The sequence below is a fragment of the uncultured Chloroflexus sp. genome, assembly GCF_937951745.1.
Lineage (GTDB): Bacteria > Chloroflexota > Chloroflexia > Chloroflexales > Chloroflexaceae > Chloroflexus.
Genome location: NZ_CALFBQ010000049.1, coordinates 1 through 57,671, shown reverse-complemented (window position 1 = coordinate 57,671; position 57,671 = coordinate 1). Strand labels below are relative to the sequence as shown.

48 protein-coding genes, 1 tRNA gene and 1 riboswitch are annotated in these 57,671 nt (G+C 57.9%); of the genes, 33 read left to right on the top strand and 16 right to left on the bottom strand.

Going from position 1 to position 57,671, the window contains the following annotated elements; genetic code table 11:
- Positions 1 to 265 precede the first annotated feature (265 nt).
- Positions 266 to 377, top strand: a riboswitch (SAM riboswitch).
- A 109-nt stretch (positions 378 to 486) separates the two neighbouring features.
- From Q1A59_RS12495 to Q1A59_RS12455, 9 genes are all read left to right on the top strand, one after another.
- Positions 487 to 1,782 carry a homocysteine synthase gene (locus Q1A59_RS12495; protein WP_298401313.1) on the top strand — a complete coding sequence of 432 codons (1,296 nt, stop codon included), beginning with the start codon at positions 487 to 489 and terminating at the stop codon, positions 1,780 to 1,782.
- 81 nt (positions 1,783 to 1,863) lie between these two features.
- Positions 1,864 to 3,000 carry a homoserine O-acetyltransferase gene (locus tag Q1A59_RS12490; RefSeq protein WP_298401316.1) on the top strand — a complete coding sequence of 379 codons (1,137 nt, stop codon included), beginning with the start codon at positions 1,864 to 1,866 and terminating at the stop codon, positions 2,998 to 3,000.
- A 159-nt stretch (positions 3,001 to 3,159) separates the two neighbouring features.
- The gene (locus tag Q1A59_RS12485; RefSeq protein WP_299645076.1) at positions 3,160 to 4,188 is read left to right on the top strand and encodes a sensor histidine kinase KdpD; all 1,029 of its coding nucleotides are present in this window, start codon (positions 3,160 to 3,162) and stop codon (positions 4,186 to 4,188) included.
- Between the two features lie 12 nt (positions 4,189 to 4,200).
- Positions 4,201 to 4,704 carry a YbaK/EbsC family protein gene (locus Q1A59_RS12480; protein WP_298401320.1) on the top strand — a complete coding sequence of 168 codons (504 nt, stop codon included), beginning with the start codon at positions 4,201 to 4,203 and terminating at the stop codon, positions 4,702 to 4,704.
- Positions 4,705 to 4,808: 104 nt separating this feature from the next.
- Positions 4,809 to 4,883: transfer RNA gene (locus tag Q1A59_RS12475), tRNA-Cys, on the top strand.
- A 56-nt stretch (positions 4,884 to 4,939) separates the two neighbouring features.
- The gene (locus tag Q1A59_RS12470; RefSeq protein ID WP_298401322.1) at positions 4,940 to 6,088 is read left to right on the top strand and encodes a glycosyltransferase family 4 protein; all 1,149 of its coding nucleotides are present in this window, start codon (positions 4,940 to 4,942) and stop codon (positions 6,086 to 6,088) included.
- A gap of 217 nt (positions 6,089 to 6,305) precedes the next feature.
- Positions 6,306 to 7,040 carry a class I SAM-dependent methyltransferase gene (locus Q1A59_RS12465; protein WP_298401324.1) on the top strand — a complete coding sequence of 245 codons (735 nt, stop codon included), beginning with the start codon at positions 6,306 to 6,308 and terminating at the stop codon, positions 7,038 to 7,040.
- Complete coding sequence (locus tag Q1A59_RS12460; RefSeq protein WP_298401325.1) at positions 7,033 to 7,881, top strand: hypothetical protein; 849 nt, start codon at positions 7,033 to 7,035, stop codon at positions 7,879 to 7,881. Before Q1A59_RS12465 ends, Q1A59_RS12460 begins: the two co-directional genes overlap by 8 nt.
- Positions 7,882 to 8,081: 200 nt before the next feature.
- Positions 8,082 to 9,293 carry an AAA family ATPase gene (locus tag Q1A59_RS12455; protein WP_298401326.1) on the top strand — a complete coding sequence of 404 codons (1,212 nt, stop codon included), beginning with the start codon at positions 8,082 to 8,084 and terminating at the stop codon, positions 9,291 to 9,293.
- Between the two features lie 335 nt (positions 9,294 to 9,628).
- Here the strand turns inward: Q1A59_RS12455 and Q1A59_RS12450 are convergent, their stop codons facing one another.
- Entirely contained in the window at positions 9,629 to 9,892 is a 264-nt protein-coding gene (locus tag Q1A59_RS12450) for a hypothetical protein (RefSeq protein WP_298401328.1), read from the bottom strand.
- A gap of 273 nt (positions 9,893 to 10,165) precedes the next feature.
- Between Q1A59_RS12450 and Q1A59_RS12445 the strand changes: the two genes are divergently transcribed.
- The 17 genes from Q1A59_RS12445 to Q1A59_RS12365 all read left to right on the top strand — a co-directional run bounded on the left by Q1A59_RS12445 (position 10,166) and on the right by Q1A59_RS12365 (position 25,101).
- Positions 10,166 to 10,843, top strand: a complete 678-nt coding sequence (locus tag Q1A59_RS12445) for a metalloregulator ArsR/SmtB family transcription factor (protein WP_298401330.1) — start codon at positions 10,166 to 10,168, stop codon at positions 10,841 to 10,843.
- A gap of 30 nt (positions 10,844 to 10,873) precedes the next feature.
- Positions 10,874 to 11,653 carry a Fe-S cluster assembly ATPase SufC gene (gene sufC, locus Q1A59_RS12440; protein ID WP_298401332.1) on the top strand — a complete coding sequence of 260 codons (780 nt, stop codon included), beginning with the start codon at positions 10,874 to 10,876 and terminating at the stop codon, positions 11,651 to 11,653.
- Between the two features lie 11 nt (positions 11,654 to 11,664).
- Positions 11,665 to 12,879: a Fe-S cluster assembly protein SufD gene (gene sufD / locus Q1A59_RS12435; protein WP_299645075.1), complete on the top strand. Its 1,215-nt coding sequence runs from the start codon at positions 11,665 to 11,667 to the stop codon at positions 12,877 to 12,879.
- Positions 12,880 to 13,015: 136 nt separating this feature from the next.
- Positions 13,016 to 14,254, top strand: a complete 1,239-nt coding sequence (locus Q1A59_RS12430; RefSeq protein ID WP_298401337.1) for a cysteine desulfurase — start codon at positions 13,016 to 13,018, stop codon at positions 14,252 to 14,254.
- Between the two features lie 19 nt (positions 14,255 to 14,273).
- Entirely contained in the window at positions 14,274 to 14,666 is a 393-nt protein-coding gene (gene sufU, locus Q1A59_RS12425) for a Fe-S cluster assembly sulfur transfer protein SufU (protein WP_298401339.1), read from the top strand.
- Positions 14,667 to 14,698: 32 nt separating this feature from the next.
- Entirely contained in the window at positions 14,699 to 16,114 is a 1,416-nt protein-coding gene (gene sufB, locus Q1A59_RS12420) for a Fe-S cluster assembly protein SufB (RefSeq protein ID WP_298401341.1), read from the top strand.
- 125 nt (positions 16,115 to 16,239) lie between these two features.
- Positions 16,240 to 16,554, top strand: a complete 315-nt coding sequence (locus tag Q1A59_RS12415) for a non-heme iron oxygenase ferredoxin subunit (RefSeq protein WP_298401342.1) — start codon at positions 16,240 to 16,242, stop codon at positions 16,552 to 16,554.
- A gap of 74 nt (positions 16,555 to 16,628) precedes the next feature.
- Positions 16,629 to 17,480: a sulfurtransferase gene (locus Q1A59_RS12410; RefSeq protein WP_298401344.1), complete on the top strand. Its 852-nt coding sequence runs from the start codon at positions 16,629 to 16,631 to the stop codon at positions 17,478 to 17,480.
- Positions 17,481 to 17,574: 94 nt separating this feature from the next.
- Entirely contained in the window at positions 17,575 to 17,961 is a 387-nt protein-coding gene (locus tag Q1A59_RS12405) for an iron-sulfur cluster assembly scaffold protein (protein ID WP_298401346.1), read from the top strand.
- 158 nt (positions 17,962 to 18,119) lie between these two features.
- Complete coding sequence (locus tag Q1A59_RS12400) at positions 18,120 to 19,046, top strand: PLP-dependent cysteine synthase family protein (protein WP_298401348.1); 927 nt, start codon at positions 18,120 to 18,122, stop codon at positions 19,044 to 19,046.
- A 202-nt stretch (positions 19,047 to 19,248) separates the two neighbouring features.
- Positions 19,249 to 19,725, top strand: a complete 477-nt coding sequence (locus Q1A59_RS12395) for a M67 family metallopeptidase (RefSeq protein WP_298401349.1) — start codon at positions 19,249 to 19,251, stop codon at positions 19,723 to 19,725.
- 47 nt (positions 19,726 to 19,772) lie between these two features.
- Complete coding sequence (locus Q1A59_RS12390; protein WP_298401351.1) at positions 19,773 to 20,057, top strand: MoaD/ThiS family protein; 285 nt, start codon at positions 19,773 to 19,775, stop codon at positions 20,055 to 20,057.
- Positions 20,054 to 21,208: a molybdopterin-synthase adenylyltransferase MoeB gene (gene moeB / locus Q1A59_RS12385; RefSeq protein WP_366144848.1), complete on the top strand. Its 1,155-nt coding sequence runs from the start codon at positions 20,054 to 20,056 to the stop codon at positions 21,206 to 21,208. The genes Q1A59_RS12390 and moeB overlap by 4 nt, the downstream gene beginning before the upstream one ends.
- 238 nt (positions 21,209 to 21,446) lie before the next feature.
- Complete coding sequence (locus tag Q1A59_RS12380; protein ID WP_298401353.1) at positions 21,447 to 22,469, top strand: Gfo/Idh/MocA family protein; 1,023 nt, start codon at positions 21,447 to 21,449, stop codon at positions 22,467 to 22,469.
- 279 nt (positions 22,470 to 22,748) lie between these two features.
- Complete coding sequence (locus Q1A59_RS12375) at positions 22,749 to 23,060, top strand: helix-turn-helix transcriptional regulator (RefSeq protein ID WP_298401355.1); 312 nt, start codon at positions 22,749 to 22,751, stop codon at positions 23,058 to 23,060.
- Complete coding sequence (locus tag Q1A59_RS12370) at positions 23,057 to 23,416, top strand: hypothetical protein (RefSeq protein WP_298401358.1); 360 nt, start codon at positions 23,057 to 23,059, stop codon at positions 23,414 to 23,416. Before Q1A59_RS12375 ends, Q1A59_RS12370 begins: the two co-directional genes overlap by 4 nt.
- 23 nt (positions 23,417 to 23,439) lie before the next feature.
- Positions 23,440 to 25,101, top strand: a complete 1,662-nt coding sequence (locus Q1A59_RS12365) for a CHAT domain-containing protein (RefSeq protein ID WP_298490268.1) — start codon at positions 23,440 to 23,442, stop codon at positions 25,099 to 25,101.
- Positions 25,102 to 25,218: 117 nt separating this feature from the next.
- On the opposite strand, the gene Q1A59_RS12360 is transcribed toward Q1A59_RS12365, so the two are convergent.
- The 3 genes from Q1A59_RS12360 to Q1A59_RS12350 form a co-directional block, all read right to left on the bottom strand.
- Positions 25,219 to 25,914 (bottom strand): SDR family NAD(P)-dependent oxidoreductase, encoded by a 696-nt coding sequence (locus tag Q1A59_RS12360; RefSeq protein ID WP_298401362.1) that lies wholly within the window; start codon positions 25,912 to 25,914, stop codon positions 25,219 to 25,221.
- A gap of 290 nt (positions 25,915 to 26,204) precedes the next feature.
- Entirely contained in the window at positions 26,205 to 26,888 is a 684-nt protein-coding gene (folE, locus tag Q1A59_RS12355) for a GTP cyclohydrolase I FolE (protein ID WP_298401364.1), read from the bottom strand.
- 80 nt (positions 26,889 to 26,968) lie between these two features.
- Complete coding sequence (locus tag Q1A59_RS12350) at positions 26,969 to 27,793, bottom strand: 6-carboxytetrahydropterin synthase (protein WP_298401366.1); 825 nt, start codon at positions 27,791 to 27,793, stop codon at positions 26,969 to 26,971.
- A 257-nt stretch (positions 27,794 to 28,050) separates the two neighbouring features.
- Here Q1A59_RS12350 and dnaN point away from each other — a divergent pair, with 257 nt between their 5' ends.
- The 3 genes from dnaN to Q1A59_RS12335 all read left to right on the top strand — a co-directional run bounded on the left by dnaN (position 28,051) and on the right by Q1A59_RS12335 (position 32,018).
- On the top strand, positions 28,051 to 29,187 hold the full coding sequence (gene dnaN / locus Q1A59_RS12345; RefSeq protein WP_298401368.1) for a DNA polymerase III subunit beta: 1,137 nt from the start codon (positions 28,051 to 28,053) through the stop codon (positions 29,185 to 29,187).
- A gap of 35 nt (positions 29,188 to 29,222) precedes the next feature.
- Positions 29,223 to 29,912, top strand: a complete 690-nt coding sequence (locus Q1A59_RS12340) for a response regulator transcription factor (protein ID WP_298401370.1) — start codon at positions 29,223 to 29,225, stop codon at positions 29,910 to 29,912.
- A gap of 69 nt (positions 29,913 to 29,981) precedes the next feature.
- A complete protein-coding gene (locus Q1A59_RS12335) occupies positions 29,982 to 32,018 on the top strand; it encodes a hypothetical protein (protein ID WP_299645074.1) in 2,037 nt (678 codons plus the stop codon).
- 111 nt (positions 32,019 to 32,129) lie between these two features.
- On the opposite strand, the gene Q1A59_RS12330 is transcribed toward Q1A59_RS12335, so the two are convergent.
- From Q1A59_RS12330 to Q1A59_RS12285, 10 genes are all read right to left on the bottom strand, one after another.
- On the bottom strand, positions 32,130 to 32,837 hold the full coding sequence (locus Q1A59_RS12330) for a hypothetical protein (RefSeq protein ID WP_298401374.1): 708 nt from the start codon (positions 32,835 to 32,837) through the stop codon (positions 32,130 to 32,132).
- A gap of 75 nt (positions 32,838 to 32,912) precedes the next feature.
- Positions 32,913 to 35,960, bottom strand: coding sequence for a S8 family serine peptidase (locus Q1A59_RS12325; protein ID WP_299645073.1), 3,048 nt, complete (start codon positions 35,958 to 35,960; stop codon positions 32,913 to 32,915).
- Positions 35,961 to 36,679: 719 nt separating this feature from the next.
- Entirely contained in the window at positions 36,680 to 37,189 is a 510-nt protein-coding gene (locus Q1A59_RS12320) for a hypothetical protein (protein ID WP_298483224.1), read from the bottom strand.
- Positions 37,190 to 37,298: 109 nt separating this feature from the next.
- Complete coding sequence (locus Q1A59_RS12315; protein ID WP_298403685.1) at positions 37,299 to 39,017, bottom strand: formate--tetrahydrofolate ligase; 1,719 nt, start codon at positions 39,015 to 39,017, stop codon at positions 37,299 to 37,301.
- A 4-nt stretch (positions 39,018 to 39,021) separates the two neighbouring features.
- Complete coding sequence (locus Q1A59_RS12310) at positions 39,022 to 40,311, bottom strand: ArgE/DapE family deacylase (RefSeq protein WP_298403683.1); 1,290 nt, start codon at positions 40,309 to 40,311, stop codon at positions 39,022 to 39,024.
- Positions 40,312 to 40,321: 10 nt separating this feature from the next.
- Positions 40,322 to 41,389 (bottom strand): dipeptidase, encoded by a 1,068-nt coding sequence (locus Q1A59_RS12305; protein ID WP_366144849.1) that lies wholly within the window; start codon positions 41,387 to 41,389, stop codon positions 40,322 to 40,324.
- Between the two features lie 370 nt (positions 41,390 to 41,759).
- Entirely contained in the window at positions 41,760 to 42,791 is a 1,032-nt protein-coding gene (locus Q1A59_RS12300; RefSeq protein ID WP_298403677.1) for an NAD(P)/FAD-dependent oxidoreductase, read from the bottom strand.
- Positions 42,792 to 42,800: 9 nt separating this feature from the next.
- Positions 42,801 to 44,072 (bottom strand): pitrilysin family protein, encoded by a 1,272-nt coding sequence (locus tag Q1A59_RS12295; protein WP_298403675.1) that lies wholly within the window; start codon positions 44,070 to 44,072, stop codon positions 42,801 to 42,803.
- Positions 44,073 to 44,106: 34 nt separating this feature from the next.
- The gene (locus Q1A59_RS12290) at positions 44,107 to 45,606 is read right to left on the bottom strand and encodes a GAF domain-containing protein (RefSeq protein WP_298403672.1); all 1,500 of its coding nucleotides are present in this window, start codon (positions 45,604 to 45,606) and stop codon (positions 44,107 to 44,109) included.
- Between the two features lie 77 nt (positions 45,607 to 45,683).
- Positions 45,684 to 46,397 (bottom strand): cysteine hydrolase family protein, encoded by a 714-nt coding sequence (locus tag Q1A59_RS12285; protein ID WP_298403669.1) that lies wholly within the window; start codon positions 46,395 to 46,397, stop codon positions 45,684 to 45,686.
- A 418-nt stretch (positions 46,398 to 46,815) separates the two neighbouring features.
- On the opposite strand from Q1A59_RS12285, the gene phoU reads away from it, so the two are divergent.
- The 3 genes from phoU to Q1A59_RS12270 all read left to right on the top strand — a co-directional run bounded on the left by phoU (position 46,816) and on the right by Q1A59_RS12270 (position 53,350).
- A complete protein-coding gene (gene phoU / locus Q1A59_RS12280) occupies positions 46,816 to 47,475 on the top strand; it encodes a phosphate signaling complex protein PhoU (RefSeq protein ID WP_298403666.1) in 660 nt (219 codons plus the stop codon).
- Between the two features lie 271 nt (positions 47,476 to 47,746).
- The gene (metH, locus tag Q1A59_RS12275) at positions 47,747 to 51,340 is read left to right on the top strand and encodes a methionine synthase (RefSeq protein WP_299645072.1); all 3,594 of its coding nucleotides are present in this window, start codon (positions 47,747 to 47,749) and stop codon (positions 51,338 to 51,340) included.
- Positions 51,341 to 51,574: 234 nt separating this feature from the next.
- Positions 51,575 to 53,350, top strand: coding sequence for a choice-of-anchor Q domain-containing protein (locus Q1A59_RS12270; RefSeq protein WP_298403660.1), 1,776 nt, complete (start codon positions 51,575 to 51,577; stop codon positions 53,348 to 53,350).
- Here Q1A59_RS12270 and Q1A59_RS12265 read toward each other — a convergent pair.
- Entirely contained in the window at positions 53,324 to 55,498 is a 2,175-nt protein-coding gene (locus Q1A59_RS12265) for a diguanylate cyclase (protein WP_299645071.1), read from the bottom strand. The two genes, Q1A59_RS12270 and Q1A59_RS12265, sit on opposite strands and share 27 nt — an antisense overlap.
- Positions 55,499 to 55,641: 143 nt before the next feature.
- Positions 55,642 to 57,003, bottom strand: coding sequence for a murein biosynthesis integral membrane protein MurJ (gene murJ / locus Q1A59_RS12260; RefSeq protein ID WP_298483222.1), 1,362 nt, complete (start codon positions 57,001 to 57,003; stop codon positions 55,642 to 55,644).
- A 280-nt stretch (positions 57,004 to 57,283) separates the two neighbouring features.
- Here murJ and Q1A59_RS12255 point away from each other — a divergent pair.
- On the top strand, positions 57,284 to 57,671 hold a 388-nt coding region (locus Q1A59_RS12255; RefSeq protein ID WP_299645070.1), incomplete at its 3' end, for a hypothetical protein.

Genomic DNA, 57,671 nt, shown 5'->3' with positions numbered 1-57,671 from the left:
TAGTATACTCGAGATAATTTTATGCGCGTCTAGTTATGGGTTCCATATCTATCTTACTCAGCAGCACAAGCTTTGTCAAGGCAATGTGCAGGTCGAGTTGGTTGCAGTGCGCATTGGGCAGCTATCACCGATTCCGTAGGGACGAGGAACGAAAACGGGGCAAAATTCCTTGCCCAGATACTTGACAAAGGCGAGTTGCATAATTTATATTATCCGCAACGTATTGGTGTAGGCGACACCGACACGCACCTCAACAACATACACGCACTCATCCAGAGCGGTGGAGGGACCGGCCCGTTGAAACCGCAGCAACCCTCGCATGCGTCGCCGCGTGCGAACGGTGCTAATTCCGGCAGAAGTGTTCTGGAAGATGAGCGACGTGGCAGCGCGGCTTGCCGCAATGATTTCACGCCCTCATCGCACGTTGAGGGCGTTTTTGTTGCCTGCAATTTGGCTCACTTTGATAAATGCTTGAGGAGGTTGTTCATGTCCGATGCTCCGCGCTTCACCGGTTTCGAGACGCTCGCCTTGCATGCCGGTCAGACCCCTGATCCGGTTACCGGATCACGGGCGGTGCCGATCTATGCCACCACATCGTATCAGTTCAAGGACACCGATCATGCGGCGCGTCTGTTCAACTTGCAGGAATTTGGTAATATCTACACGCGCATCATGAACCCGACCACCGACGTGTTCGAGCAGCGCATGGCGGCGCTCGAAGGTGGAGTTGGCGCGTTGGCATTGGCGTCAGGGCAAGCCGCCGAGACGCTAGCTATTCTCAATCTAGCCGGCAGTGGGGACAATATCGTTGCTTCGTCAGATTTGTACGGCGGCACGTATAACCTCTTCCGCCACACCTTACCAAAGCTCGGCATTACCACCCGTTTTGTCGATGCGCGCGATTACGACGGTTTTGCGGCTGCTATTGACGATCGCACTAAAGCCTTTTTCCTCGAATTGGTTGGAAATCCGCGGCTCGACGTGCTCGATCTGGAACGGATCGCGGCCATCGCCCACGAGCGCGGCGTGCCGGTGATAGTTGATGCGACAACGGTGACGCCATATCTGTGGCAGCCGATCCAGCACGGCGCCGATATTGTCATCCACTCGGCGACGAAGTATATCGGTGGGCACGGCACCGCCATTGGCGGGATTATCGTTGATAGTGGCAAGTTCGACTGGGCAGCCAGTGGCCGGTTCCCTGAATTTACCAGCCCTGATCCGAGCTACCACGGGTTGGTTTACACACAGACGTTTGGTCAATTAGCGTATATTATCAAAGCGCGGGTGCAGGGCTTGCGTGACATCGGCGCGGCGCTCAGTCCATTTAATAGCTTCCTCTTTTTGCAAGGGTTAGAGACGCTGCCGTTACGGATGGAGCGGCATAGCAAGAATGCGTTAGCTGTCGCTCAGTACCTTAGCGAACATCCGAAGGTGGCATGGGTGAACTACCCCGGTCTGCCGAGCCATCCGAGCTATGCGCTGGCGCAGAAGTATTTGCCCCGCGGCCAGAGCGGGATCGTCGGTTTTGGCTTGAAAGGCGGACGAGTGGCTGGCCGTACCTTCATCGAGCGGCTACGCCTCTTCTCGCATCTGGCAAACATCGGTGACGCTAAGAGCCTTGCTATCCATCCGGCCACGACGACCCACAGCCAGTTGACGCCGGAAGAGCAGCGGCTGACTGGCGTGACCGACGATTATGTGCGGCTCTCGATTGGTCTTGAGACGATCGACGACATTTTGGCCGATCTCGATCAAGCGCTGGCCGGGACGCCGTCATAATACACAGCGGGCATCGCGGCGACAACGGTGTCGCCGCTGTTGCCGGCTGCCCGGCTTCCTTGCAGTCAGGAGAAGATGTTGATGGAAGCTTTCGTTCATGCGCCAACCCCAGAGGGGGTTGGCTATGTGCGCACCCAGCGCATGCATTGGACAACACCGCTGACGTTGGTGAGTGGTGCAACGCTGGCACCGTTGACGCTGGCTTACGAGACATACGGTGAGCTAGCCCCTGATCGCTCGAATGCGATCTTGATCCTCCACGCCTTGTCAGGTGATGCGCACGCTGCCGGCTACCATAGCCCCGCTGACCGTAAACCGGGCTGGTGGGACGGAATGATCGGGCCGGGACGCGCATTCGACACCAACCGCTATTTTGTCATCTGCTCAAACGTGATCGGCGGTTGTCGTGGTTCAACCGGTCCCTCAAGCCCACACCCGGCTGATGGTAAGCCTTACGGATCGCGCTTTCCCATCATCACGATTGAAGATATGGTGCATGCTCAGCGGCGTCTCATCGATGCGTTGGGCATCGAGACATTGCTGGCGGTGGCCGGTGGTTCAATGGGCGGGTTTCAAGCGTTAGCATGGGCAGTGGAATATCCGCAACGGGTGCGCGGAGCGATCCTGCTAGCAACTAGCGCTCGCTCAAGTGCGCAAACAGTGGCGTGGAATTACATTGGCCGGCGCGCGATTATGGCTGATCCACGCTGGCAAGGCGGCGACTATTACGATGGCGAACCGCCGCGCGACGGTCTGGCAGTGGCGCGTATGCTTGGCCATATCACCTATCTGTGCGAAGAGAAGCTGGAGCAACGCTTTGGTCGGCGTGGTGATCCCGGTACGCTCGATCTTGGGCCGCACTTTGCGATTGAACACTATCTCGAACATCAAGCGGCCCGCTTCAACGATCGGTTTGATGCCAATTCCTACCTTATCATCACCCGCGCCATGGACAGTTGGGATCTAGCGGCGCGTTACGGTTCGCTGGCGGCGGCCTTTGATCAAGCGCGGGCGCGGTTCCTTGGCTTGGCCTACAGCAGTGACTGGCTTTACCCGCCGAGCGAGACCTATCAGATGGAGGCGGCAGCCCAAGCGGTGGGCCGTTCGTTTACCACGCACTTGATTGCTACTGATGCCGGTCACGACGCTTTTCTGACTGACCTTGACGTGCAGAGTGTATTGATCCGTGATTTCCTTGATCGGTTGGCGGCTGAATAGCAGGAGGAATGCATAAGAAGTCAGTTTTGCAGCCTTCAGTAAGCGCAGCACAGTGTATGCGCCAGTTGCACGAAGCTGTTTACCTCCACACTGGTTTGCGGTAAGATAACAGTGATCTCTAGAGATAGATGCCTTTCCGTGCCAGTGGGTGAGGATTCATTGAAGCACGCTGGATTGTGGCTTAAGCAATGGGTATGGTTGCCATCGGCAAGCTGGCAGCGGGTGGCTCTGTTGTTATTGGGCGTGTGGGTTGCCTCAGCAGTGCTCGCCTTGGCATTTGGCAGCGGCTGGTGTTTCGCGGCCTTGGCTGGGCTTGGCGGGATGAGCGTAGCGTTAGGGTGGTATAGCTGGCGTGAGCGCACGCAGCGGGCCGAACTGCAACGCCATCTTGTCGCCCTTGAGCGTGAATTGGCTGAAGCTCGCGTTGCGGCGACAGTGGCGATGCGAGCCAAAAGCGCATTCTTGGCTAATATGAGCCACGAGTTGCGCACACCGCTCAATACCATCATCGGCTACAGCGAATTATTGCACGAAGACGCACAGGAAGGCGCACTAAGCCCGGAGCTTGCGATCACTCGCCTCCGACGCATCAGAGAATCAGCCGGACAGTTGCTGAGCCTGATTAATGATGTGCTTGATCTTGCCCGGCTCGAGGCCGGCGATGTGGTGGTGAGTCGAGAACGCTGGCCGCTGGGGTTGCTCATCGACGAAGTGCAAACTGCGATTGCGCCGTGGGCGAATGCGCATAGCAACCGGCTGTCGATCGATCTGGCAGTTGATCCGGCGACGATCATCGAGGTTGATCGCGCTAAGGTGCGCCAGATTTTGTTGCACCTCTTGCAAAATGCGGTGAAGTTTACTCGCCAAGGTGAGATCAAATTGGCTGTAGCAATCTGTGATGATGGGGAGGGGCCGGCAGTGCTGCGACTCAGTGTGAGCGATACCGGCATTGGCATGAGTCGCGAACAGCTCGAGGTACTGTTTGAGCCGTTCGTCCGCTTTGACGAAGCGTTAACCCAACGCCACAGCGGCGCTGGGATAGGTTTAGCGATAGCCCAGCGGTTGTGCATGGTAATGGGTGGTTCGATTGCAGCAACGAGCCAGCCCGGTAAAGGGTCAACGTTTTTGGTGACCATCCCGCTCGTTCCCGCTCGCGTACCGTTAGCGATAGCTGTCAATGAACGGTGATCAAACATCTCTATGGCAGATAAACTCAATTCGATGCGCCTGCTCGATCGCCAGCGCATCACGTATACCATTCACGAGTACGATCCAGCAGCGCCGGACGCAGTGGCGGTAGCGGCGGCAATTGGCGTCCCAGCGGCGCAAGTCTGCAAGACGTTAGTAGTGCTCGGCGCCGGCGTGCGACCAGCCTTGGCGATGGTGCCGGCTGATTGTCAGCTTGATCTCAAACGGCTTGCAACATTAGCCGGAGTCAAACGATGCGAGATGGCGCCACACGCTGAAGCTGAACGTCTGACTGGCCTGCGGGTCGGTGGCATTGGTGCGCTGGCGTTGACGGCGAAACGGTGGCCGTCATACCTTGATGAGTCGGCGCTGGCGCATCCGATCATCTATGTCAATGCTGGCCAACGCGGGGTGATGATTGGATTAGCACCGACCGATTTGGTGCGGGTGGTAGGGGCAGTGGTAGGGGCAATTGCAGTGCGATCTGTAGAGGCGGCAAGCTCAACCACGAAGTAGGGGTGAAGGTTGTTAGAAGCAAGTTTCGAGGGGTTGCACGGGAGTTCACCACGATTTCGTACAAGTTGCGAGGTAAGCCTGCCTATGCTACAATAAGGGGCGATGGCGACGTAGCAAAGTGGTAATGCAGCGGTCTGCAAAACCGCCATTCGCGGGTTCGATTCCCGCCGTCGCCTCCAGAGGCGTCTACGAACGAGAGGTTGATTGCCTCTCGTTCTTTATTTCACGAGATCGTATGCGAATTCTCTGCGCACTGACCTACTATCGTCCGTACACAAGTGGTTTGACCATCTATGTTGAACGATTAGCCCGTGGCTTAGCGCGGCGTGGGCATCGGGTGACTGTACTTACCTCGCAGTACGATCCGAGTTTGCCAAAGGTTGAACTGCGCGATGGTGTGCGCGTGGTGCGTGCGCCGGTGCTGGCCCGAATAAGTAAAGGCGTGCTGATGCCCACGTTTGGTTGGTTAGCCACGCGCCTTTCACTCGAACATGATGCTATGAGTCTGCATTTGCCACAGTTTGATGCGCCGGGGTTGGCACTGCGCGGCAAATTGCTCAAGCAGCCGGTGGTGCTGACTTACCATAGCGATCTTAAACTGCCGCCGGGTATGCTCAATCGGGTGGCGAATCGGGTTGTAGATACAGCTAATCAGGCGGCGGCGGCGTTGGCGACGCGGATCGTTGCCTATACCCAAGATTTTGCCGATCATTCGCCCTACCTACGGCGGTGGCGTCACAAGGTAACGATTATCCCACCACCGGTTGAGGTAGTTGATGTATCCGAAGCCGAGATTGCTGCGTTTCGGCGGCGCTGGAATCTACACGGGCCGGTGATCGGCATGGCTGCGCGGTTGGCAGCCGAGAAGGGGGTGGAGGTGTTATTAGAAGCCTTGCCGCGCATTCTCGCCGTCTACCCGACAGCACGTGTTCTCTTCGCCGGTCAATATCAGCAGGTGCTAGGTGAGGAAGCGTATGCCCTTCGTTTGGCACCTTTGTTTGAGCGGTTTCGCGACCATTGGACATTCCTCGGCACGCTGAACCCGACTGAGATGGCCGCCTTCTTCCCCAATCTCGATGTCTTAGTAGTGCCATCGCTCAATTCGACCGAGACGTTCGGACTAGTACAGGTTGAGGCAATGTTATGCGGTACACCGACGGTTGCCAGCAATTTGCCGGGTGTACGTCAGCCGCCGTTGCTTACCGGGATGGGGAAGGTGGTTCCGATTGGTGACGCCGTGGCATTGGCTGAGGCTATTCTTGAGATTATCGCTCATCGCGAGCAATATGTTCGGCCACGGGAAGCCGTCGCGGCGCTGTTCAGCACCGAACGCACGGTTGATGAGTATGAGCGTTTGTTTCGTAGCTTAGGCGTCACTGAATAGCGTGAACGCGGTACAATGAGAGCGGTAAGTCAAAAAAGCGATCAGCGCGATGTGCGATGATGATGCGCTTAGGGGTGTTCGCCCTATAGGCTGTCATCGTGTCTAATAACAAATGAGTAAGTATAATTCCCCGATTCGGGGGGCGCACCGAGGTCAACGTCCACCTATGCCTGACTACTTACGACCACATCTGCTGACATTGCCGATTCATCGAGCCATGATTCGCTCGATTGAAGCACGCCTTTTTGCTGAGTTGGCCCCTGATCTGCCCGAGCCGATCATCGACATCGGGTCTGGTGATGGCACGTTCGTGCAGATTGCCTTGCCGGGTAAGCAGATTGTTGGGATTGATCCGCGGGTAAGTGATACGCATGAAGCGGCCCGGCGCGGCGTCTATACCGGTCTCTGCGTTGCTGACGGCGCAGCACTGCCTTTTCCCGATGGATCATTTGCGACGGCGATATCGAACTGTGTGCTTGAACATGTCAAACCCCTCGATCAGGCCTTGCGCGAAGTAGCGCGCGTGGTGCGTCCGGGTGGGCTGTTTGTGGCGTCGGTAGTAGGCGATCAGTTTCCTCGCGAGCTGCTGGGAACGTGGTTCCTTAACCGGCTCGGCCTTGATGGTAGTCGGTATGGGCAGTGGTTTAACCGTATTTCTTACCACTACAACACCTTGAGCCGAGCAGAGTGGGCTGAACGATTTGAGCGAGCCGGATTTGTGGTTGAGGTTTGCCGACCATATTTGAGCGATACGGCGCTCAAGCTGTTTGATTTCAGCCATTACTACGGTGCGCCGAGTCTGCTCACCCGCAGGTTAACCGGACGGTGGTTGCTTGCGCCGCCTTTTACACCGAACCTTCTCTGGGAGCCGATATTGCGTCGGATTTATGAAGCGCCGGCGCCAGACGATGCTCCCTACTACTTTTTCATTTTGCGGAGGCGTTATGACTGAGTCAACCATAACCGCGGCCGAGTTGACTGCTGCTGGCAGAGCAGCGTTCATTGCCGGCGATACGGTGACGGCGCGCTTGCGGTTTCGTGAAGCACTTGAGATAGACCCAAATCACGTTGAAGCCTTGCTCGGGATGGCCGCTGCAGTGCGACCGTACCGCGACAAGCGCGAATATCTGCTGCGCGCCTTGGCGGTTGATCCAGAGAACAGTGAAGCGCGAGCCACACTCGAACACGTCGAGGCACGGTTGGCCGCTGGCGAATTACTTGCGCCGACGGGAGTGCAAGTGCGCGAACGCGAGGAACCGATCACTGTTGAAGAAGCTCCGGCGCCCCACGTTGAGCCAGCAACCGAGACATTATTTTGCTACCGCCATCCGCAGCGCGAGACGGGGTTGCGCTGTATCAGTTGCGGGCGTCCGATCTGTCCGGAATGTGCGCGGGCAACGCCGGTCGGGCAAATTTGCCCCGAATGTGCCCGCGAGCGCACGCCAGTCAATTATCAAGTTGAGCCGCCGCAGTTGTTAGCGGCTGGGGTCGTTGCGCTCATTTATGCACTAGTAGTAACGCTAGCTGCGGGGGTAGTGATTGGCTGGGCCGGTTTCTTCGGTTTCATCGTCGCATTTTTGCTCGGTCCCATGACCGGTAATGCCCTTTCGCGCGTCATCGATTGGGCGACCGGGCGAAAGCGTGGTCGCATGCTGATGATCGTCGTTAGTGTGGCGTATGCTTGTGGATCGTTGCCGTACATCGGCTTTATCATTTTGCTCGGCGGCTTCCCGTTAGCGCTGCTGTTTTACTCGATTATCGTCGTGACAACCGCCTTAGCGTGGTTACGCTGATGACAGTTTTCTTAACCGTATGGACAGGCTATCTGGCAGTGGTACAACAAAGGTTAAGGCATCCTAAGCTTGTGGGTGTCCAATGAATGAAGGGCGGGTGGCAAGGCGCACATCTCCACATCATGATGCAGCATAGTGGCGCTTCACCCGGCGCTGAGGCAATGGCAGAATAGTTGCCGGTGGCTGGCAGGGGAGGCGTTATGGCGAACGAAGGCCAAATGAAGTTAGCGGTGCGCGGTGACAAAAACCCGCTCGATATGGTCGAGCACCGGTTGCGCGAACAGATCTTTGGTCAAGAGCGAGCGATCGAGAGTGTGATTCGAGTGCTTAATCGCTCACGATTCGGCTTTTCAGCCGGTAATACCCGCCGTCCACGCGCTACTCTCCTCTTTCTCGGCCCTACCGGTGTTGGCAAGACGGCCACCGCGCGTGCCTTGGCCGAATTGCTCCGTCCTGATGGCAGTGCCTTTCTCAAAATTGACTGTTCGCTCTTTAGCCAAGGGCACGAGGTGAGCGCCTTGGTTGGTGCGCCGCCGAGCTATGTCGGGCGTGACCAGAAACCATTGCTCAACCCTGACATTATCGAGCAAGAAAACAGTGTAGTGTTATTTGATGAAATTGAGAAGGGGCAGCCTGAACTCTGGAATCTGCTCTTGCAAGTGATGGAAGATGGCGAAATCCTGCTGCTCAACGGTGGGCGACGGGTGAGCTTTCAGAATAGTATCGTGATTTTCACCACCAATGTCGGCGCGAAAGAGATGGTTGACTTTCTTGACCGGCGCACGATTGGGTTTCGCACGCCGCATAAAGATGTTGAAGCCACCGGTCGCGAGATCTATCAGATCGGGTTTGAAGCCTTGCAGAAGGTGTTTCAGCCAGAGTGGATCAACCGGCTTGATGAAATCATCGCCTTTCGCCCGCTTTCGGCAGAAACGCTCAGCCAAGTGTTTGATCGCATGATTGCCGAGTGCAATCAGCAGTATTTACGGTACGCGGTGCAGTTGCGCGTCACGCCAGCCGCCAAAGAGTACCTGCTGAACAAGGGGTTTGACTCGCGGTTTGGTGCGCGGCCATTGCGCCAACGTATTCTAAAAGACATCGAAGCGCCGCTGGCCGATTTGCTGGCTTCAGGCGGCATTCCTCCCGGCAGCATGATTGAATTGCGCTACACCGGGGTTGATCAGCACGGCCAAGCGTTGCAATTCTACTACGATGAAGCGCCGGAATTGATCGAGCGGGCTGAGGAGTTGCGCCAGCATGAGTTGCAGCGGTTGGCGGTCGGCCAGAGCGATGGGCCGCAGCCGCCGAGTATTAGCCTTACCCACGAGCGGAGTAACGCGGCAGAAGGCGGTCTCTTTACTACCCGTGGCCCGCGTGCTACGCCGCGCCGCGACCTGCGTGATGGAAGGTAATAGACGCACAAAACGCTAAGGCTGGTTAACGCAAAGACGCCGAGGACGCGAAGGACGCAACGGGTTTTGTAGGGAAGGTTACCGGCCTTTTACCAAGCCGGCAACCTGAAACGCCGAGGACGCGAAGGTCACAACGGGTTTTGTAGGGGAGGGTTGTTGAGCGTACTGGCGACTGTATCTGAACATCCTATCGTACTCTTTGGGTTAACCCCCTTGTCAGCGCAAAGGGGGCAGAAAGAAAACCACCGTGTTAGCTAGAGCGTATCCCCCAAAACCTTCGCGTCTAGTGCCTTTGCGCGAACATTCCTCGGCGTCTTTACCTTGTTTGCGTCTGTTTACGGCGCGTTCGGGTTGGGCCGGCGCGCAACCGAGAGATCGGGTTCGGATCCATCAGCCAAAGGGCGCTTGAGTATGAGATAACTGCGGCCCGGCATCACTGCTTGCACACCGCACACTTCCCAACCGTCAGCGCCTAACTTATTGAGGAAGCGACGAGCAAAGCCGGTGTTGCGTTCACCCGCTTCGGGATAGCTCTCTTGGCCTTCGACTGAGACGCGCTGCCACGCCTCGACAAACACGACTTTGTACTCCCAACGCATACGATGCTCCTTTTGATGTTACGCGGCGGGTGGCCGTGGCGCCGGCCTCCGTCGCTGCCGCTGTGCCCCGGTCTGCCGGGCACATGAGTAGTGTAGTACCAATTTCACGTAATGTCAATTACAAAATTACACGTCTTGCAACGAGGATGACAACCCGGAGGTGATGGCGTACTTTCCCACCCTTGCCGGAATTAAAAAAGTTTTTGGCTTTTTTATTGACAATAGCTTGAAATGCTGGTAGACTATACCATAGTAGTTCGGAGTAGTGCGACTATGGAAATCTCACGTTATCCGTCCGATAGTCCAGCCGGTATTATCTTGCGCTACTTACAGCGTCATGCGCGGGCGACTGTCAAAGAGCTGGCCGACTTGCTCGGTGTCAGCACAACGGCGGTACGCGACCATCTTGTGCATCTGCAAGCCGAAGATATGGTTGAGGTGACGAGCGAGCGCAATGGGCCGGGCCGTCCGCGATTAGTGTATTCTCTGTCTGAGAAGGCGCAAAAGTCGTTCCCCAAGCAGTACGATCGCTTGATCAGCAGCCTCCTACGCGAGTTGATCGAGTTAGAGGGTGAGGGCAAGGTTGAGCAATTGCTCGATCGGGTCAGTCAGCGGTTGGCGAGCGAGTATGCCGACCGAATGGCTGGTGCCGATGTCGCAGCTCGCCTTAACGAGTTGCGTGTACTGCTAGAACAGCGTGGTGTGCCGGCTGAGATTAATCCCGAGGGCGATGTGTTGCGCCTATTCGCCTGTCCGTTCTACGATGTGGCAGCCGATCATCCTGAAGTCTGCTCGATGGAGCGGCGTATGATCGAGTACGTGCTTGGTGAAAAGCTCGTGCTCGAAGATACCATTCGGGCGGGGGCGCACAATTGCCGCTTTGTCTTGCGTCCAAACGATATTCCGCTCACGGTAGCGCCATCGGTTGCTGACTCTGATGCTAAGGTTTAGGTTTATTCTGCTTTGTTTAATGAGGAGCACATGAGCAACGATCTGATCATCAAAGATCTGTATGCGCGGATCGGTGACAAAGAGATTCTGCGCGGTGTCAATTTGACGGTGCGGCAAGGCACCATTCACGCGATTATGGGCCCGAACGGCAGCGGTAAGAGCACGTTGTCGTATATCATTGCCGGCCATCCTTCGTATGAAGTGACCGGTGGTGAGATTTGGTACAAGGGCCACAATCTGCTGGAGCTGGAGCCAGATGAGCGCAGCCGGCTAGGTGTTTTCCTTGCCTTCCAGTACCCGGTGTCAGTGCCGGGGGTGACGGTGGCGAATTTCTTGCGTTCGGCTATTAATGCGCACCGCGCCGAAGAGGGCAAAGACCCGAAGGAGACGGCGATTCCGGCATCTGAGTTCCGCAAATTGCTGCGCGAAGGTCTCAATATCCTCGATATGGACGAGAGCTTTGCCCGTCGTTACTTGAACGACGGTTTCAGCGGCGGCGAGAAGAAGCGGCTCGAAATTTTGCAGATGCTATTACTCAAGCCATCGATGGCGGTGCTCGATGAGACCGATTCGGGCCTTGACATTGACGCGCTACGAATTGTGGCCAATGGCGTCAACCGCTTGGCCGGCCCCGATATGGGTGTGTTGGTGATTACCCACTACCAGCGCCTGCTTAACTACATCAAGCCCGATGTGGTGTCGGTGATGATGGAGGGCCGTATCGTCCGTGAGGGCGGCCCCGAATTGGCGCTTGAGCTGGAGGAGAGGGGTTACGACTGGCTCCGCGAGGAGCTGACCGGTGCGGCTTAAGGGAGATGCGCATGACAACGACATTGCCAACCCTGAACGAGATCAGCGCCGAGATGGTCGTGGCTCGCTCGCAAGCAGCCGGCGAGCCGATATGGCTGACCGAACGGCGGCGCGAAGCTTGGACGGCGTTTGCCCAGATGACTCCGCCCGAATGGCGTCGCACCGACCTCAGTAAACTCGATCCGACCACCATCGCGCCATCCGATGGTGTGCATGCGACTGCGATCCAGTGGGATCCGGCGCTGGCGGCGCAAGGTGTCGTCTTTACAACGCTGGCGGCGGCGCTGCACACCCACGAGGTGCTGATCCAGAAATACATTGATACGGCGGTTGAGCCGTTGAAGCATAAATTTAGCGCGCTGCGGGCGGCGCTCTGGCAAGATGGGGCATTGCTCTATGTGCCCAAAGGTGTGGCGATTGAGGTGCCGCTGCGCTTGATCTACACCCTCGCTGCCGATGGTGTGGCGATCTTTCCGCGTACACTGGTGATCGTTGAGCCGCAAGCCAGCGTGACCTTGATTGAGGAGTTTACCTCGCCTGACGTGCGCTCCGGATCGTTTGCCGGCCCGATTACCGAGATCTTTGTCGGTGATGGTGCGAGTGTGCGGTTCGTAAGTATTCAGCATTGGGGCAACGGCGTATACCATATTGGCGGCCAGCGCGCGATCCTTGCCCGCGATGCTCATCTCGAATGGACCTCGATCCAGCTTGGCGGGCAAGTACAGCATATTGAGGCTGAAACGACCTTAGTAGGAAATGGTTCACGCCTCAATTGGCTTGGTGCGACCTTTGCCGCTGACACCCAGCATCTAGTGATTGCACCGTGGATGCGCCACGTTGGCCACCATTGCGAGAGCTTCATGCAGTTTAAGACGGTGGTGAACGATACGGCGTATAGCGTGTTCGATGGCATGATCAAAATCGAGCACGAGTCGGCGGCGACGAGCACACGGTTGGAAGAGCACGCCCTTCACCTTAGCCCGAAGGCGCGTAACGATAGTATCCCCGGCCTCATGATTAGTACGAATGATGTGCTAAAGGGCGGGCATGCCTCGACCAGCGGCGACATCGATCAAGAGCAGCTCTTCTATATGCAGACCCGCGGCATTCCACGCGCAGAAGCGCAGCAGATGATTGTGATGGGCTTCTTCGAGCCAACGCTTGAAACAGTACCACTTGAGGAGCTACGGGCAGAGTTGACGGCTGAGATCGCTGCCAAGATTTAAGCGGTGGCGCTTGCCTTTGAGTGGTTCGCTGCTCTGAGGCAAGCACCACGTAGTTCGCTGTGCAGTGCGTGAGAGCACGCTTCGCCATTGAAAGCTGACGCCAAAAACTCATTGGCGATCAGATTAGGGTATAGCTATGGCGACATTATCACAGTTTGATGTAATTGCGCTGCGGCGTGAGTTTCCCATTCTTCATCAAGAAGTTCATGGTAAACCGCTCGCCTTTCTTGATAGTGCAGCGTCGTCGCAGAAGCCGCGACGTGTGATCGAGGCGTTAGAGCATTACTATCGACGCTACAATGCCAACGTTCACCGTGGTGTCTATCGCCTGAGCGAGGAAGCGACCTTTGCCTACGAGCGCGCACGCGGCAAGTTAGCCCGCTTGATCAATGCGCCGAGCCAGCGTGAAGTGATCTTTGTGCGCAACACCACCGAGGCGATCAATCTGGTTGCCTATTCGTGGGGCAGCGCTAACGTTCGGGCCGGCGATCGCATTCTGCTGACGATGATGGAACACCATTCCAACATTGTGCCGTGGCAGTTGTTGGCTCAGCGCACCGGTGCCGAACTGATCTATCTGCCGTTTGACGGTCAAGGTCGGCTTGTGCTTGACGATCTCGACCGCCTGCTCGATGAGCGAGTGAAAATGGTTGCCTTCACCCATCAATCGAACGTCTTCGGTACGATCAACCCGGTCGAGCCGATCGTAGCGCGAGCGCGTGCAGTCGGTGCGCGGGTGTTGCTCGATGGGGCGCAAAGCGTGCCCCATATGCCGATTGATGTGCAGGCGCTTGGAGTCGATTTTCTGGCGTTCAGTGGCCATAAGATGTGTGGTCCGACCGGCATTGGTGTGCTGTGGGGGCGGCGTGAGCTGCTTAACGCAATGCCTCCCTTTCTCGGCGGTGGTTCAATGATCGATCTGGTGGAGCTGGATCACAGCACCTTTGCTGCGGTGCCGGCCCGCTTCGAGGCAGGAACGCCAGCAATTGGCGAGGCGATTGCGCTCGGCGAAGCAGCTGATTATTTACAAGAGGTGGGGTTGGCGGCCATCCATCACCACGAGCAGGAGTTAACGGCGTATGCGCTGGAGCGATTGGCTGAGGTGCCGGGTCTGACCGTCTATGGCCCACCAGCCGGGCCGGATCGCGGTGGTGCGGTGAGTTTCTCGCTTGAAGGGGTACATCCGCACGACGTGGCGGCTATTCTTGACCAAGAAGGAGTGGCGGTACGGGCTGGTCATCACTGTACACAGCCGCTGCATCGAGAGCTAGGGGTACTCGCGACGACGCGGGCTAGCTTCTATCTCTACAATTTGCCCGAAGAGATTGACCGTTTGGTTGTTGGTTTACATAAAGCACGTCAGATTTTCGCCTAGGGTTTAGCGAGATACGGTTATGGAAGACATTTACCGTGAACAAATCCTCGAACATGCCCGTCATCCGCGCAACTTTGGTCATCTGCCGGTGCCAACCGTTGTCCGCGAAGAGCGCAATCCGCTCTGCGGTGATCAGATCCGGCTCGAACTGGCTATCGCCGACGACGTGATTACCGATGTCCGTTTTACCGGACGTGGCTGCGCAATTAGCCAAGCCAGCGCCTCGCTCCTTACCGAGGTAATTAAGGGCAAATCGGTCGAGGAAGCGAAGCACTTTAGTAAGGATGATCTGCTTGACCTTATCGGTATACCACTGGCCCACAATCCAAGTCGGCTCAAGTGCGCACTTCTCTCGCTGAAAGCACTTAAGGCTGGTCTGTATGGAGTGGGTCAGGAGGATGAAGACATATAGTGGCGTCGATTATCTAGTAAAGGAGAAGCACAGTGGTCGCTGAAGCGGTTAACTTGCAATTTGACTACTCGCGCTATGGCTTCCGACAGGAAGAGCGCTATGTTTATAAAGCGCCCAAAGGTTTGAACGAGCGCATTGTGCGCGAACTTTCCGGCATGAAGGGCGAGCCGGAGTGGATGTTGAAGCGGCGGCTGCGCGCGCTCGAGATTTTCAACAAGAAGCCGACGCCGCTGGTGGGCACGTGGGCCAATCCGGAACTGGCCGAGCTGAATTACGATGACATTCACTACTTCGTGCGCGCTAACGAGCGCCCGCAGACTGACTGGGATGCGGTGCCGCCGGAGATCAAGAACACCTTCGAGCGGCTGGGCATTCCCGAAGCCGAGCGCAAGTTCCTCGCCGGCGTCGGCGCGCAATATGAGTCGGAAGTCGTTTACCACTCGCTGCGCGAAGAGTGGGCTAAGCAAGGCGTGATCTTTCTCGATACCGACACCGCGCTGAAGGAGTACCCTGAGTTCTTCAAGGAGTATTTCGGCACTATCGTGCCGGCGGCTGATAATAAGTATGCCGCGCTCAACACCGCAGTCTGGTCGGGTGGCTCGTTCGTTTACGTGCCGAAGGGGGTCAAGGTCGATATTCCGCTGCAAGCCTACTTCCGCATCAACGCCGAGCGCATGGGCCAGTTCGAGCGCACGCTGATCATCATTGACGAAGGGGCCGAGGCCCACTACATCGAGGGTTGCACTGCGCCGATCTATAGCACCAACTCGCTTCACTCGGCGGTGGTCGAGGTGATTGTCAAGAAAGGCGGCAAGTTCCGCTACACCACTATCCAGAACTGGGCCAACAACATCTTCAATCTGGTCACCAAGCGGGCGGTGGCTTACGAAGAGGCCAGCATGGAGTGGGTGGACGGCAATATTGGCTCGAAGCTGACCATGAAGTACCCGTCGGTCTACCTGATGGGCCGCAAAGCGCGCGGCGAGGTGCTCTCGGTAGCGTATGCCGGTCGCGGCCAGCACCAAGATGCCGGCGCCAAGATGGTGCATCTCGCGCCAGAAACGACCTCGCGCATCACCAACAAGTCGGTGAGCAAAGACGGCGGCAAGACCACCTACCGCGGTCTGGCCAAAGTCGCGCCGGGGGCGTATGGCGCCAAGATCAACGTCAACTGCGACGCGCTGATCCTCGACGAGAAGTCGGCCTCGGATACGATCCCGTACATCGAGATTGAAGAGGATCGCTGCACGCTGGCCCACGAGGCGACCGTTGGCCGCATCGGCGCCGAGCAGCTCTTCTACCTGATGAGTCGCGGTATTTCCGAATCGGACGCGCTCTCGATGATTGTGCTTGGCTTCATGGAGCCGTTCACCCGCGAGCTGCCGATGGAGTATGCGGTCGAGTTGAACCGCCTGATCCAGCTTGAGATGGAAGGCTCGGTCGGCTAAAGCGTGGTGTGGAATGCGAGGGATACGAGCGCTCCCATGCGTTGGGGGCGCTCTGTTATTGGGCGGCGTAGGTGCAGGATGAGGGGGTCAGTACGCCGCGCTGCCCGTATATAGAGGAGCAAGTCATGATTGATGTGTGCGATGTCAACGAGGTACCGGTGGGGGGCGGGCGCGCTTTTACGATTGCTGGCCGCCGGATTGCGGTTTTTCGGGTGGCGGAAGGTGAAGTCTACGCGATCGATGACCGCTGTTCGCACGACGAAGCTTCGTTGAGCGAAGGCGATGTTGATCTTGATGAGTTGTGTGTTGAGTGTCCAATGCATGGTTCGCTGTTCGATCTGCGTACCGGCAAGCCGCGCACGCTGCCAGCGTTTATGCCGGTGGCGACCTATCGTAGTGAAGTGCGCAATGGCCGGATATTTGTTGAGTTTTCAGAGTAAGAACTTGACTAATATGTCGAAACGCACTACAATGGCAATATCAAGAAGCTGCTGCTGGCTAAGCGGAGGTTGATATGAGTGGTTATGCCCATCCTGAAGCGCTGGTCGAGACCCAGTGGGTCGCCGATCACCTAAACGATCCTAATGTTCGCATTGTTGAGAGCGATGAGGATTTACTATTGTACGAGACCGGGCACATTCCCGGTGCTGTCAAAATCGACTGGGTGCAGGACTTGAATGATCCGGTTATCCGCGATTATCTCGACTCGGATCGGTTTGCGTCTCTCATGCGCGCTAAGGGCATCAGTAACGACACCACCGTCGTACTTTATGGTGACAAGCACAACTGGTGGGCGACGTATGCGTTCTGGGTCTTCAAGCTGTTCGGCCACCACGATGTGCGGATCATGAACGGCGGGCGGGCGAAATGGATTGCCGAAGGCCGCCCGCTCACCCGTGAGGTGCCGTCGTACCCGCTTGGCAACTACGTTGCCCCGCCGCGTGATGACTCCCGCATCCGCGCTTTCCGCGATCAGGTGCTGGAGTTTGTCCGCCAGCGCAAGGGAGCGCTGGTTGATGTGCGCAGTCCGCAGGAGTATACCGGTGAGCGCACCCACATGCCTGACTATCCACAAGAGGGCACACTGCGCGGCGGCCACATCCCGACTGCGGTCAATATTCCGTGGGCGAAGGCGGTGAACGAAGATAGCACTTTCAAGAGTCCTGATGAGCTGCGCGAGCTGTACGCCTCACAAGGGATTACCCCCGACAAGGAGGTGATCGCCTACTGCCGGATCGGCGAGCGCAGCAGCCATACGTGGTTTGTATTGACCTACCTGCTCGGCTACCCGAACGTGCGCAATTACGATGGAAGCTGGACGGAGTGGGGGAACAGCGTCGGGCTGCCGATTGAGAAGAACGTGTAGGGGTGCCAACGAGCAAGGGAACGAATAAATTCGTTGCAATTATCATGTTACCACTCGTTTATCCGTTCCCTTATGCGTGCATTCGTTGACGCCTATGACTCACGTAGACATCATTGATCGCCTACTCGACCACTACCGGCGGCCACGCCACTATGGCGAGCTGGCCGATGCGGTGACATACACCATTGGTGTGCCCGAGTGCAGCGATACGCTCACCGTCTATGTACGCGCTGCGCCGGACGGTCGCCTTGAGGCGCTGCAATTTACCGGCCAAGGGTGTAGTGTCAGCATGGGTACGGCCTCGATTGTGATGGAACAATTGCAAGGGGCGACGCTCGCCGATCTGTTGGCGCTCGAGGAAGCGGCAGCGGTGAACATTGTCGGTGCTGAGATTATGCAAGCACGGCCCCGCTGCGCAACGCTGGTCTTCAGTGCGCTCAAGGCGGTAGCCCGGCTGATTAACCGTCCGGCGGATACGTAACGGTTACACGCAGAGGTATTCGGCAAGCAAGGCTATCATATATAGCATGCGGCAGTGAAACTGCCGCACTTCACAACGAGGGCGTCGCTAGACAATGCCGGATGGATTACGTCCACATCACCATGCACGAACAGCGAACGTGAGAGCAAGCCAACCTTATGACAGAACTCCTTGATCTGATCGGCCATACGCCGCTGCTGCCGCTCCACCGCGCGGTTGAATTACCTGCTGGAGTAGAGCTGTACGGCAAGGCAGAATGGTACAACCTCGGCGGTTCGGTAAAAGATCGGCCTGCGCTCTGGATGATTCGGGATGGTGAGCGGCGTGGTCTGTTGCGTCCGGGGATGCGGATTGCCGATGCAACGAGTGGCAATACCGGCATTGCGTATGCTACGATTGGCGCGGCGTTGGGGTACGGAGTGACGCTCGCGATGCCGGCCAATGCTAGCCTAGAGCGGCGGCGGATTTTGCGCGCACTCGGCGCTGAACTCATCCTTACCGATGCAGGTGAGGGTATGGATGCGGCGATTGCCACGATTCGGGCGCTCGTTGCCGAGCATCCTGATCGTTACTTCTACCCCGACCAGTACAGCAATCCGGCTAACCCGCAAGCCCATTACGAGACGACTGGGCCTGAGATCTGGCAACAGACTGATGGCCGCATCACCCATTTTGTGGCGGCATTGGGCACCAGCGGCACCTTTATGGGCACCAGCCGGCGTTTGCGCGAATACAATCCGGCTATTCGCTTGATAGCCGTGCAGCCTGATAGCCCGTACCATGCTCTCGAAGGCGTGAAGCACATGGCTTCTACCAAGTTTGTGCCGGCGATCTACCGGCCTGAACAGGCTGACGCTATCCTTGAAGTGCGCAGCGAAGATGCGTTTGCGATGGCGCGCTGGCTAGCGCGGCGGGCCGGTTTGTTAGTCGGTATCTCGGCGGCGGCCAATGTGGTCGCGGCAACGCGAGTGGCTCGTGAAGCTGGGCAGGGGGTGGTGGTGACCATCCTGTGTGATAGCGCCAATCGTTATCTTAGCGAACGGTTTTGGGAAGAGCCGGGGTTTGCAGAAGGGGCTGGGATCTAAACGCAAAGGCGCAAGGTATGTGAAGGACGCAGAGCTGTTATTTGGATGGTACGAGCATGCTTATCACCCTTTTTCTTGCCCTTCGCATTCCCAGTGCGCTTGGTGACTTTGCGGTTTCCCCTTGGCGTTTCCTGCGTCTTCGCTCTCGCGATGTGGTCTTTCGTTAGGCTTCTTTTTCTGAACTAGTACGAGCAAGGTGGTTATGACCCTGATACTGCCGGCGAAGGCAGTGGCGGCGATAGTCGCCCATGCCGAAGCGACCTATCCTGACGAATGCGTTGGTTTGCTGGTAGGAACGCTCAACGGCGAGCAGAAGACGGTTTTACAGGTGGTGACGCTCGAAAATCGCTGGAGTGGGCAAGTGCAACTAGCACCAACCGATGATCCTACCTCGCGGCGCGATCGGTTCTATCTCGACCCCCGCGATTATCTGCGCGCCGAACGCGCTGCTCGCGCCGCCGGATACGAGATTATCGGCTGTTATCACTCACATCCTGACGCCGATCCAATACCGTCGGAACGTGACCGGATTGGTGCGCAGGCAATTGGTGGTTCAGGCTTTTCATTTGTGATTCAGGCGATTCGCAATGGCGTGGCTGCTGAACTGACATCGTGGCTGTTGGTGAATGAAGGGGTACGCTTTATTGCGGAAGAAGTGCAGATCGCGCCGGCTGCATGAGCTATGTCATAACAGGCGATAGATTTGAACATAAAGGAGCGTCATCTATGGCGGTAACGGTAACGATCCCAACGGCACTGCGCCAGTATGCGGCAGGCAATGCTAGCGTCAGCCTTGAGGCCAGCGACGTCGGCAACTTGATCCGCGGACTTGTTGAGCTGTATCCGGCGCTGGGCCGCCATCTGCTCGATGATCAGGGCCGGCTGCGCAGCTTTGTCAATCTTTATGTTGGTGATGAGGACATTCGCTACCTCGATGGGGAAGCCACGCCGCTACGTGATGGTGATACGGTGAGTATTATTCCGGCCATCGCAGGGGGAGGACGGTCATGAGCGAGGTGACTCTCTCGAACGAAGAGATTGCCCGGTATTCGCGCCACTTGATTATGCCCGAAGTGGGTATGGCCGGGCAGCGCCGGCTCAAACAGGGCAGCGTGCTGCTGATTGGCACCGGCGGGCTGGGTTCGCCGCTGGCGCTCTATTTAGCGGCGGCGGGGGTCGGCCATATCGGGCTGGTAGATTTTGACGTAGTTGACGCCTCGAACCTTCAGCGCCAGATCGTCCATGGCACCAGTACCGTTGGCATCGCCAAGACCGAGTCGGCCAAGCGCCGGTTGCACGATCTCAATCCATATATTGAAATTACAACCTATGAGACCCGGATCACCTCGCAAAATGCGCTGGAATTGATGCGTCCCTACGACGTAATCGTTGATGGGACTGATAACTTCCCTACTCGTTATCTGACCAACGACGCTTGTGTGCTGCTGGGTAAGCCAAATGTCTACGGTAGTATCTTTCGCTTTGAAGGGCAAGCGACGGTCTTCTCGCCGCGCGATGGCGGGCCATGTTACCGCTGTCTCTACCCCGAGCCGCCGCCGCCGGGGTTAGTGCCAAGCTGCGCTGAGGGAGGTGTGTTGGGAGTATTGCCCGGCGTCATTGGTACGATACAGGCCACAGAAGTGATAAAATTGCTCACAGGCATTGGCGAGCCGTTGATTGGCCGGTTGCTGCTCTACGATGCGCTAGCGATGCGCTTCCGCGAGCTTAAGCTGCGCCGCAACCCGTCATGCCCGGTCTGCGGTGATCAGCCAACAATCACTGAGCTGATTGACTATGAGCAGTTTTGTGGTCTTGTGCCAGAGGAGCCAACGTTGTCGAACCAATTTGAGATTACACCCCGTGAACTGGCCGAGTGGCTAGAGCAGCCTGATCGTCCCTTTTTGCTCGATGTTCGTAACCCGTATGAGGTTGCGATTGCCTCAATTCCCGGTACCGACAAGTTGATCCCGATCGATCAGTTGCCCGAACGGATCAACGAGCTTGACTCGGCACGCGAGATGGTTGTCTACTGCCGCAGTGGCGCGCGCAGTGGCCGCGCAGTCGAATTGTTGAAGAGCGTCGGTTTTCGGAAAGTCAAGAATCTCGTTGGCGGTATTCTGCGCTGGGCCGATGAGGTCGATCCGTCATTGCCGAAGTATTAGACGCCAAGGTCGCAAAGGCGCCAAGGGCGCGAAGATGTTTTGGGGTGGGCAAAAGTGCGCCTATCAGACCCTATCCAATAGCTTTGCGTCCTCTGCGTGCTTTGCGCCTTTGCGTTTGATTATCCTCTGCGTGCTTTGCGCCTTTGCGTTTGATTATCCTCTGCGTGCTTTGCACCTTTGCGTTTGATTATCCTCTGCGTCTTTGCTTGCTCTGCGCCTTAGGGTATTGGAGTAGACTATGATCGGAATTATTGGCACTGGTTGGGGGGCGCGGGTACAAGTGCCGGCGTTTCGCGCTGCCGGGTTGGTGGTGACTGCGCTGGCCGGTAGTAATCCGGCCAAGACCGCGCGGATCGCGCACGAGTTGGAAGTTCCGTTTGCAACTGCCAATTGGCACGAGGTGTTAGAGCGATCTGATGTACAGGTGGTGAGCATTGTCACGCCGCCATATTTGCACCGTGAAATGGCGGAAGCGGCATTGGCTGCCGGCAAGCACGTGCTCTGTGAGAAGCCAACCGCGTTGAATGCCGCCGAGGCGGAGGCGATGCTGGCTGCGGCGCAGGCTCACCCTGCCCAATTGGCCCTGATCGATCACGAACTGCGCTTCTTGCCAGCCGTGCAGGCGGCGCGAGCGCGGTTAGCGGCTGGCGATATTGGTGAGGCGCGTGCCGCTGAAGTGCGCTTCATCGCAAGCGGGCGCGCTGATCCGCAACGACAGTGGGATTGGTGGAGCGATCGCGCTGCCGGTGGTGGCGTGTTGGGGGCGATTGGCTCACATCAGATCGATCTGTTGCGCTTCATCCTAGCTGATGAAGTGACGCAAGCGCAGGGATTGGTGCAGACCTTTATCACGCAGCGGCCTGATGCTGCCGGCGTTCTGCGCTCGGTGACGAGCGATGACTACACTACAGCGACGCTGCGTTTTGCCCGTGGTGCAGTAGCAACGTTGACGGCGATGGTCGTGGCGCGCACGAATGAGCCGCTCTCGGTGACGGTCTATGGCAGTGCCGGTACCCTACGTTTCAGTGGTGGAAGGTTGTTCATCAGTAGCGATGACACGTTCCACGACGTAACCCCGCCGCATACTGTCGAGCTGCCGGCAACATTGAATGGTGAGTTTCCGCAGGGTACGGTCTACCTCGGCCACGCATTGCGGACGGCGCTCGCTGGCCAGCGCGAAGCGATTGCTTCGGCGGCAACGTTTGCCGATGGGTTGGCGATCCAGCAGGTACTCGATACGATCCGGGGGGCGTTGGTGTAAACTACGAGGGGAATTCATGCGGTTGATCTTGTAGCTGAGAAGGGAGCGGCTTGTCAGTCGCTCCTTCGTTTTTTGGCTTCTGAATTGAGGAAAGAATTTGTCTTTCAATATATGGAGACTGCTCGGCTGAACGGGCGGCGGGGTAAGAAAAAAACAACTATTGGAACGCCAACTTATGGGTCGAATTGCAGCAACAATTCATACGCGAGGCTATGTATCCTCTTGACAGATACCCCTGCGCTGTCGTACAGTAAAGCACACGCGGAAAGGAGGCCAACGATGGCCACGGCGTACCAACATGCCCTCGAGCAAGACGACCGGCGCTTGGCGCTGCTATGCAAGGCGCTCAGCCATCCTGCGCGTGTGCAAATTCTCCGTTACGTGATGCGTCATCCCGGCTGCATCGGCAATCAAATCCTCCTGCATATGCCCGATGATGGTCCCCACGCCCAGTCAACAATTTCCCAACATTTGCGTGTGCTGCGTGAGGCTGGTCTGATCGATGCCTACGATGACGGCGCGGCGGTCTGTCACTATGTGAATCCTGAAAATCTCGCGTGGTTGCGTGCATATCTGGAGCAATTGTCATGACTGTATCGCTGATGGCAATCCTTGAACGACAGGTAGCTGCTGCTGAACAGGCAGTCATGGCGAGCACCGGCGGCGCGGCATGGTGCCAGTTGCAACGCGATGGCCGCGTGACTGGCGGTGTTAAATATGACGAAGGGCGGTTGGCGGCGTTAATGGCTGCGCGCCGCCGTTTGCGTAGCGCCGATCCGGCGACGTGGGCGCAAGCGCTGGCCGAGGAGCTGGCTCAGTGGCAGCAGGCGCTGGCGGAAGTGCAAGCGCAACCGAAACCGGCAATGCCTTGGCTGGCCTACCGGCAAGGCGGGGTTGATGCGTTAACGGCTCTGCAAGAGGCAGCAGCCGGCAGTATGGCACACTAATCCCCAAGCAGCGGAGCAACATCGTGCTATTAACTGGTGTGCGCGGCGCGCAAGAGACATTGCTGATCCGGGTGCGCGGCGGCGCAGCGCCGGCTGCGTATGCCGTTGAATTAGAGATCATTGATGGCCCGCGGGTCGGTGGGTTAGCTCAGATCGATCAAACCGCGTTGCTGGCACTCCCCGATCCTGATGCGTATGGGTTGGCATTAGGCCAGAGTCTCTTGGCCGATCCAACGTTGGCCCAATTTGTGGGTGAAGCATTGGCGGTTGTGCGCGCTGGCGGGCAATTGCTACGTGTGCGGCTCGATCTTGATCCGGCGCCAGCGGCATTGTCCGAGATAGCATGGGAACGGCTCTATGCACCGGTCGGCGCTCAGTGGCAACCGCTGGCGTTGCTGGGCGATACGCCGTTTGCGCGCCTCATTCCTGTGCAACGCTGGGGCGGGCCGCAACCCTCCGCCCGCCGTCCGCTGCGGGTCGTGTTTGGCGCCGCCTCGCCGTCGAACCTGCCGGCGTTTGGGCTTGATCCGATGGATCAGGCTGATATAGCTGCCGCTCAATCACTGTTCGATCGCGCCGAATGCGCTGTAACCGCATTCATCAGTGGCGCGCAATCGCCAACGCTCGCCGCGCTTGCTGCGGCATGGGCGGAAGCTGATGTGGTGTATCTGCTCTGCCATGGACGGGTGACACCGGCGGGTGCGGTGCTCTACCTTGAAGGCGATGATGGCAAGGTTGATCCAGTGACGACGGCGCGACTGGTCAAAGCCGTATCAACGCTCGCTTCGCCGCCGCCATTGATTGTGCTGGCTGCTTGTGAGAGCGCCGCTCGCGCAGCCTTCGATTCCTTTGGCCCATTGGCGCAAGCGTTGGTTGTAGCCGGCGTGCCGCTGGTGCTAGCGATGCGCGAACGGCTGCAAGCGACCACTGCGCGCATACTGATGGCGCACTTCTTCGCGCGGTTATTTGCCCACGGCCAAGCTGATCTCGCCCTCAATGAGGCGCGGGCGATGGTCAGTGAACGGTGGGACTGGGGCGCGGCAACGCTGTTGAGCCGCACCGTCGATTGCACCGCTATTGTCTTCCCAATCGACCAGACGTTACAAGCCGGAATGGCGCTGCCAGAGGCGGCTGGCCAGATGCTGACCATCGCGCGGCGGCAAGCGGCGGGCACGTCCTTGATCGACGAATTGGAAGCTCTGTTACGCGAATGGGAGACGCGCTATAGCGTGCTGGCCGAGTATGGCAGCCGCTTGCGCCGGTTGCCCAACGATCCAGCCCGCTTCAGCGATGAATTCGCTACCGTCTACAACGATTTCAAAGACCTTTACGACCGCGAAACGTGGGCCGACGAAGAGGCGTTGTTGCGCCGTACCATCAAGGTGGCGAGCAATGCGTTGAACCAACTAGCGGGAGCGCTCGCGCCATCTGAGCAAGCGCAGCTCAATGCGCTGCTCCAACAACACATTGCGACGCGCGCCGGGTTGATCGATACGCTGCGCATTGTCTTCAATCAACTGAATGATGCCTTTGACGCAATGAATGCCTTGGTGGCGGAAGGTGATGTCATCGCGGCAGTCCGCCGTAAACACGAAGTGACGGCCCACTTCAGCGACGGCCTTGCCGAGATCCGTGAACGACTGCGCTCGCTAAGCCGCGATGTGACCCACGTGAGTGCGGCGTAAGCGTGATCGGTGCTTGGGGCGATGGCGCTGATTGAATAGCCGCAAAGAGACGCAAAGAGGCCACATCGTTACTAAGGTTGCGCTGTTTGCATCGCTTCGCGGTTATACCAACTGCTCTTACAACCGCCCGGCTACATGCCCAATCGTCACATCCTCGACTGTCACGTAGGGTGGCAAGGCAACGATGGCTGCAATCGTCGCAGCTACATCAGCCGGTTGCAACATATTCGCCCGCGACCACTCGCCGGGGATAGCGTCCCAGATCGCGGTATCGGTAGCGGCGGGCAACACCGAACAGACCCTGATCCCGCGCGGGCGCAGCTCTTCACGGATAGCGGCGGCAAAGCCGAGCGCGCCGTGCTTAGCGGCGACATACGCCGACCAGCCCGGAAAGGCTTGGCGGGCGGCGACTGAGGCAATATTGATCAGCAAGCCGCCGCGATCCATGTGCGCAGTGACCTGCTGCGCCACCAGAAAAAGGCTCGTCAACTGCACCCGCAAGTGTTCTTCCCACTCGGCGAAGCTGATTGCCTCAAGCGGCGCCACCAGCGCCCCGCCGACGCTATGCACCGCCACATCGAGCCGGCCATTGCCGGCAGCGAGCGCCACCGTCGCGGCAACCTGTTCTGGGTCGGTGACATCGCATGGCGCAACAACGCATTCCGCGCCGGCGGCAATGGCTTGCGCCGCTACTGCCTCAAGTGCCTCCCGGTTACGCGCGGCGAGGGTTAATCGGGTGTTGGGTTGGGCCAACGCCAGCGCAGTGGCGGCGCCAATCCCGCGTGATGCACCGGTAATCAGGATTGATCGCATAGTTCTCTTCTTCTAAATAGACGCAATGTTCAAACGCAAAGGCGTAACACTTCGATCACGGCAGCCTGTCAGCGAAGGATTCTGCTCGTTTGGCCCCTCCCAACCTCCCCCCACACCCCCACTGGGGGGAGGTGCTGGAACGCTCCACGCGCCCAGATCCAAGGACGAGTCAGGCAAAAATCGACAAATTATTAATTCCCGTTGCGCTCTTTGCGCCCTTCGCGCCTTTGCGTTTGAACCGCTGCGCCCTTTACGGAGCCGGACAGCCGTCCGACTCGACAGTGCCTGTCCTATCGCTCTTGCCGGTTGCGGTCAATGTGGGCCATAAACTCGGCCCGCGTCTTCGGGTCTTCGCGGAAGGCGCCGCGCATCGCTGAAGTGACCATGCGCGCATTCGCCTTTTTAACGCCGCGCATCACCCCGCACATATGCACCCCTTCAGCAACCACCGCCACTCCCGCCGGTTCGAGCGCCTCATTAATCAGATCGGCAATCTGCACCGTCATTCGCTCTTGCACTTGCAAGCGACGGGCAAACATCTCGACAATGCGCGGGATCTTGCTCAGTCCCACCACTTTGCCATTTGGAATGTAAGCAACGTGTACTTGGCCGAAGAACGGCAGCATATGATGTTCACACAGGCTGTAATAATCGATATTCGTCACAATCACCATCTCGTCATACGCAACGCTGAAAATAGCGTCGTTAATTAACGCCTTGGGATCAATATGATAACCGGCGGTCAGTTCGGCGTACATCTTGGCTACGCGCGACGGCGTCTTTTGCAAGCCCTCGCGGTCAGGGATTTCACCGATCGCGCTGAGGATAGTACGTACCGCTTCTTCGATCCGTGGGTCAGAGGTGAACGACATGCCCTCAAGTTTGCCGCGACCCGGAATAATTAAGCTGCCGTAATGCTCTTCGTCAATATCGTGATCGTGGACTGGATGATAGCCATTACTATTACTTGACATAAGAAAGTTTCTCCGTTGCAGTGATAAGAAGCCCACCCGTTGCGCTTCCGAGCGAAATCTTGTATGAGGCAGACAGACCATCAGGCCTGAACCAGTGTCGGACCAGCGTAGCTAAAGATATTCTTGCGCGTCTCCCACAGCCGCAAGAGGGCGAGGCGACCTTCTAGTCTCGGCGCGAGTTCGTTCCAGAGATAGATGATGATGTTCTCAGCGGTTGATGGCCGGTTGGCGAAGGCGGCAATCTCGTTGTCGAGGTGGTGCAGGTGCAGCGGGTCGATCACCGAATGTACCGTTTGATCGAGCCATGCCATATCAACTAGCATGCCGGTGGCTGGGTCAATCTCACCTTGCACGGTCACTTCGAGCGTGTAGTTATGGCCGTGCCCATTGGGATTGTTGCACTTGCCGTAAATTTCACGGTTCTCTTCATCATTGAGAGCCGGCGCATGCAGCCGGTGGGCGGAAGCAAACGTGTACAAGCGCGAGAATTGCGTTTCGCCCACCCCATCATAATCAGCCCACAAATCGGGCTGTTCGTAGAGGCGCAGATGTGCCAGCCGGGCATGGGTCGGCAAGCGAGCGGCAATCAGTCGCCAAAGCACCCGGATGAAGTTTTCGGTCGTCGGCACCTGATCGCGAAAATACGGCGTATCGAAATTGAGATGCTTGTGATCGAACTCTTCCAGCACCTCGTTAACGATTGCCTTAAGTTCGGTCATATTCATAACCATGCCAGTTCGTTCGTCGAGCTGGCCGGTGATGCTAACATCGAGGGTATAATTGTGGCCGTGACCATACGGGCTGGTGTACGGGCCAAAGACGCGCTCGTTCTCGGCAGCGCTCCAGTCGTCGCGCCAGTAGCGGTGAGCGGCTGAAAATTCAAAGCGACGAGTAGCAATAACCATAACAGTAATCCCTTCCGAATGTTGACCATCGCTGTGTCAACCATCGCGGTCTAAAATCTCTTCCCTATAGAACGGTACCATGGCTCTGAAAAAAGTCAAGATGTTTGTGGTAAAAACGCACAACCTTTGCACAGTATCGGTGGCCGATCGCGGCTTGCGCTGCCACAAGCGAACGCGATATGCTATAATGCGCCACACCCGGATTGTGGGCGGCGCATAAGCGTCGCAGTTGTGCTGGTCTCTTCTAAGGAGCGATAATGAAGCTCACATGCATGCAGGATGATCTCAAGCGCGGTCTGGCCGCGGTGAGCCATGCCGTCGCAGGTAAAAGCTCGACGTTGCCGGTGCTGGCGAATGTATTGCTTTCGACCGATGAAAGCCGTTTGAAATTGACTGCCACTAACCTTGAGGTTGGCATTAACCGCTGGATTGGCGCGCATGTGTTGCAAGACGGTGCGGTAGCAGTGCCGGCGAAGTTGTTGGCAGACGTTGTGGGAGGCCTACCAAACGATAAAGTGACGTTGACGCTTGATGTGAAGACACAAACGCTGCGCGTCGAGTGCGGGCGCTTTGTCAGCAATATCAAAGGGGTTGATGCTGACGAGTTTCCATCGCTGCCGACGGTGAGCGTGCGCGCGTCGTTGGTGAGCTTACCGGCGGAAGTATGGCGCGCGGCGATTGAGCAGGTGGCGTTTGCCGCTGCTTCTGATGAGTCACGTCCGATTTTGACCGGCGTGCTGGTGCGCACCCGCGACCAACAGATCACGCTAGTCGCTGCCGATGGCTTCCGCTTGGCGATGCGCGCGATTCACGTGGCCGAGCCGATGGCTCACGCTGTTGATTGTCTCATCCCGGCGCGCACCCTCGCCGAACTGGCCCGCATTATCAGCGATATTGAAGCTGAGGTGGCGATGGTCTATACACCGGGTGGTAGCCATGTCCTGTTCCATACTGAAAATATTGAGGTGGTGTCACGTTTAATTGAAGGGAGGTTCCCCGATTTCGAGCGAATCATCCCGCAGCAATACTTGACGCGCACCGTGCTTGATAGTAACGAATTGGCCAAAGCGGTGAAGTTGGCGTCATTCTTTGCCGGCGCTAGCCAGAACGTGGTGAAGCTAAAGATCGAACCGGCTGGCGAGTTTGGGCCGGGCAAGGTTATCCTGAGCGCCAATTCCGCCGAATTGGGCGATAATACCAGTGAGCTTGACGGCAGCGTGACTGGTGAAGGCGGCGTGATCGCGCTCAATGTGAAGTTTTTGGCCGATGCGATTGCGGCGGTTGGCTCGAACCAGATCGCCTTCGAGATGCAGAGTTCGCAAAGCCCGGCGGTGTTTAAGCCGGTGGGGCAAGATGGCTATATTCATATCGTGATGCCGATGAGTATGCGGTAGCGTTACAATCTGCTTCAGTGGTCGAGGAGTTGGCTGTGAGTGTGACGACGCTGATCATTGTGCATACTGTATCGCTGTTTCGCGACGGTTTGCGCCTTGCGTTATCGGCAACACCTGATTTTAAGGTGGTAGGTGAAGCCGGCAATGGCCAACAGGCGATCCAAATGGTCGATCAAGTCGATCCTGATCTCGTGTTGATGGACATCGATCTGCCCGGTGTCCATGGGCTGGAAGTGGCGCGGGCGATCAAGCGGAGTCATCCTCACGTTGCCGTGATTTTATTTGGGCCGGTCAATGATGGTTCAGCCGTGGTGAAGGCAATCCGGGCTGGTGTGTCGGCATTTGTACCGCCGAGTATCGAATTCCCTGATTTGCTAGCGACACTCCGACAAGTGCGGCGCGGCGAGTATCCGATTAACGATCTGGTGTTGTCGTCGCCTGAGGTAGCGGCGACGGTGCTAGCGGTGTTTCGCCAGATGGTTGGCGATGATGATACGCAGACCGTCTTCTCGCCGCTGTCGGCGCGCGAGCTTGAGGTGCTCGAGCTGGTCGCCGCTGGCCGCACGAATCGCGAAATTGCCACCCAACTCGATATTAGCAATCAGACGGTCAAAAACCATATTTCATCGATCCTGCGTAAACTGGCTGTCAATGATCGCACGCAAGCGGTTGTCTATGCCATGCGGCGCGGCTGGATCAAAGTCGTGCTGCCCAATGGCTCGTAAGACCCGATGCTGGGTTTCTTTGTCAGCGTTGTATCCGGTTATTGGCCGGGTGCAACACAGGAGACGTTTGTGAGGCGTTTCCGTTTTGCTCGCCCCTGCCTGTTGCTAGTGTTGCTGGGCGTTCTATTGGCCGGATGCGATCTGATTCCTGTTGGCGAAGAGGAGCGGATTTCGAACATTGAGACGATTGTAGCCGGTACGCCGTCGCCTACTGCAACGGCGACCGCTACCGCGACGGCGACCGCCACTCCAACCGTTACTCCAACCAGTGGCCCGTCGCCGACGCCAACCGCCACGGCGACACCGACGGCAACCCCCTTGCCCCCGACACCGACACCCAATCCGGCGCTGGCTGGGTTTAGCTACTGTACGCAAGTAGCCGGTTTGCCGGCCAGCCAGTTCTCGGCAGTATTGCAAGAGGTGCGGGCGAGTGGGAATCCTGCCTTTGAACAGCTTGATCTCCTCTTTGAGTTGAGTCCCGATTCGCCGCCAATCGGGGCTGCGGTGCGTTGTCTTTCCTTGGCTGATGCCCGGATTGTGCCGGCGACCGCGGCTCTCAACGCGCCGTATGCCTTGCAGATCGATCTGTCCGGCTGGATTCGCGATGACCGGTTTGCTGCCTCAGTTACGGCCCAGACGATCGCCTTCACCGGCACTCGGACCCTTTCGCAGGCGCTGGTGCTGGTTGATCCACAGGCCAATACCGGTGCAACGATCCTGTTGCCGCTGGCTGAGCCGGTTCCGTTTCGGGTGACGCTGGCACCGAATCGTTTATCGGTGGCAGTGGCTCGTTCGGCCACATTTGGGATCGCAAGCGATCCGCTACGGGTGCCGGATGGATCTCCACCTCGCGAACTAGAGCCGATCTATTTCCTCTTTGATGGCGATATTTGGTCGCTTGATACGGGTGTAGCATCCGCCGGCGAAGGGATGCAACGCCGGCTGGCCGGCGCTATCAACTTGACCGATTCCACTGAGACCGAGACGTATCTGGCGGTGAGCCCGCGGGGTGATTATCTTGCCTTCTGTCGCGCTGAGCCGGGCCTTGATCCGGCAGATGCGGCGTTAGCGGTTCCCTCCACCCTATGGCTGTTGCCGCTGGCTGGCGGTGAGGCTCGTCTGCTGGCTCAGGTTGGCGTCAGTTGCGCCGAGCCGGTCTTTAGTCCCGATGGTTTAGCGGTGGCATTTGCAGTTGATGAAACAGGTGCGATTCCGACCCAGTGGGCCATCTATACGGTTCCTGTTGCCGGCGGCGAGCCGGTGCGAGTTGAGACGGCGCTCGATGAGTGGAGCCGGTTTGCGCCGCAGTGGTTGAGTGGCAACCGCTTGATCTACCGCGCCGAGGCGCCTGATGGTCGTAGCTCACTCTTCTTGCGCTTACCGAGTGGTGAAGTGCGCGATGTGGGTGCTGATTTGTTGACTGATGCCCGGCTGGTCGTGCGCTACCGCGGGTTTGGCGCGCTGATTGCCAGCCCTTCTGGCGAGTATGTCGCTGTCGAGGCGCTGCGCGCCGATGATTTCGGCGCTGACCTGCTTGTTCTCGATAGCGCTGGCCAGTTGGTCGAACGGATCGGCGAGCAGCGGGTGACGTTGCCGCCGGCGACGGCTACGCCAACGCGAACTCCAACCGCGACTCCTACTGCTACCCCGACGGTTACGCCCACCGGCACGGTGACGCCGCAACCGCCTACGGCAACGTCAACGGCTATAGCCATTCCTACCGCCACGCTTGAAGCATTGCCGCCGCAGCCGGTGCGCGAAGGGCCGTTCTGGACGCGCCCGCTTGGTTGGGATAGCGAGGGGCGTTTGCTCTACCTCACGACCTTGTGCGCAAGTGATCTGCTGCAAGATTACCAGCTCTACCGCTGGCGCGGCTTGCAGCGCAGCGAGTTGTTGGCAACTGGCCAGAGTTTAGGTGGGATTGGTCCGGTAACGGTGCGCCAACAGCAGCTTATCTATGCTGCGCTTGCGCAAGCTGGCGCTGGGCCGCGCGGCCCGCAGGCCCATAATCAGCGCTCACCTACGACGCTGTGGGTCTGGGATCTGGGCGATGGCGGGCGGGCGGCGCTGCTCGATCTGGCGCGGGGTGTGCGCGAGGTGCGTTAATGATGGTTGGAAATGGCTGCGAAACGTCGCAAAAGTGACAAAATCTTGGCTTGCGATTTGTTTTGACCATTAGCAGAGCAGCGCTGGTAAAGCAGCCGGGGCTGCTCTGCCTTATCTTCGTTCCAATCGCCACCAGATCACGATTAGGTCGCGCCCAAACAACATCAGCCTCGTCAAAAAATAGATCGCCCGGTAGAGCGGACTCTGCCTCACCTCGTCGTAATCGATCAGGACGAGGCGTGGCGGCTGCTCAGCGGTAAGCATCAGATTCTGCGAATGCAGGATAGTGCGTTTGACTAGAAAACTCCAGATCCGTTCAGGTAGATAGCGCAACTGCTTGCGGCGCTGGCGTTCGGCGGCGCTGGCGCTGACTCGGCCATACAGATCGGGTAGGTGGCCGGTACGGAAGAGGCAGCTCACCGCTTGGGCAATGATGTGGCGGAGGTCGCGCCCGATTCGTCGGCGCTGAACCGCGTCCATTGATCTCCAGTCAATACTAGCCAAGACGCGCGCATCGGCGAGATACGGTTGGATCGCTAACGCATGTACAAACCCCGCGCTATCCCGGCTAAGCACGAAAGAGGTTGGGATAGCGTGGCGTGGGCCAAGGCAGGCGGCAAACCGCCCCGCCGTGCGTTGCATACGGCGAGCGTCGGCCAACATAGATGCTACATTGCGGCTGCCTAGTTCACCTTTGAGTTTAACTACGAATCGATGATCGTCACTGCGGTAGACATCCGTCTCGTTGCCGCCAGCGATGCGTTCAAGCACGTGATCAACGTCGATTGGTGCGAATATATCGTTGCGGTGGCGTTCCATACAGATGTTCTGTCCTCTTTACCAAATTGCATTGACAACAGAACAGACGAACGCCACCGCCAAAACGTTGCATCGTTAGCGATAGATCATCACGATGATCACTTGATACGGCGCCGGCATGCCTTCGGTGAGCTGGATACGGGTGGTTGTGATCGGTTGACGCGGGTCATTGCTCATGATTTTTACCCGCGCTTGTTGTGTTGCGTTGAGAGGCCCGATCCACCGTGCATCAAGGTGAGCGGTAGCTGAAGCACCGGCAGCAATCTGCGCACTGCCCTCGCTTGCGATACTCAGCCACGCTTGTGGATTAAGCTGCGGACGTAACTCAATCACGAGGTCATTGCTCAGATCAAGCGGAGGGTAGCTATTAGCATCAGAATCGCAGGCGATGGTTTGGACGCTATCAGTGAATTGGAGGCCAATAACTCCCATGTCATCGGTAATCACGTCAGCAACATCGCGGTAATGGAAGCGAATGACACCGTTTGGCTGGAGCAACGCTTGTACGCTCAATCTGCGTGTCGTGCCGTATAGTGGTACATTATCCCATGTCACCAATGTACCGGCACTCACCCGAGCAACGCTAATCTCGCCGCCGGCACTGCTGTCAAAATCAACGTGGAGCGGGGTAATTGCCGGTGCGTTGGTTTCAGCGAGCGGTAGACACGATGGGTTAAACGGAGTGCTAACACTGCTAAATGGAGCAAAGGCGAGAATGCCGTTGGCTCCCACGTACATAAAACGATGGAACTGACCGTCGAAGGAGAAATCAAAGCCGATATCAATCGCGTTGCTATTGTTGTCATCAAAGAGACTCAGTATCTGCCTACTCGCTGGCGGATCGATCCATCCGCCAGTCGGTCCATCAGGTTCATCACTCCGCCACACGCCATACGGTTCGTTATCGATGCGTAACGTATAACTGAGTGGAACATTGCCATCGTTGCGCAACGGTAGGTCAACGGTCACGGTTTGATTGAAATCAACCGTTGCTGTCACCAGATCGTTCAGCACCGTCAGTTTTGGCCGGAGCGGATTAAGGCTAAAGTTGAGCGTGACTGAACCACCGGTAGGCGGGGTAACACTTTGGCTTTGGGTGGTGAAGCCGCTAGTAGCAGCGGTGAGAGTCTGAGCCACGCCGCCGGGCACGACGAGGCTATAGGCGCCGGTTGCATTTGCTCTGACCATGGCGCCGAAGGCAGTGGTCACGGTGCCGGACAACGGCTGACCGGTTTCGCTATCAGTAATTGTGCCGCTGATGGTAGCATGGCTTGGTCGTGCCGGTACAATCATCGTCACCGGAATTGCTAATGGCGGATCGGTAAGATTGTTGGCGTAGATCAATATCCGTGCTGTATAGATACCCGGCCCAGCCACCTTGCGCGCATCGAGCGTAATAGGGATGGTTACATCACCACTACTGGCAAGACTAGCCGGTGTCGTATCAGACAGCACGAGCCAAGGTATGTTCACCCGCGCTGCGGCGACAGCAGCAAAAGCGTCAAGTCGTCCATGACCGTAGATATTGTTCGGGACAGTGTCGGGGCGGCAAGCGGCGTGTGTCGTTCCCATATAGTTGGGGTCATTCGTTATTGGCAAAGCATTTGCAGTGAGGAGGGTGTAGGTCGCATCGTAATTGCCAATCAACTGCGGGTTTGCCGACCAGAGCAAGGCCACTGCCCCGGCAACGTGCGGCGCAGCCATTGAGGTACCTGACATGCTAGAATAACCACCGGTTGCTACGGTCGATGTGATTTGAGCACCCGGTGCAACCAGATCAGGCTTCACCCGGCCATCAGTTGTCGGCCCAATCCGGCTAAAGACTGTCACACGGTCGTTGCGATCGGTTGCTCCCACCGCAACGACATCGGCGTAATCACCGGGCGAAGCAATAGAACTGCAACCGTAGTAATTACTATCTATATTACCTGCGGCAAAAACTACAAATATCCCGGCTGCGCGCCACGCGGCCGTATAGCCGATGTATACCGTATTGCCGCCGCTGTCGAATGACCACGAGTTATTCAAGATGTGGGGTCGCATACTCGGCCGCGGATTGTTGCCGTTCAGGTCGGTCGGCGCCAGCATCCATTGGGCAGCAGCGATGATGTCACTACTATTGCACGAACTCATGCTGCACGCCCGTGCTGCAATCCACCTTGCTCCCGGTGCAACCCCCATTGCCGGTTGGTCGGATGGATTGGCGACCATTGTTCCCATCACGTGGGTACCGTGACTGCCTGAGGCAACCGGTGCTAGTTGATTACCAACCGAATCAAACCAGTTGTAGTTGTGGTCAAATCCACTACCGCCAAGGTTGCCGCGGTATTGGTCAATCAGCGCCGTATGCGTGTACGCCACACCGCTATCAATGTTCGCTACTGTAATTCCGGCCCCGGTGACACCGAATTCACGCCAGACTCGATCGGCGCCGATTTGGGCGATATTCCAGCACACGTTGTTTGTGGTTGCGTAGCACGAAACGGTCGTTGTTGTTTCTGCCGGTGGCGTCATCTGCAACGTGTGATCGGCAGTGAGCATCGCAACGTCCGCATGAGCGGCGAGCGCATCAGCGAGTGCGGCATCTCCTTCAACCAATAAGGCATTTACGATCCAGAGCGGTGTGTAACGCACGCCAGCCGCATCAAGCATCGCCCGCACTGCGCGCTGGCTACGTTCGGCATGTTCAGTAAGTGTGCGATAGACATACTCGCCGCGTGCTGTCCAGTCGCGCATCAACAGGGCCGGGCCAAGATCAGGCCGGTCGGCAAAGAAGACGAGAAAGCGGGTGGGGCCGCGGTTAAGTTCTGCTTGTAAGTCGGGATCGACCCGTTCTTTCTGTTGCGGTAAGGGCACAGGGAGCGATGGCAGTGCAGCCATCCGAGCTGGGGCAATCGGTGGTGGAAAGCCAGCGTAGAGTAGCGGCGTAATCGGATTAGTGCCGTTGTTTGTAATCGTCAGATCAAGGGTGAGAGTACTACCGAGTTCGACGGTAGCGGCAAGGCTGGTAGGTGTGGCGCTAAGGGTGACCGGGTCGGCACGCACCGGTGCAGGAGGGGTAAGCGCCAGCAAGTTGGCAAGGCTCGTAATGATCAGCAGGATCAGCAGCAATCGGCGCTTCATAGGCGGTGATGATGATTATGATGTGACATATTAAGCAACAGTTGCTAATACATCATAGCATACTCGTCCTCCTGCAAGGGTTGCAGTTTTGTCATTGCACCGGCGCTTACGCTCGCACAACCACTAGAGCCTGTTATGTACGTTCGAGCATAACGGGAATGAACCGCTTCCGTATGAGTATCGCACTGGCCAGCACATGCACTCCGGCCAAGGGTTTTGGCAACCGCTCATCATCGCGTGCCAACCGGCGAACGCGCGCCATTCATGGACGAGCGCGGTACGCTGGGCCTGTCGAAGCGTCGTAACGACTTCGGCCTTCAATAGAGACGGTGGGCCACGGCGGCAGATCGGTGGGCAGCATGCGCGTTGGAGCGACGTTGCATTGCAACGTCGCTACGCCCGTGTGGACGCTCCAACGCCATCCATTCACAACCTCACGCAGCGAGTGGTCGCGCTGCGGGGCGTCTTCAGTTATAAAGGTCAGGTAGAGAGCGATGAAGGCTCACGCCGCGTGGATAGGGTTGGTGTGTCATGCTGAACGCATCACAGGTTCTAGTGATCCGTTGCGGTGCGCGGCAGCTCCGCGACTGCCTGCGATCTAGGTGGTGAAGGATATTCGGCAGCCCAAGCATCTTCGGGCAAAGGGCGCGGTAGCTCAGATACCGCCTATGATCTAAGTGACGTGGGATATTCGGGATTTTTAGGGCCGCGTGTCGTCGTTATTCGATGATCAAGGCCGATACCGTAGGGTTCGCCGGTACGTAGCGCACCGGAACGGTAGCGGCACGTTGAAAAACGGTCACCAATGATGGATCAATCAATTGTGCTTGCCGCAACCGTACTTCTGTACCGTCAGGCTGGCTGGTGACCAATTCCCACGCGATCACTCCCGGCTCGCCCTCAAAGGCGTTTTCGATCCAGCAATCGATCATGGGGGCGTCGGTGATGGCGGTTGCGGCCCGTAGTTGGCGGTGAAAGCTGTACCGGCGCCAGCCGGCAATGAGGCAAGCTGCGCCAATGCCAATCGTCATCAGGTTGATCGCGATGCTGGCCGGAATAGGAGCGAGGTGCGGTTGCAGCCAGATCAACGCCGCGATTGCGCCAACAATGAGACTGGCGCCAAGCGCGATCAGACCTGTGCCGCGGTCGAGCCGGCGCAACGCTTGTTGGGCGAGGTGAAATTGTTCGTGGCGTGAGATGATGGTGCGGCGGGGATGGGAGACAATCATAAAAGTGTTGGTGGTGACGGTTTGTTACGACGTTTCTCATATTGTATCGCGCACGCATTACCGTTAACATACCGTGCCCGCCACAAATCTGACGGGCACGGTGGCGACGCTAAAACAATCCAACGATATTCCCTTCTACATCAATATCAATCTGGTGGGCTGCCGGATGCGCGCCCAAGCCCGGCATGGTCACCGTCGTGCCGGCAATGGGTAAGATGAAACCGGCCCCGGCGCTGATTCGCACTTCGCGGATGGGGAAGGTGAAGCCTGCCGGCGCGCCGCGTAATTTTGGGTCGTGGCTGAGACTGAGATGGGTTTTGGCCATGCAGATTGGTAAGTCGCCGAAACCAGCGGTCGCAAAAGCGTCTAGTTGCGCGGCAGCGGTCTCGCTCAGCTCGATACTGGCAGCGCCGTAGACGCGGTGGGCGATCACTGCAATCTTCTCGGCCAACGGCATCTCCAGCGGATAGAGAAATTTCGGTTCGCGTGGGCCGGGCCGTTCGGCCACCTGCGCCACCAGCCGGGCCAGTTCGACGCCGCCGGCTCCACCTTCGGCGTAGACGTTGCTCACCGCCATGCCGGCAGCGCCGGCGGCAGCGGCAATCTGGGCCACGGCTTCGATCTCTGCTGGGGTGTCTTCGGGGTAGGCATTGAGGGCCACAATCACCGGTACCCCAAACTGGGCAATGTTGGTGATCTGGCGGCGCAAGTTGGCCCCGCCGGCCAATACGTCGTCGGGATTTTCTTGCAGCAACGCTTCCGGCAGTGGCTTGCCCGCCACAATCTCATATTTGCCGCTGTGCGCTTTGAGAGCACGGATGGTCGCTACTACGATTGCTGCATCGGGCCAGAGACCGCTTGCGCGACATTTGAGATGGAAGAACTTTTCGGCCCCGATGTCAGCGCCAAACCCGGCTTCAGTGACAACATACTCGGTGCAGCGCAGCGCAACCAGATCGGCCAGAATCGAGGAGTTACCCTGCGCGATGTTAGCAAACGGGCCGGCGTGGATCAGTGCCGGGGTGTTCTCGATGGTTTGCATCAGGTTGGGCTTGAGCGCCTCACGCATCAACACGGTCGCTGCGCCAGCGCCTTTAACATCTTCGGCAGTGACAGGTGTGCCGTCGCGGCGAAAGGCAACTACCATACGTCCGATCCGAGTGCGCAGATCACGCAGCGCCGCTTTAGCACCGGCACCGTTGACCATCGCCAAGATTGCCATCAGCTCACTGGCAACGCTAATGTCAAAACCGGTCTGGCGCGGAAAGCCGTTCTGCTTGCCGCCTAACCCGATCATGATCTGCCGTAAGAAGCGGTCATTCACATCAACGACTCGCCTGATCTCGATCCGGTCGGAATCGATGTCGAGCGGGTTGCCGTGGTACCAACTGTTATCCACGAGCGCTGCCAGTTGGTTGTGGGCTTGTGAGACGGCGTGAATGTCGCCGTTAAGGTGCAAAATGCTTTCGGCCAGCGGCACGATCTGGCTGTAGCCGCCACCGGCGCCGCCGCCTTTGATGCCAAATACGGGCCCTAGCGACGATTGGCGCAGAGTCACGGCGGCTCGCTTGCCGATCCGGTTGAGTGCCATCGCTAGCCCGATTGAGGTGGTGGTTTTGCCTTCGCCAAGCGGAGTTGGAGTAATGGCACTGACCAGAATGTAACGGCCGCGCGGGCGATCAGCATAGTCATCGAGAAAGGCGAGATCAATCTTGCCGCGGTAGCGGCCATACGGTTCGAGATACTCCGTGGGCAAACCGAGCCGTTCGGCAATAACGCCGATCGGTTCGAGCCGGGCTTCGGCAGCGATTTGGAGACTGGTTTTCATAAGGTTATTCCTCGTCGTATCCGCAAAAACGGAGCGCAGTGAGGGCAAAGACGCGGGTTGCAGCTTGCAAATCGGCAATGGTGACCGATTCGTTGGGCCGGTGCGCGTCGCGCACATCACCCGGCCCGTACAAGACGGTGGGGATGCCGGCGACATTCACCAGTAGCCGCATATCGGCGCCGTAGGTCATACCTTCGAAGACGGGCGGCGCGCCGCGCACGGCCTGATCGCAGCCCGCCAAGGTCTGCACAATCGGCGCGTCGAGCGGGGTGCTGGCCGGATCAAACCGTCCGCCCCACCATTCCAGCGTTGGCGGATGATCGCGCAGCCACGGGTCTTGAGTAGCAGCAGCGGCAATCGTCTGCTCAAGTTCGGCGCGAGCGGCGGCGGGGTCTTCACCGATCCCAATCCCGTAGCGGCCTTCAGCCACGAGCTGTTCGGCTTCGGATGAAGCCCACTCGCCGGCCCGCACGATCCCAATGCAGATCGCATTGGGGGTACGGTAGCGGGCAAACAGACCGCTAGGGTCGGCGGCCCGCAGCCGTTCGTTGCGGCGGCGTTCGAGGTCGAGGAGGGCTTGGTGGAGCGGCGCAAACTTCTCGATCGCGCTTACCCCCTCTTCGCGCACGCAGCCGTGGGCCGCCGCGCCATAGACGGTCAGGCGGAAGTTGTGCGCGCCGGCTTGGGCCGGCGCGACTTTGAGTTCGGTTGGTTCGGCGACGATCGCGGCATCGGCGGTATGGCCGCGCATAATGGCTGCCAAGGTGCCCAAGCCGCCGTCTTCTTCGCCGATCACACTCTGGATCAACAACCGTCCGCGTAGGCGTACCCCAGCGGCGGCAATCGCGCGCGCGGCAAAGATGGCGCAGCACAAGCCGCCTTTCATATCTAGCGTGCCGCGCCCATAGACTCGCCCATCGATGATGGTCGCTTGCCACGGGTCGCTGCCCCAGCGGCGATGATCGCCGGCTGGCACCACATCAACATGCCCGTTAAAGATCAGGCTGCGCCCACCGCGGTCATCGCCAAGCGTCCCCACCACCCCCAATGCCTGCTCGCGCGGCACTTCCCAACTACAGGCGGGGTGCGCGTACAACTGCGGCAAATCGATCTCCCAGCGATCGACGGCCATCCCTTGTCTGGCCAGCAGCGCAGCGACGTATTCCTGCGCTTCGTTTTCGGCGGCAGTACCGTCAAGGCTAGGGATGCCGACCAGCGCGGTCAGCGCCTCTAGCAAGCCAGCGTCGTCGATGGCAGCGAGCACTCGTTGCTCGGTTGGATGAAGGTCGCGCATACTAGTTTGTTTATCCTCCCCACGTCAAACGCAGAACGCGCAGCCAATTCTCGTAAGCCAGCTTGCGCAGTTCGGCTGGCGTAAACCCGGCCTCGGCCAGCGCCTGCAAGAGGCGGGGCAGACCGCCCACATCGCCGATGGCTGCCGGCATCAGTGCGCCATCAAAGTCAGAGCCGAAACCGACGTGATCAATGCCCAATCGTTCGACCAAATACTGGATATGCTGCACCATCACCGCCAGCGGCATATTGGCATCGCGCTGCCCGTCGGGGCGTAAGAAGGTGACGGCGAAGTTCAGCCCGACCATCCCACCCGATTCGCGGATCGCCGCGAGCTGCTGGTTGGTCAGATTGCGGCTGCTCGGGCAGATCGCATGCGCGTTGGAGTGGGTCGCCACGAGCGGCGCGTCGCTCAGGCGGGCCACATCCCAAAAGCCGGCTTCGTTGAGGTGCGAAAGATCGATCATGATGCGCAGTCGGTTGCACGCTTTCACCAACGCCTTGCCAGCCTCGGTTAGGCCGGGGCCAATATCGGGCGAGGCGGGAAAGGCGAACGGCACGCCGTAGCCAAAGATATTAGGCCGGCTCCAGACCGGGCCAAGCGAGCGTAGGCCAGCTTGGTAGAGCACCTCAAGCTCATCGAGATCGGGGCCGATCGCCTCAGCGCCTTCGATGTGAAAGATGGCAGCAATGACATTGTTGGCGAGACAATCGGCAATCTCGCCAGCCGTGCGGCAGACGCGCAACTGGCCTTGCGATTCGGCTTCGACGCGAAACAAACGCGCCGCCATCGCTAAGGTCGTGCGCAGGGCATAACCGTGATCGAGCGCCGGCGGCAACGGCAGGTGGTAGGGTGGTTCGGGCAGTGGTGTAGCCTGCGGTTTGGGAGCAGGCGGCGGCGGCACGTAGATTGCAAAGAACCCGCCGCCAAACCCGCCGGCGCGGGCGCGGGGCAGATCAAGATGGCCGTGCGGGCTGGCAGTAAAGAAGTCACGCTCTTTACCCGGTTCAGGCCGATACAGGTCGAGCACCACATCGTTGTGCCCGTCAAAGACTGGTGGCCACACAGAGGTTGTCATCATGTTTTCCTTGATGTTTCCTCATCTCGCTTACAGAGAGAAAGAGTTGGGGAACAGACGTCAATGCGCCTCGTGAGTCATTGCGGGGGGATGAGGTCAGCCAGCGGAGCTAGTTGACCCGCCCCCGCAGCGATCTCCCGCGATCGCGGGAGGGATCGGTCGCTACAGCCGCACCGTCGGTGGAGTGGGAGCAATCTCCCGCGACCGCAGGAGGGACATCTTTTACGCATCGTGTGTTCCCCACCGGTTAGGGTGCGCCGCCGGTGGGCAGCGAAGCCCCCCGCTTTTGCACGCAAGCGTCCAGCGTTCGTTCGCGCCTGCGCGGGAGATTGCTACGAGAGCTTCGCCCCCTTCAATGACGAGATTTCACCTACTCCAACCACCCCCGAATCTGATCAGCAGCGCGCCAGCCCTCTTCGATGGCTAGATGCACTCGACCCTGCCCGGCTACCATATCACCCGCCACAACAATCCGATCCATTGTCGTCAACGGGGTAGCGGTGTCTGGCAAAGCGTAGCGCCAGCGTTGTACATTGATCCACAGCGGCGCACCTAAGTCGCCGGCGAGAACCCGGATCGCCGCCAACGCCTCGTTGATTGGCGGCGGTAACGGATCGGCGGGGGCGAAGGTCCCTTTCTGCAACGTGTCCCAGTGGGTGGTTGCCCACCCGTCGCTCATCTGCGCGATCAATAAGCCGACCTCATCTGGAGCCCGGCCCGGCTTATCGTGTTCGCAAGCCAGCCAACTGATTGGGTGTTGGCGATCGATATTGACCAGCGCATACCAAGGCACGTTAGGGCGGTGGGGGAAGGCGGCAGTGATACTGATCGAGCGGCGGTATTGGACGGAATGGAGCGCTGCGATCAGGGCGGCACTCGCCGGCGCGAGATCGCCGGCGGCGAGGATCGCAGCACTCTGCGGGGCGGGTCCAGTGAGCAGCACGGCGTCAAAGCGGCCCAGATCGCTTCCATCAGCAGCAGTGAGACGGTAGCGGTCGCCGGTGGCATACATGCTCGCAACGGTGGTCTCTAGCCGCACATCGAGGCCGTTGGCGAGATACTTAGCCAAGCGCGTGATACCGGCGGGCCACGTCCACTTTTGCTCATTTCCATACGCAAGATCGCCGGGGCCGATCTGGTTGGCGGCGGTAAACGTCCATACCGGGCGCTGGATTTGCACCGCATCGCCGGTGGCGGCAATGAGGTCTTGCAGAGCAGCCGAAGGCGCTTTCACATATTGCGCGCCGTGGTCGAAACAACAATCGCCAATGCGGCGGGTGGCGGCGCGCCCGCCCACACCACGACTCTTTTCAAACACCACCGTGGCGATGCCAGCGGCTTGCAGTGCGCAAGCGGCGGCCAACCCGGCCATCCCAGCACCAACAACAGCAACCGTTTTCATCAACCAGCCTCATTCTTCGAGCAGGGCTTGCAAATCGGCCCGATCATCGTCATCATACGGGCCAACTACCGCCAGCCACTGTTGCTGATCTCCCAACAAGCGGTGCGCAGCGCGCTGCAAGTCGGCAAGGGTGAGCGCATCTATCTCGGCCACGATCTGCTCAACTGGTTGCACTGTCTGGTGGCGAAGCAAGCTGGCGGCGTTACGTGACGCTACCGACCATGTGTCTTCCAACGAGAGCAGCAAACTGCCTTTCAGTTGCTCTTTCACCGTTGCCAGTTCTTGCGTCGTCGGGCCGTACTCGGCCAAATCGCGTACAATCTGGCGCGTCATCGCCACCGCATCGCGTAAGGCCTCCGGTTCCACCCCGGCGTAGATCACCCACATGCCGGTATCGGCAAACTCGTTATGGTACGAGCCGATATTGTAACTGAGACCGTGCTCTTCGCGGATGGTCTGGAACAGGCGCGACGACATACCGCCGCCGAGCAGGGCATCAAGCGCCTGCACTGCTCGCCGGTCGGGGTCGTGGTATGAGACGCCGGGCAGACCAAGACAGACATTGCCCTGCTCAATATCGCGTGGCAAGAGGCTCAGCCGTTGTTCTCGCGGCAACGCCGGCGCCGCAACTGCGACGGGACGCTGGCCGGTAGGCAGATCAGCAAAGGCGCGCTCGATTGCAGGGATCGCTTGGTCGGCGCTGATCTTGCCGGCGACCGACACCACCAGATTGCCGGCATGGTAGCCTCGCCGGAAAAAGTGCAACAGCTCGGTGCGCGATATGGCGCTCACGGTGGCAATGTTGCCAGCGATGTCACGCCCAAATGGGTGATCGCCCCACATCGTCTGCTGCAACAACACATGTACGACTTCGGTGGGGTTGTCTTGAATCCCGCGAATCTCTTCGATAATCACCCGCCGCTCTTTTTCCAATTCAGTTGCGTCAAACAGCGGGCGTTGCAGCATCTCGCTTAACACGTGCAATGCGCGATCGAAATGGATCGCAGCAACTTTAGCGTAGAAGACGGTCGTTTCATAACCGGTTGAGGCGTTAAGATAGCCACCGACCCCCTCAATCGCCAGCGAAATAGCATGGGCTGTCGGGTACGCGCCGGCGCCTTTAAAGAGCATATGCTCGATAAAATGAGCAGCGCCGGCCACTTCTGCCGGCTCATAGCGAGCGCCAATATCAATGAAACAACCGATCGCCACCGAATGGGTGTGCGGCAACTCTTCGATCAAGATGCGAATTCCATTGCGGGTTGTGTGTAAGTATGGCATCGTATGATTCTAAGGTGCTAGACAACGGAAACAACTACAGTTCGCGCCGCCAGAACTCTAAGCGCGAGGCCGGCTGGCCATGCGATGCTGGAATGTCCATCCGTTCGATCACATAACTGCGCGCGCCGTCAGGGAACATCTGTCGGATGCGTAGCCGTTGCCGTCCGGCTCGCGGGTCAGGCAGCAGTTCAATCGAGGTTGGCGCTGCGCGTTCGATCATGCGCAGCAGATGGGCGTAGGTCTTGCCGACTAACTCACGGGGATGGCGGCCAATGATTTGATTGGCGAAGACGGTATTAGCAGCAGCGAGCCGTTCGCTCTCGTCGAGCAAGGCCACGCCTTCGGGGAGACTATCAAACACGACCCGCAACAAATCACGTGAGCGTTGCAGTTGATTCGTGCGTTCGGCAATCAGCTCTTCGAGGAGCTGTGTCTGTTCGCGTAAGCGGGCGACGAGTTGTAACGTGGCGCAGACCGTCGCGGTCTGGCGGGCAAACAATTCCAACAGGTTCCAATCAAGGCCGGATGAAGTGGCTTGCGGGCCGACATAACCGAGCGCCAACCCGCCGATCGATGCGCCGTCGTGGATCAAAGGCAGGGCAATGCAGGTCAGCTCGTCGGTGAGCGCCATCGTCACCACGCTCTGGCTATCAGCCGTCAATTGGGCTGCGCCGCCAGCAGCGGCGACCGGCGCTTCAAGCGAGAGGTTGGTAGGTGCGATCCAAGCCGGTTGGCTCTGGGGCGAGGGGCGCACGAAGAGCAAGCCCCAACGAGCAGCAAAGGTTTCGGTCGCGATGGTATGGCACTGCGCCGCCACATCGCCCAAGGTATGGCTGGCCGTAAACGTCTGGCCGAAGTTGAGCAAGGTCAAAATATGTTGTTGGCGGAGGCGACTTTGCTGATGGAGCCGCGCCGCGCCAATGGCGACGCCGAGCTGGGTGGCCACGCTCTCGATCAAGATCAGATCACTGCTACTAAAGGCGTGAGTGGCGAGCCGATAGACGATCAGCACCCCGATCGTTGCCGTTGATTGCCGGATCGGCGTCGCGATCAGACTGCCGCCGGCCTGCAATTCGCGGAGCTGGAAGCGACGAATATCGTTGGCGAGATCGAGCAAGACCACACTGCTGCCGTGGCGCAAGGCCCAACCGGCACTGCCCTGCGTGATCAGTTCGGCGGCCCGTTCAGGCGGCAACAGCCGTGGCGCGCCAAGCGCCGCCGTCAGCGCATAGGCCGGTTGCTGATCGGGGCCAAGCAGCACGACAGTCGCTTCATCGGCGGGTAGATTGATCGTGACCGACTGTAACGCCTGCTGCGCTAGCGCCATCGGTTCGAGGTCGTCGCGAAACTCGATCCCTAGCCGCGCCAACAACGATGTTTGCCGGATCAGTTCCTCAGCTATCGCGTGGACGGCCAAAGGCGGGCCGGCGGGGTGCAACTGGCGGCGCAGTTGGGCGTTGGCGCTGCGCAACTCGCGCACGTGCGCCACCAGTTCGGCGACAGTCAGAGCAGCAAGATCTTCGGTGTCCGGCATAGTCATTCCCGGCAGTATTGCGGCGATCAAGGATCTAGTATACCACGATACTAGCCAGAGATGCCGCCGGACGATGGTTAGCGGATATTCGCCACTTCAACCCCGTTTTGCGCCATGTGGTGCAAGAACAAGACGTGGTGCAAATCGCCGTCGTGGGCATAGATGCCAAGCTCGCGTGCCACTGTCACCGGGGTGTCGAAGGTGTCAACCGCGTTGGCGGCTACAATGACCCGCCGTTTGAGATTGAAAGCGTTGGCTTCGAGCCGCAGATGCATTGCGGCGGTGTAGACGCATAGATCGGTGCAATCGCCAACCAGCACAAAGGTGTCGAGCTGTGGATGCTCGGCCAGCCATGCGCCGAAGCGGGTGCCAAGGTGCGAGCTGAGCGAGTTCTTTTCAATTACCACAATCTGATTGGCAAATGGCAACTCAGCCAGCTCGCGAATCGTCTGGCTTTCGGCAGTGCCGGCTACACAGTGCGGCGGGTAGGCGGCGAACTCTGGCGTCGCCGGATCGTGGGTGTCTTGGGTTAACACAAAAGCGCGCACCCCTAGCTCGTAGGCGCGGTTGAACAGCATGACCACTGGCTCGACTAGCGCGCCGACTCGTGGCCCGGCCAGCGGCCCCTCTTTGCAGAAGCCGTTGATCATGTCGATCGAACAGAGTGCAACCCGTTCCGGCGCATCGCCAATGATCGTCGCGAGATCAACTTCCGGCAAGGTGTTATACCACTGCTCGAGATAGGTCAGAAATGGTGCGCTGCGCGTAGCCAAATCGTGGATTGCGGGCATCACTGGCCTCCTTTCTTTGGTGTAAAACTGACACTATTTTACCACGAACTGGCGTGTGCGTCAAGCGAAGATCGGCTGGGCAGCCTGTGCTTCATCGCAATCATGGGCTGACGGGATGGTGTATCACAGCAATCGTCCGTCTGGCAATCTTGAGCGAGCCGCTGATGTTCTAACGCTATGCTATTTGTTTTCTACCTTGATACAAGTCAAATAACCTATCCTGATGATGTATTGGCGAGTTGTCTGATAATAAAGTGATAACGCTCCAATGCGGCAGATTCTTCACCAATTCCAATGAAGTTTCAAGTATAATGGGATTGGCTCTTACTGTGCGCAAAATCAGATCGACAGCGCCGCGGTATGGGTTTGGCAGCCGAGAGATGGTACGCTGATTCAGCTTAGGCGAGGAGGAATAGACATGGTGCGCGAACGCTATATTCGCCAGATCAGCGCCTTGCGTGAAGATCTGCTGCGAATGTTCAGTATGGTCGAGCAGCAATTGTTACGCGCTATTCATTGCCTTGAAACATGGGATACCGTTGCTGCGGCGCAGATTATTCACGATGATCAGCAGATCGATGAAGCGTGGCGGACATTGGAAGAGAGTGTGATCCACGTATTGGCTACCCAGCAGCCGGTAGTGGCGTCTGACCTGCGTTTGACCAGCGTGGTGACAGCAATTGCCGGCGAGTTGGAGCGGATTGGCGATTATGCCAACAGCATTGCCAAGCGGGTGCGGCGCGCGTCGCGCCGTGTAGCTTTTGTCGCGCCGCCGCCCCAGATTCACGAGATGGCCCAACTGGCGTTGCAGATGGTTAATACCAGCCTCGAAGCGTTTTTGCGCCAAGATGCCGAATTGGCTCGTTCACTGACCACTCACGATGAGCGAGTGGATGAGCTAGAAGATGCCTTGCGCGCCCTGATCATCGCCGATGCCCGTCAAGACCCTGACCGGTTTGAAGCGGCGATCGATCTGCTGGATATGGTGCATGCCCTCGAGCGCACTGCCGATCGCGCCACCAATATCGGCGAACGGGTGATCTATTTGGTGACAAGTAGCCAGACGACGCTGAACTAGGCCTATCCGCTGCGGCTGGCAGGGATACATCATGATACGTCCTACCGGTACAAACCTTGTGCTGCTCCCGCCATCGTTCCGTGCTAGCCATCTCTCCGCCTGGCGAGTGTCTCGGCTCTATGCGCGCTTACCACTTATTATGATATAGTATACGTTGTGAAACGACTCAGCGCCGGCGCTGTTGCTAGAGGCTGCCGGCGCTTGTTTATGGGATATTTTAGCTAGGAACGCGCTGCGGTGTTCCCTTTCTAGAAGATCTGACGAGGCGGATGTGACGCGACCAACCTATCTCCAAGCTCTAGCCGAACGGGTGTTGATCTACGACGGCGCAATGGGTACCTCGATCGATACCTTTGATCTGACCGCCGAGGATTACGGCGGCGAGGCAACCTTTGGCTGTCGCGATTATCTGGTAATCACCCGTCCCGATGTGATTGAAGCGATTCATACCTCATTTCTCGAGGCCGGTTGCGATGTGATCGAGACCAATACCTTTCAAAGCACTCGCCTCCGTCTTGCCGAATGGGGATTGGGTGATCGCACGATTGAGATCAACCGTGCCGCCGCAGCGCTAGCGCGCCGGGTCGCTGATCGCTTCGCCGAACGTGATGGCCGCCCGCGCTACGTCGCCGGTTCGATGGGGCCGACCGGCAAGCTGCCCTCGTCAGATGATCCTGAGCTGAGCAATATTACCTTTGCCGAGTTGTCAGACATGTTTCGCGAGCAAGCGATTGGCTTGATCGAGGGTGGCGTTGATCTGTTGTTGGTTGAGACGAGTGTTGACATTCTTGAAGTCAAGGCTGCGCTCGACGGCATCCGCCGGGCTAAGCTCGATCTCAACCGGCCCGATATTGCGGTGCAGGCGCAGGTCTTTCTCGATCTGTCTGGGCGTATGCTACTGGGTACCGATGTGCCCGCGCTGATCGCCACCCTCGAAGCGATGCCGGTTGATGTGATCGGTCTCAATTGTGGCACCGGCCCCGAACATATGCGGGCGGCGATCGAGTATCTGACTGCCCATTCGCGTAAGCCGATTTCGTGCATCCCCAACGCCGGCTTGCCGCTTGAGGTGGAGGGACGCACAGTTTATCCGATGGAGCCGGAGCCGTTTGCCGAGACGCTAAGCGAGTTTGTGCTCGATTACGGTGTCTCGGTCGTTGGCGGCTGTTGTGGTACCCGCCCCGCTCATATTGCCCGTTTGCGCCAGATCTTGGGTGATGTGCCTCGACCCAAACCGCGGCAGGTGGAATATATTCCCAGCGTCAGTTCAGGCATTCGCGCCGCGGCGCTGCGCCAAGATGCTACCCTCACTATGATCGGCGAGCGGTTGAATACGCTCGGTTCGCGGAAGGTGAAGCGGCTGCTGCTGCGCGACAACTACGATGGCGCGCTTGAAGTGGCCCGCGAGCAGGTCGAGAGCGGCGCGCATATGCTCGATGTCTGTGTGGCGATGACCGAGCGCACTGACGAAAAAGAGCAGATGACGCGCCTGATCAAAAAGCTGACCCTCAATATCGAGTTGCCATTAGTGATTGATACAACTGAAGCTGATGTGCTTGAGGCGGCGTTGTCAATCTATCCCGGTCGCGCTCTGATCAATTCGGTCTCGCTTGAGGGTGGACGAGGCGCGAAGATTGATAAGGTGTTGCCGTTGGCGGCGCGCTACGGTGCAGCAGTGATTGCAATGACCATCGACGAGGAGGGCATGGCTCACACTGCCGAGCACAAAGTAGCCATCGCCGAGCGGATCGCCCAAATTGCCCGCGATGAGTATGGTTTGCCCGCCGAAGCGCTCGTCTTCGATGTGTTGACCTTCCCGATTACGACCGGTCAAGAAGAGCTGCGCCGCTCGGCGATCGAGACGCTCGAAGGAATTCGGCTCGTCAAACAACGAATTCCCGGCTGTTTTACCACGCTTGGCGTGAGCAATCTCAGCTTTGGTGTGGCCCCGCATGCCCGCGCTGCGCTCAATTCGGTCTTCCTCTACCACGCTGTGGCCGCCGGTCTTGATACCGCGATTATTAACCCGGCCCACGTGACTCCTTATGCTGAAATCGATCCTGAACAACGCGAGCTGTGCGAAGACCTGATCTTTGCCCGTCGCGAAGATGCGCTGGCCCGCTTTATCGCCTATTTTGAACAGCATGCTGCCAGCAGCGACAACGAGCGCGAAGACCCCACTGCCGGTATGACGGTCGATCAGCGGTTGCATTGGAAAATTCTGCACCGCAAGAAAGAGGGGATCGAGGACGATATTGATCAAGCAGTTGATGAGCGCTTGCAAGCGCTTGGCTTGCACCTCAGCGATCCGGCGGCGGCGGCGCGTGATGAACAGGGTGCGTCGCCACAGGGTCGGGCGGCGATTGAGGTGCTGAATAACGTGCTGTTGCCGGCGATGAAAGAGGTTGGCGATCTGTTTGGCGCCGGCCAACTGATCTTGCCCTTTGTTTTGCAGAGCGCCGAAGCGATGAAGAAGGCGGTCGCCCGGCTCGAAAACTACCTTGACCGCATTGAAGGTTCGAGCAAGGCGAAGGTGGTGCTGGCAACGGTGTACGGCGATGTGCATGATATCGGTAAGAATCTGGTCAATACCATCCTCTCCAACAACGGCTACACCGTCTACGATCTCGGTAAGCAGGTACCGATTAATACCATCATTGAGAAGGCGCTGGAAGTGCAAGCCGATGCGATCGGTCTCTCGGCGCTGCTGGTCAGTACAAGCAAGCAGATGCCGCTCTGTGTGCAAGAGTTGTATCGGCGCGGACTCAATATTCCGGTGCTGGTCGGCGGTGCCGCGATCAATCGCCAATACGGCCAGCGCATCACCTTTGTCGATGAGGAAGAACCGTACCCCGCCGGCGTCTTTTACTGCAAAGATGCCTTTGAGGGGCTAGAGACCATGGATCGGCTGAGCGATCCGGCTATCCGCGAGCAGTTTATCGAGCAGACGATCCGCGAAGCGGCGAATGTGCTGCATCGGCGCGTAACCGGGCGGGTGGCCTTGGATGAACTCGGTGTAGCGTCGCAGGCCACTGCTGCCGGTGTGCGTTCGGCGGTGCGCACCGATGTGCCGGTGCCGGTGCCGCCTTTCTGGGGATGGCGGGCTACTAGCCGTATCCGCTTGAGCGATGTCCTCGAATGTCTTGATCGCAACAGTCTCTACCGGCTGCAATGGGGGGCCAAGAATGCCAAAGGCGCTGAGTGGGAGCAACTGCGGGCCGAGTTTGATCAGAAGGTGCGCCAATTGCTGGCTGAGGCTGAGCGTGACGGCTGGTTGCAGCCGAAAGTGATCTACGGCTACTTTCCGGTGCAGAGCGATGGTCTAGAATTGATCGTCTATGATCCGGCTAACCGCTCGCGCGAACTCACTCGCTTTGTCTTCCCGCGCCAGCCGGCCCGCGAGCGCCTCTGCATTAGTGACTACTTCCGCAGCGTCGAAAGCGGTGAATATGATGTCGCCGCGTTCCAGATTGTTACGATGGGTAGCGCGGTTGATGAACTGGTTGATGAATTGCAACGGCGCGGCGACTACAGCCGCAGCTACTACATTCACGGCCTCGGCGTCAGTTTAGCCGAGGCGCTGGCCGAATACACTAACCGTATCATCCGGCAAGGGCTGGGCCTCGATGAACGGCGGGGTAAGCGGTATTCGTGGGGCTACCCCGCCTGCCCCGATCTCGCCGAACATGCCAAGCTCTGGCAGATTTTGCCCGGTGAAGAGATTGGGGTTACGTTAACCGAAGCCTTCCAACTCGTGCCTGAACAAAGTACCGCCGCGATCGTGGTGCATCATCCCGAAGCAAAGTATTTCAGCATCGGCAGCACCATCGAACGCGCCGAAACCGATACCCAATCCACACCGTAGGGGCCTAGTATGCTGTGCCCTTAACCATTTCGTACACCGCAGCAATCCAACCGTAGGGGCCCAGCAGGCTGTGCCCCTATGGTATCCCCAATGTGACAATCTATTCACTTTGCTCGCCCATTTTAGTCCTATCTACATATATAGCCCAAAAGTCATGTAGATCATCTCCAGCCAATCATCTACCCTGCGAAATGAATGAAATTTCATCTCAGCACCGTTACACAAGGGTAGAAAATGAACAATCTATCATCTCCGGTGCACTGGCTGATCCTCCTCGGCCTCCTTCTCTTCTGGACAGCAACACCGGTTCGTGCTGCCGGTGTAGTTGGCAACGGCACGCCGGCGAGTTGCACCGAAGCTGCACTCCGCGCCGCTGTTGCCAATGGCGGACGGGTCACCTTCAACTGTGGTCCTCAACCCGTGACGATTACCCTCTCGAGTCAATTGGAAGTGCGCCAGAATACTGAGATCGACGGCGGTGGCCCGCAGCAGGGCGGGCGGGTGACGCTGAGCGGTGGCGGACGCACCCGCATTATTTGGCTCTACGACACGACTCTGACTATCCGTAATCTTACGTTGGTTGACGGGCGAAGCGTCGAAGGTGGCGCAATCCGTTCCGCCGGCCTCAACGCGCAGGTCTTCATCTACAACAGTATTTTCCGCAACAACGATAGCACGGCTGGAACTGATGAAGAAGGCGGCGGGGCTATCTCGATGCATTTTGGTAAGCTTCACATCGAAGACAGCCTTTTTGAGAACAACCGCGGCATCAATGGCGGAGCCATCTACAATCTGCGCTGTCCGATCACCGTATTGCGTTCGACCTTCCGTAACAACGATAGTTCACGTGGCGGTGTGGTGGCCAATTTCGGGTTTGGCGGTGCGATCTACAACGATGGCGCTGGCCAATCAGGTGTTGGCGGCCAGATTGTGATCCGTGATAGCATTTTTATCGGCAACAAGGCGCGTAATTTTGGCGGTGCGGTCTATTCGTACCTGTACCATCCCGACCGTTCTGAAATCGAGCGCAGCTTCTTCGCCGATAATGTCGTTTACCTTAGCAGTAACAATCGAGCCAGCGGCGGCGCGTTGATGCATCACAATGGCCCTCTTACGCTGCGCGACTCGACGTTTGTTAATAACCGTTCTGAAGATAACGGTGGTGCGATTCTGATCGCGCAGACGACCTTCTATGCCGGCTGGAATCGCTCCATCCTCGCTAATCTCACCGTAGTGGGCAATCGCGCTGATGCGCCAACCGCCGATCAAGGCAACGGCGGCGGTCTCTATTTTAACGGTGGGCAAGCGACCCTAATTAATGTCACTGTTGCGCACAACTACGCCGACCGGCTCGGCGGCGGTATCTACAATACGTCCAGTAATAGCGCTGACGTCGAGTTGCGCAATGTGATTATCGCCAGTAATCAACTCGGTAGCTCCCACGACTCAATGCAGTGTTTCGGTACGTTTCGCGGCAGCCGTAACCTGCAAAGTCCTGAAGGTCGCACCTGCATAAGCGGTATCACTAAGACAGATCCACGGCTTGAAACCGCCGTAGCGTACCATGGTGGCTCGTTACCGACCCTTGCCCTTCTCGCTGGTAGTCCGGCGATTGACGCGGGCGCTGATTGCCCGCCGCTCGATCAACGGGGTGCAGCGCGGGTGGGCGCGTGCGATCTCGGTGCGTTTGAGTATGGTGGCTCTGCGCCGGCTGGCCAGCTTGATCCACCCACGCTGATCGGACTGGCCAGCCATAACGGCGGGCCGTTGGTGCAGTTGTCGTTCGCTCCGGTGGCCGGTGCAGTGCGGTACGAAGTTGAAGCGCGACGCGACGATGGCGCAACATGGGTGCTCCCAGTTACCGATAACCGCATCCTGCTCGATCAGGGCCGTTATACCATTCGTCTCCGTGCTTGTAGCGAAATCGTATGCAGCGCGTTTGGCAATGGCCTAAGCGTGGAGGTGACACAAGCACCGGTCAAACTATTCGTTCCCTTCGTCAGACGGTAAGAGATGTAAGTCGGCAAAGTCAACCACCTGATTGCGCCCACTGTGTTTGGCTGCGTAGAGTGCTGTGTCGGCGTGTTGAATGATCAGATGCGCATTTTGGTCATTTGACTCACACACCACGAATCCGATCGAGATGGTGACCGGCCCAAGTAGTCGACCGGCAAAGGAGATCTGCCGCCGCTGCACCGTCTCTCGGAGAAGTTGCAAGCGCGTTTGGGCAGTTGCGCGATTGACACCCGGCAGAATCAAAACAAACTCTTCGCCGCCATAGCGACAAGCGAGATCACTCTGGCGCAAATGCTCGCGAAAGATAATTGCTAGTTCGCGCAAGAGGGTATCGCCGGCGTCGTGGCCATACTGGTCGTTGAATTGCTTGAAGTGGTCAATATCAATCATCGCCACCGCGAGCGGCGTTTGCTCGCGCTGCGCGCGGTGAAGTTCGCGCGGCAGGCTTGACTCAAGATAGCGCCGGTTGTATAGGCCAGTTAATGAATCAATGATTGCCTGTTCGCGCAATGTCGCCCGTAACTCCAGATTAGAGAGCGCCAACTTCAGCGTGTCGCCGGTCATCACGATCAACTCGCTGCGCGGTAATTCAGTGCCGGCAATGTGGAGCAGGCCGTAGATTTCTCCCTGCACGACGAGCGGGACGCAACACGTGCAATCGTCAGGATCTGCACGGATATGAGCGCAGCGCATACCTTCACCAGCGCAGGTACGGTGGATCAAGCCACGCCGCAAGGCCCAGCATTGGTCAATGCTCATCGAAGTTGGGGCAGTTGTAGTGGCGCTCCAAGCGGCCAATAGGTTCAGATTGGCCGTCCCCGGTTGCCGCACCATCAGATAGCCGCTCTGGCGTGGGAAGATCCGTTGCAAGCTGAAGGCAATGACTTCGGCAGCCTCATTGGTGGTTTGGCAGACTTGCAAGAGGTCGTGCAATTCGTTAACCATCAGGATCTCGGCGGCTTGCCGGCGCGCTTCAATCATGGCTTCCTCAAGCCGCTGATTGGTTTTCATCAACAGCATCTCAAAATGGCGTCGCTCGCTGATGTCGCGGTTGACAGCGACAATACCGGTTGGTGTGCCTTGCTCATCACGGATGAACACCACGATCGAGTGAATGGGGATGTACTTGCCATCGCGGCGCCGTTGCTCAACTTCGCCCTCCCAGTGGCCAGTTTCGCGTAAGATGGCGGATGCTTCATCGCTTGTCGTATCGCTGAAACGAGTCTCGAAGAAGGTTTCCAGCCGCTTGCCGATCACCTCTTCCTCTGTCCAACCGTAGATCTGTTCAGCGCCGCGATTCCAACTCACGACGACATAGTTGAGATCGGTGGCAATAACTGCATCAGCGATCTGATCCAACAATTCGGCCTGCTGGCGAATGCGATGATTAAGCTGATAATGGTGGTGAATATCGCGCCAAACAGCCACAAAACCGTCATTGAGCTTGCCGGCATGCACCTCGACATAGCGTTGTTCACCAGACGGCTTGGGGATGGTAGTTGTCCGGCGCACTGGCACGCCGGTCTCGATCAACCGGCGTAAATCGGCGAAGGTGCCATCATTCAGGTAATGCGGAAAGAGATCAAGCAACCGTTGGTTCAGTAATTGCTCGCGGCGGTACCCGGTTACGCTACACATCGTTGCGTTAACCGCCGTGATCCGCGCATCGACGATCTGACCACGCAGATTGCGCACTGCTTCGTAGATGCCCAATGGGTCGGGAATTGCTGCGACGGCGGCTTTGAGTACGCTGTCGTCAGTAGATGCAGGCGGCGTTGTCGTTATAACCACGGCCAAGGTGCCAAGCTTCGGGTGCTGGAACGGTTGTACATAATAGCTGTCGGCGCCGATTGTAACCGTATACGCCTCGCCATTGAACGCGCGTTGGTATGCGTCTTGCCAGTGTGCTCTGCGTTCAGCCGCCGACTCAGGGGGAAGTGCTGATGCGCCTAGGTGAAGTGAGGATGCAATGCCTGCTGGTGGGCGAGAGCGGAAGGTGGCATTGGCGTATACGAGTTGATAATTGCGATCAACAGCCCAGATGCAAAGAGGTATCTGATCGAAAATGGCTTTCAGGGCAGCATCGTCACATCCTAGCCAGTGCGACTCTGGCAAATCTGATGATGTTGTTGCGGGTGCCATCGCACTTCTCCCGATCGATGATCGGTTTTTCTGTAGTATAGCCTATGATCTTCGCAAAAAACGAGAGATATGGTTGCCTTTTGATAAGCATGGGGTTACGCTTTATTGGTAGTAGGTGTCTTGTTGATCGGGCAACAGTCAGGTTAAGAAGCAATTTTTGGCTTTTCAGCCAGTCCGCTTTGCTCATCTCGATCTTGCCACGCGACCACTTGCGCTTCGTTCGCTACTCCTTGCCATACTGCCGGTATGCGTAGTCGGATCAATACCATACCGCCAAGGATCACGGCTTCAACAATGCTGCTTATAACCGTGGCTATCGGTACCGCAAGGACGCCGACAGTAGGCCAGAGTGGTATTGCCACTGTAATGCGGCTTGCGAGTTGGGCAAGGTTGGCTACCAAAGGGGTGCGCGCATCACCGAGTGCTATCAACGCTCGTCCGGTGACTTCGACCATGACGTACACCGGCAGCCCGATTGCGAAGATCAGCAGAATGGCAAAGGTGAGATCACCGGCGGCGCTGTCAAATGCACCCCGCTCAAACAGAATCTGGATGAGCCAGCGTCCGCCGAATGCCAACGCTAGCCCACTGAGGGTGGCGAGCATAATGGCGGCGCCGGTTGCCCAGAGCCAGCGCTGCTTAAAGAGGGAACGATCGCGCGCAATTGCTGCAGCGGCGAGGTATGGGTACGCTGCTTGACCAATGGCTGTGCCACAAAGTCGCTGGGGAAGATGCCCCAACAAGAGCGCATTATGCATAGCGCCAAGTCCGGCTGCTTGTGCGCCTAGACTGGCAATCGCTGTGTCAACGATCGCGTTGCTGTAGTTAATCGTTCCTGAGATTGCACCCGGAATTGCCAGCCGCAGTGTTCCGCGCACGAGCGGATCGCGTAGCCGCCATGCCGGTCGCAGCCGTAGGCGGTGATGTAATAATCCCGGCACGAGTAGCAAGAGCTGAATAACCGAGTCGCCGAGTGAGCCAATCGCTGTAGTTACGATGCTCGCCTGCGGCCAGAGGAGCGTGAGAATAATAACCGTATTCCGCAGTGCAATGCCGAGCGCCGGCAGAAAAAACTGGCCACGGGCAATCAACACCGCGCTGAGGACTCCATACGCCACTTGGAGCACAATCTCGGCGATCAGGATGCGGGTGAGCAGAGTCGCCAACGCTTGTGTTGCCGGATCAAGCCCCGGCGCAATGAGCCAACGGAGCAGTGCTGGGGCAGTGATGCCGAAGACAAGGGTGAATGGTACAGCCACTGTCATCACGATCGTCAAGAGCCGGCTGATTAGTGTAGAAACGGCGCTGCTGTGCTGCCGCATCGCGATTAGCACATACGGCACTAACGCATTGGTCAGCGCACCACCGGCAATCAGCGTACTTACCGTCTCGGCGAGACGCAACGCGGCGTAGAGGGCCGCTGCTTCTTCGCCAATCCCGAAGCGGGCATTAAACAGTATTTGCCGGATGACCCCAAATGCCGCTGAGATAAGAAATGCCGTCATGAAGAGGAGAGAACCTTCACTGGTTGTGAATGAGACGGTTGACCACGCGTGGGGTGGGGTATGGAAGAGACGGTGAAAGAGCATAGCGTTCAGTTTTGTGATGCGGTGAGTTCTTGAGTCTGAGCGTGGTCGGCACGCTTCGAGTGGTACACTCGCTATAGATTATAATTCACCTCATAGCGATTGCCGAGCAGAGCAGTATTGCTGTTCATCATGCATACGTCCTGCCATTCGATTGTAAGGAATTAGCTTACGCATTCCTCGCGCTGAAGGTCACGTTATGAGTGTTTATCGCCGTGCTCGTAACCTTATGTCTCAACAACTATTGTCTTTTCTCTTGTGTTGTCTTGTCTTGCCTCCTGTTCTTGTCACCCTCTTCACAAATGAACTTCATTATCGATTTCCCTTTGATCTCCCTCCTGATGTGTCGGTTTATGGTATTGGGCCGGTTGAGAGTGGAGAGAAGGGTTTATTTCGTTGGTTTGCCGCTCGCTCTCGTATTCGTCTGCAAGCGCTGAGCGATGTCAATCATCTTTTATTCTTTGAAGTCCATGGTGGTGGTATTGAGGATCGTCAACTAGATATATCTGTCAATAACGTACACATTGCGCAAAAAAGCTTGCGGCCCGGCTGGAATAGGATGTTCCTCTTGATACCCGCAATGTTTC

Excerpts from the sequence above, each read along its gene's own strand:
- Q1A59_RS12460 (WP_298401325.1), top strand. The coding sequence starts at position 7,033 with ATGACTGAGTCAACCATAACCGCGGCCGAGTTGACTGCTGCTGGCAGA.
- Q1A59_RS12410 (WP_298401344.1), top strand. The coding sequence starts at position 16,629 with ATGAGTGGTTATGCCCATCCTGAAGCGCTGGTCGAGACCCAGTGGGTC.
- Q1A59_RS12455 (WP_298401326.1), top strand. The coding sequence starts at position 8,082 with ATGGCGAACGAAGGCCAAATGAAGTTAGCGGTGCGCGGTGACAAAAAC.
- Q1A59_RS12265 (WP_299645071.1), bottom strand. The coding sequence starts at position 55,498 with ATGGCACCCGCAACAACATCATCAGATTTGCCAGAGTCGCACTGGCTA.
- Q1A59_RS12375 (WP_298401355.1), top strand. The coding sequence starts at position 22,749 with ATGGCCACGGCGTACCAACATGCCCTCGAGCAAGACGACCGGCGCTTG.
- Q1A59_RS12465 (WP_298401324.1), top strand. The coding sequence starts at position 6,306 with ATGATTCGCTCGATTGAAGCACGCCTTTTTGCTGAGTTGGCCCCTGAT.
- Q1A59_RS12470 (WP_298401322.1), top strand. The coding sequence starts at position 4,940 with ATGCGAATTCTCTGCGCACTGACCTACTATCGTCCGTACACAAGTGGT.
- sufD (WP_299645075.1), top strand. The coding sequence starts at position 11,665 with ATGACAACGACATTGCCAACCCTGAACGAGATCAGCGCCGAGATGGTC.
- Q1A59_RS12490 (WP_298401316.1), top strand. The coding sequence starts at position 1,864 with ATGGAAGCTTTCGTTCATGCGCCAACCCCAGAGGGGGTTGGCTATGTG.
- phoU (WP_298403666.1), top strand. The coding sequence starts at position 46,816 with ATGGTGCGCGAACGCTATATTCGCCAGATCAGCGCCTTGCGTGAAGAT.
- Q1A59_RS12290 (WP_298403672.1), bottom strand. The coding sequence starts at position 45,606 with ATGCCGGACACCGAAGATCTTGCTGCTCTGACTGTCGCCGAACTGGTG.
- Q1A59_RS12395 (WP_298401349.1), top strand. The coding sequence starts at position 19,249 with ATGACCCTGATACTGCCGGCGAAGGCAGTGGCGGCGATAGTCGCCCAT.
- Q1A59_RS12305 (WP_366144849.1), bottom strand. The coding sequence starts at position 41,389 with ATGACAACCTCTGTGTGGCCACCAGTCTTTGACGGGCACAACGATGTG.
- Q1A59_RS12430 (WP_298401337.1), top strand. The coding sequence starts at position 13,016 with ATGGCGACATTATCACAGTTTGATGTAATTGCGCTGCGGCGTGAGTTT.
- Q1A59_RS12325 (WP_299645073.1), bottom strand. The coding sequence starts at position 35,960 with ATGAAGCGCCGATTGCTGCTGATCCTGCTGATCATTACGAGCCTTGCC.
- Q1A59_RS12450 (WP_298401328.1), bottom strand. The coding sequence starts at position 9,892 with ATGCGTTGGGAGTACAAAGTCGTGTTTGTCGAGGCGTGGCAGCGCGTC.
- Q1A59_RS12390 (WP_298401351.1), top strand. The coding sequence starts at position 19,773 with ATGGCGGTAACGGTAACGATCCCAACGGCACTGCGCCAGTATGCGGCA.
- Q1A59_RS12315 (WP_298403685.1), bottom strand. The coding sequence starts at position 39,017 with ATGAAAACCAGTCTCCAAATCGCTGCCGAAGCCCGGCTCGAACCGATC.
- Q1A59_RS12330 (WP_298401374.1), bottom strand. The coding sequence starts at position 32,837 with ATGGAACGCCACCGCAACGATATATTCGCACCAATCGACGTTGATCAC.
- folE (WP_298401364.1), bottom strand. The coding sequence starts at position 26,888 with ATGTCAAGTAATAGTAATGGCTATCATCCAGTCCACGATCACGATATT.
- moeB (WP_366144848.1), top strand. The coding sequence starts at position 20,054 with ATGAGCGAGGTGACTCTCTCGAACGAAGAGATTGCCCGGTATTCGCGC.
- Q1A59_RS12300 (WP_298403677.1), bottom strand. The coding sequence starts at position 42,791 with ATGAAAACGGTTGCTGTTGTTGGTGCTGGGATGGCCGGGTTGGCCGCC.
- Q1A59_RS12285 (WP_298403669.1), bottom strand. The coding sequence starts at position 46,397 with ATGCCCGCAATCCACGATTTGGCTACGCGCAGCGCACCATTTCTGACC.
- dnaN (WP_298401368.1), top strand. The coding sequence starts at position 28,051 with ATGAAGCTCACATGCATGCAGGATGATCTCAAGCGCGGTCTGGCCGCG.
- Q1A59_RS12310 (WP_298403683.1), bottom strand. The coding sequence starts at position 40,311 with ATGCGCGACCTTCATCCAACCGAGCAACGAGTGCTCGCTGCCATCGAC.
- Q1A59_RS12270 (WP_298403660.1), top strand. The coding sequence starts at position 51,575 with ATGAACAATCTATCATCTCCGGTGCACTGGCTGATCCTCCTCGGCCTC.
- Q1A59_RS12480 (WP_298401320.1), top strand. The coding sequence starts at position 4,201 with ATGGCAGATAAACTCAATTCGATGCGCCTGCTCGATCGCCAGCGCATC.
- sufU (WP_298401339.1), top strand. The coding sequence starts at position 14,274 with ATGGAAGACATTTACCGTGAACAAATCCTCGAACATGCCCGTCATCCG.
- Q1A59_RS12320 (WP_298483224.1), bottom strand. The coding sequence starts at position 37,189 with ATGATTGTCTCCCATCCCCGCCGCACCATCATCTCACGCCACGAACAA.
- Q1A59_RS12495 (WP_298401313.1), top strand. The coding sequence starts at position 487 with ATGTCCGATGCTCCGCGCTTCACCGGTTTCGAGACGCTCGCCTTGCAT.
- Q1A59_RS12445 (WP_298401330.1), top strand. The coding sequence starts at position 10,166 with ATGGAAATCTCACGTTATCCGTCCGATAGTCCAGCCGGTATTATCTTG.
- Q1A59_RS12400 (WP_298401348.1), top strand. The coding sequence starts at position 18,120 with ATGACAGAACTCCTTGATCTGATCGGCCATACGCCGCTGCTGCCGCTC.
- Q1A59_RS12295 (WP_298403675.1), bottom strand. The coding sequence starts at position 44,072 with ATGCCATACTTACACACAACCCGCAATGGAATTCGCATCTTGATCGAA.
- Q1A59_RS12350 (WP_298401366.1), bottom strand. The coding sequence starts at position 27,793 with ATGGTTATTGCTACTCGTCGCTTTGAATTTTCAGCCGCTCACCGCTAC.
- sufC (WP_298401332.1), top strand. The coding sequence starts at position 10,874 with ATGAGCAACGATCTGATCATCAAAGATCTGTATGCGCGGATCGGTGAC.
- murJ (WP_298483222.1), bottom strand. The coding sequence starts at position 57,003 with ATGACGGCATTTCTTATCTCAGCGGCATTTGGGGTCATCCGGCAAATA.
- Q1A59_RS12360 (WP_298401362.1), bottom strand. The coding sequence starts at position 25,914 with ATGCGATCAATCCTGATTACCGGTGCATCACGCGGGATTGGCGCCGCC.
- Q1A59_RS12405 (WP_298401346.1), top strand. The coding sequence starts at position 17,575 with ATGACTCACGTAGACATCATTGATCGCCTACTCGACCACTACCGGCGG.
- Q1A59_RS12415 (WP_298401342.1), top strand. The coding sequence starts at position 16,240 with ATGATTGATGTGTGCGATGTCAACGAGGTACCGGTGGGGGGCGGGCGC.
- Q1A59_RS12370 (WP_298401358.1), top strand. The coding sequence starts at position 23,057 with ATGACTGTATCGCTGATGGCAATCCTTGAACGACAGGTAGCTGCTGCT.
- Q1A59_RS12380 (WP_298401353.1), top strand. The coding sequence starts at position 21,447 with ATGATCGGAATTATTGGCACTGGTTGGGGGGCGCGGGTACAAGTGCCG.